The sequence below is a fragment of the Deinococcus roseus genome (assembly GCF_014646895.1).
Lineage (GTDB): Bacteria > Deinococcota > Deinococci > Deinococcales > Deinococcaceae > Deinococcus_C > Deinococcus_C roseus.
In genome coordinates, this window is sequence record NZ_BMOD01000016.1 from 56,018 (window position 1) to 111,840 (window position 55,823).

Consider the following 55,823-nt stretch of genomic DNA (forward strand, 5'->3'; position numbering starts at 1 on the left):
TGGTCCAGGGCACCCGTCCAAACACATCCTGGAACACGTTGCTGACCAGCCCCACCGGACCAAACACGATGGTGAAGCCGATCCCCAGAATGATGGGCGAGACAAACGTGGGAGTCAGGAGCAGCAGCTCAAACGCTTTTCTGAATGGCAGGTCGGTTTTGTTGACCAGGAAGGCGAGCGCCGTGCCAAAAGGCACAGCGATCACCACCATTCCCAGCGCAATCACGAAGGAGTTGAACAGTGCCCGGTAAAAAGCCGGGTCGGTCAGAACGTACTTGTAGGCATCCAGCGACACCTGCTTGATGGGGGCAAAGAAGGGGGCACTGAGCAGGCTCTGGTAGGCCAGCAGTCCGAGGGGAGACAGCACCAGCACAGCCACCACCACGGTCAGCAGGATGCCCCAGTAAGCGGGTTTCAGGCGGATCTGTTTTGCAGGCAGGTCCTGGGCGTCCATCCTCCCCTGGCTGCGGCCCGTCATCACTGGCCTTTCAGGGCAGAACGCCAGTCGTTCAGGAAGTCATTGCGCACCGCTGGATCCAGGTTCTTCAGGAGGTCTCTGGACACCGGAATCACCACCAGGTTCTTCTTGCCGCCAATTTTGCTGTACACGTTTTTGGGCACAGCAGGCCCCTCAATGCCAGGGCGCAGGGCGTAGATCAGGGACTTGTTGGCCATCACGGTCTGTCCACGGGTGCTCAGGAGGTAATCCAGGAACAGTTTGGCGGTGTTGGGGTGCTCTGCCAGTTTGCTGATGAACGCAGGACGCTGGAAGGCCACGGTTTTGTCTCTGAAGTAGGCCACCCCGATGTCTGGTACTTTCTCTGCCCGCAGCAGGGCATAAGAGCCGATCACGTTGTACCCGAAATAATGCTCTCCAGAGATGACTTTTTCCATCATCACGCCAGAGGAGGAGTACTGGCCTGCACCCGATTTGCCCAGTGCCTTGAAGAGGTCCATGGCACCACTGACTGCCACAGTGTCTTCATGCAGGAAAGTAAAACCGATGCCGCTCTTTTCAGGGTCCCAGGTGGCAACTTTGCCGTTCATCTTGGAATCGGCGAGCACCCTGGCAAACTCAGCGTGGGTGGTGGGGGGCTTTTTCACAAAACGCTTGTTGTAGACCAGCACGCCAGGTTCCATGGTGGTGCCATACAGGATGTTGTCCAGCTTGGAGGTGGCAGCGTAATTCTTCGCTTCGGGAGAGGTGTAGGCCAGAGCATACCCATCTGTCGCCAGTTTCACCTGCAGTTCCATGCCACTGCTCCACAGGAAGTCGGCACTCTTGCCTCCTGCTGCTGCTTCACTGATGTAACGGCTGTAAAGCTGGGTGGTCCCGATGTCGTTGTACTCGACATCCACAAAAGGATAGAGGGCCTTGAAGTCATCCAGCAAAAACTGGGCACTCGCCTGGTCGGTGGAAGAGTAGATCACCAGTTTCTTCTCTTTTTTGGCCTCATCCACGGTTTTCTGGTAAGAAGCAGGGTAACCTTTGGGAACCTGGGCAAGGGCAGGAGCAGCAGCAGCAAGGGCCAGCGTGACACACACGATTTTTTGCATAAAACCTCCACCGGGCTGCCGGAAAGCAGCCGCAAGCGTTCTGTTTTTAGATGAACAGAGCATACGGGACTGCCGTCCTTTTCGGAAGTTTTGCGTGCTTTGATTGCATTGATTGCACGTCTGGTGCAATCAAATCTGTAACTCCGTTGGTGGTACTGGGTGGTTGAGAGCACTGGGGGTGAGATCCCCCTGCCTTTCGCTGGCGCTTCAAGGCTGTCCCCCGTCAGCATTGGGGGATGGGTGGGCGTGTTAGAGGACTGATGCCAGATCCCCCAGAAACCTCAAACGCCCACCCCCAAGCAAGCCCAGAAGCCTAAGCCAGTGCCAGAATGCTGATGGTGGTTCCCTGCCGGATCACGCTCTGGGCAGAGATTTTGCCCCCGTGCAATTCCACAATCGAGCGGGCAATGGCCAGACCCAATCCTGATCCACCCCCGTTTTCCGGGCTGCGGGTTTCGTCCACCCGGTAAAAACGCTCAAAAATATACGGCAGTTTCTCCGCAGGAATCCCCACCCCGGTGTCCTGCACCTGCAACAGCACGCCTCCATCGGTGCGTTTTGCCAGGAGGCGAATTTCGCCACCGTCCGGGGTGTAGTGCAGGGCATTGTTCACCAGGTTGCCCAGCACCTGCCGCATGCGTTCAAAATCCAGACGGATCTCGGGCAGGTCAGCATCTGTTTGCACCGTGAGCCGGATGTTCTGTTTTTCCGCCCGGAAAGCAAAAGCCTTCTGTATGCCCTTCAGCAGCATTTCTGGAGCAATCAGGTCCAGGGAGAGCGTCAGCATGCCTGCATCTGCCAGGGACAGCAGACGCAAATCATCCACCAGGTTTTGCAACAGCAAAAGTTCATCGTAAACCACTTCCAGGCGTTCCTGGGTGGCTGCAAGTTTGCCCTGCTGCATGGACTGCACATACCCGGATGCCACCGTTAAAGGGGTCCCGAGGTCATGGGCGATGTCGGCAATCATCTGGCGGCGCTGCACCTCGGCCTTGACCAATTGGTCGCTCATCTGGTTGAAGGCACGGGTGAGCACAGCCACTTCATCGGTCCCCTGTTCTTTCACGGGTTCCTGCTGCTTGCCAAATTTCAGGCTGCGCACGGCCACCGTCAGGCGTTCCAGGGGTCGGGTCAGCTGTCCAGCCATGGCTGCCCCCAGCAGGATTGAGAGGGCCAGTCCAATCACCCCTGCCATCAGGATGGTCTGGTTGATGACGTTGATCATGGCCTGCTGGTTGGGCGAACTGGCTCCCGCTCCAGGATCTTCAAAAGCCGTGCCCACCACCTTGCCATTCACCAGCAGCGTTTTGGTGAAAAGGAGGTCCTTGAGGTCCAGTTGCTGGCCCATGGGATACACTTCCGTCTTGGACACCACCCGATTCTGGGTGTCCAGAATGCCCAGGTGTTTGGCAGGTCGCATGCCTTTCTGGGGATCGTCCCGTCCCTGTCCACCCTGAGGATTCTGACCCTGAGGATTCTGACCCTGAGGTGGTCCTCCCTGCCCTTCAGCGCCCCTCTGTCCATCCGGGCCTCCTGCTGGACCTCCTCCAGGCTGTCCTCCACCCTGACCGCCGCCTTCTCCCGGCCCCGGATCCACCCCTTCCCAGGTGCCGTTTTGCTGGTAGTAGCGCAGGGCATTTTCAGCGTAGGTGTTCACCAGGTTCTGGTGCACGGTCTGGCGGTAAGAGTCCAGGGCCACGTTGTGGGCCAGAATCCCGAACACCAGCAGGCCCACCAGACAGGACAGGGCAAAACCCAGCACCAGGTTGAGCCTGAGGGACCGGGTGAGCAGTTTCATGGCTGCAGCATCCTCTGGCTGAGGCGGTACCCTGCCCCGAACACCGTTTCAATGTATCTGGGGGGTGAAGAGTCATCTCCGAGTTTGACGCGCAGTTTGCGGATGTGCACGTCTACGGTGCGTTCCAGGCTCTCAATGCCTCCGCCATCAATGTGTTCCAGCAGTTCCCCTCTGGAGAAGGTCTTTCCAGGGTTCTGCATGAAGTGGCTGAGCAACCCGAATTCAGAGCGGGTGAGCACCAGGGTGCGTCCGGCCTTGCTGATCAGTTGCTGTTCAGGGTCAAGTTCCAGATCGGCCACGCGAACCATGCGCACCACACTGGGGCCCTTGTCGTAACGGCGCAGCACCGCACGGATGCGGGCATTCACCTCGTCCAGATCGAAGGGTTTGATGATGTAGTCGTCTGCCCCCAGTTCCAGGCTGCGGATGGCGCTGTCTTTTTCCAGTTTGGAAGTCAGCACAATGATGGGAATCTGCGCTTCCTTGCGGTAGATCTCCATGAAACCATATCCATCCAGCTCGGGCATCATCAGGTCCAGCAGGATCAGGTCGGGTTTGGTGTGGCGGGCGGTGAACAGGGCATTGCGGCCATTGTCGGCCACAGCAGTGTTGTAGCCCTCCGAGGAGAGGTAATCCTGCAACATGCGCACCAGACTGAGTTTGTCGTCCACAATCAGAATTGTTTTCATTGCCCTGCTCCTGCCTGCTTTCGTGGGTTTTCTTACAGATTACTGCTTTCACAGCCGTCGTTTCACAGCCGTCGGGGGAGGTGTCAGAAAACAGGGTCCTGAACTCCTCTTTCTTGAACCCAGCATAGAAAAGTGCTGTTAACAACTTGTTAACACCTCTGCAGTGAAATGAGATCAAGCAGAACGCAGGCACACCCCTCCAGAACCAACATCCCCACACGGGAGAAAGCAGGAAACCATGAACACCTTCCAAACCCAAATCTCAGGCTGGAACCTCAACGGAAAAGACCTTCCCGAGTGGCTCATGGGCCACCTGAGCGGTTTCTGGAATGTGCCTGGCCTGACCTCCAGCGTGCAGGGCAAACTGAATGTGGTGTACCTGCCCGAAGCCCCTGCTTTCCCCACCGAGGGACTTCCTCTGAACATCCAGACCCCTGCAGGAAACGTGCAGGGCTTTGAAAAAACCACTGGACTCTGGCTGGGCACTGAACAGGCTGGAATCCGTCTGGAACACAGAAAAAACCAGATTCGCATGACCATCTGGGGCGAACTGCAAGACCTGCAAGCCCCCCTGCACGTGCTGGCCCTGGAACTGCTGCGCTTCAGCGGTCTGGTTCCCCTGCAGGGCACCGTGTACACCCAGAACGGTCTGGGCTGGGTGGTCCTGGATCAACCCGTGACCCAGGCTGCACATGCTCAGCTTCGCAACCGGGGTTTTGAACTGCTCTGCGAAGGCCAGTGCTGGTACTCCCCCCGCAACGGCAAAGTGTACGGTTTTTCCCCCTCCAACAGAGGCGTCAGCATGCACACCTCTGCCCTGGTGTCGGTCATTCTGAACCGTCTGGTGGTTTTGAGCAATGCAGGAAGGCAGGAAATCAAACTGGGCAGCAAACAGGCGCTGAACCTCCTGCAAAGCATTTCTGGTGTCTCCCTGTTCTCCAGCAACAAACAGCACAACGCTTTCGTGCTGAACCACCTGCTGGTGATGCATGGGGTGCACCAGTGGTCCCTGCCCTCCCAGCAACCCCAGGTCCGGGCCGCCACACCCAGCAACCTCTGGCAGCGTTCCCCTTTCAGCCCCAGACAGTTCGCCATCTGAACCCATCCAGGACAAAAAATCAGCACAGCAAAAAATCAGCGCCGGGTGATCTTCTTCACTCGGCGCGTTTCAGGTTCTGGTGTTCACTTTAAATGGAGTCACTTTAGGCAAGAACCCCCTTCTGGTCTTTGTCAGCGTCCAGGCTGCGGGCGACATTGCGCAGGAATCGGGCGAGGTGTTGTTTTAAAGAGCGTCTGGGGAGTTTGCGGGCTTCGCTGGCCTCTTGCCACATCTGGTCCAGCTTCTGGTGTGCCTGTTGATTGAGCAGGTATTCGTGCATGAGCTTCCTCTTTTCTTGTTCTTATTATCCAAAAAAAGAGCACCTCCCAACAGCCAGAATTGGCGTATGGGAGCATATATTGATGCACCTAGTGCCAGATAAGCCGTTCAGGCTATGGCAAGAAAATGTTTGATCAGGACAATGAAAATTGCTTGAACCGGGTGCAGGAAATCTGGGCTGTTTGATGTGTGCATAAATCTGCTGGATGGGCGACAGGAATGCAAGGTGCCGAGAGCGGAGGGCAGAAGACAGATGTAGGGGGGAGGCGTGCCTCGCCCCTACAACAAACCAAAAATCCTTCTGCCAGGAGAACAAAGCTCCTACATCTGTCTTCTGTCTTCTGTCTTCTGCCTTCTGCCTTCTGCTTTTCGCCCTCAGCCCTCGGCATCTTCACCTCACTTGATGAACTTCAGCACCTCACGGGCCACCCGATTCCCGCTTTCCACAGCCCCTTCCATGTAGCCCTGGGCAAATGCAGAGGTGTGCTCTCCTGCAAAATACAGCCGTCCCAGACGCTCTCCTTCTGCACCCCGGATGCCGGTGAACTGGCCCACCAGATAGGAAGCGTAAGAGCCCTGCTGGAAGGGTTTGCTGGGCCAGTGCATGCGAACTGCATTTCCGGTGTAGGCCTGCTGGAGGCCAGGGTAGAGGGTTTCAATCTGCTGCACGAAATCGAAGGCCTGCTCCTCGGGAGTGCCCTCTCCCGACTGCAGACCGATGGTGCCACCTGTAAAACGGGTCAGAACCGCTCCCTGAACTTTCTGGCCTCTGGTGGTGTCCCAGCTGGTCTGGAAGGGCAAATCGCTGTAGGTGCTGCCACTGTAACCGTACTTTGTTTTCCAGATGGGCGTGGTGAAGGCAGCCATGAGTTTGCTGTTGGTGCCGTACCCCAGTTCATCAATGGCCCTGCGCTTGGCTGGAGGCAAATCAATTTTGATGTCCAGGTGGCGCATCACGCTGAATGGAATGGCAAACACCACATGGTCTGCATAGACGCTGGGACCACTCTGGAAATCCAGCTGGTAACGGGCAGTGGAGGTCTTGCTGATGCGGGTCAGCACCCGACCCACATGGATCTGTGCATTGACCTTCTGGGAAAGCTTTCTGGGCACGGCTCCGCTGCCTTCTGTGATGTGGTAGGCCTCGTCGCTCTCGCCGTAGATCTGCCAGAATTTGGGGTCGGTGCCAATCAGGTACAGCAGGTTGGTGGCGCTCTGCTCCGAGGCGTCCAGGCCGTATTCGGTGGTGTAGGCCAGGGCCAGCATGTCTTTCATCACCTGGTCGGTCTCGATGGGGTCCAGGTATTCAGAGATGGACACATTGTCCAGCGGTTCTGCCCCACCTGGATGTTTGTAGCTGACCACGTCCAGATCCACATTTTCCAGGTCTGCGTCTATTTTGCGGGCGATGGGTCGGAACATGCGCATCAAATCTTTTTCGGAGTAACGTTTGCCGCCAAAGTACCAGTCTTCGGATTTCAGGCCTTTCTCTGCGGCTTTCAAATCGGTGAGGTGCAGGCCCAGTTCTTTGGTGAGGTCAATCAATTCTTCGTGACCGCTGTCCACCAGTTCGCCGCCCAGTTCAATCACCTCGTTCATGCCGAAGGTGTTGTAGGCACTGAACATGCGGCCTCCCAGACGGCTGGAAGCCTCGTAGATGTCTGCATGGATGCCCTCCTGCCAGAGGCGGTAGGCACAGGTCAGGCCTGCGGTTCCCCCTCCCACAATGACCACCCGCTCTGAGACCTTGCGGGTTTTGGCCAGGGCTGCAGGTGCTGCAGTGGCGGCCACCGTCACGGTTGCCGCTTTCAAGAAGTCACGGCGGGTGATGGTGTTTTCAGCAGGCTCCTGGTGCTCCTGCTTGCTCCGGGCGTAAAGGCGCTGCAACTCACGTAAAAATGGTGTACGCATGACCCCTCCTGTGTTGCAAATGGTTCTCTCAGCCTAACAGAGGGGTCAGCGGTTTGGACAGGTCTGTATCACACCCGGTGCACCTGGTCTTCTGGCTTGCGTTCATGGATCACGGTTCCTGCAGGGGCATTTCTGTCCCTCAGCAGTTTCAGCAGGACATCCACAGCCTGAGGGGTGTTTTCTGGTTTGAAAATGGTGACCTCCAGCAAAGCCACCCCCAGACCCATCCCTGCGCCATGCACCTGCCCCAGTTTGGCACGGGACAGCAGACCATCAATCCAGCCCTCAAAATCATCTCGGGCATCCAGGTCAAAACCCTTTTCGGCGGGAAAAATCACTTCCAGAAAACCTTCTTGCATGCGTCAGGATAGCACCAAAACCCAAAAGAAAAGACAGGCCTTAAAACCTGTCTCTGTCTCAAACCCGAAATTCAGTGCTGCACAATTTCAGAGAGTTCTTCGTCGGTGAGGCGCTGTGCACTCAGGCGCTCTGCACGGATGATGGCCTGAATGTCCTGCACGGCCCGTTCCACGTTGTCGTTCAGAACGCAGTATTTGAATTCGTGGGCCATCAGGATTTCGCCCCTGGCCTTGGAGAGGCGTTTCTCAATTTTCTCCAGAGGCTCGGTGGCCCGGCCCACCAGACGGTTTTTCAGTTCGGTCAGGCTGGGGGGCATGATGAAAATCAGGATGGCGTCATCCATGGCTTTTTTGACCTGCATGGCCCCCTGCACTTCAATTTCCAGCAGCACATTTCTGCCCTGGGAAAGCTGTTCTTCTACAGCCGCTCTGGGAGTGCCGTAGTGATTGCCCACAAACTCGGCATGTTCCAGAAAGCCCAGACCGGAGTGGATCTCGGCCTCGAACTCATCTCTGGTCTTGAAGAAGTAATGGACCCCGTTTTCCTCACCGGGGCGGGATTCGCGGGTGGTCCAGGAGATGGAGTAGTAATAGTCTTCGGTTTTTTCCAGTTCCTGGCGGATGGTGCCTTTGCCGACCCCACTCGCGCCAGTCATCACCAGCAGTAATCCGCGTTTCTGTGCCATGTTGTTGTTTCCCTTCCAAGGGACTTCCAGAAAGTTTAACAGGTTTGGTGGGCGAGTGCACCCTTTGCCTCTGGCTTCTATCAACACATTTTGCCAACATCATCAGCATTTTATGCTAACATCACTCCATGAACGAGGAGATCCGCAAGGCCATTCAGGAGGTGCTGCACCAGAAACGCATCTCTCAGGCAGAACTGGCGAGAAAACTGGAAAAGACCCCCCAGGAAATCAGCCGTGCCCTCAAAGATCCCGTCAGGGGTGGCAAAATTCCAGAGCTGTGGCAGAACATTCTGGATGAACTGGACCTGGAAATCGTGGTCCAGCCCAGAGCAAAAAGGAAAGCCTCTTGAGCCGGGTGTATCCCCTGAGGTATTACGGGGATCCGGTGCTCAGGAAGCACTGCATGCCCATTTTGGATTTGCAGCGCCCACAGAGCATTCCTGGCTTTGGCACCGCTTCTTTGCAAGAACTGGCTGAAAACATGATGGAAACCATGTTCGATGCTTACGGGGTGGGTCTGGCCGCACCCCAGATCGGGCTTCCGGTGCGCATGTTCGTGGCGGCAGAGTACCACCAGGAGCAACCAGAAGGGGACATCCCGCTCAGTGCCCAGGTCAGAAGGCATGTGGTGGCGATCAATCCCAGCCTTGAAATTCTGGATGCGACCCTGACCGCATCCCACACGGATGGTTGCCTGTCCCTTCCGGGTCTGTGGTCCGACGATGTGCAGCGTCCCCTCGCCATCCGTTTAACCTACACAGATGAACACGGAGTCCAGCACACCGAGGAAGCCGAGGGCTACTGGGCACGGGTTTTGCAACATGAGTACGACCACCTGAACGGCAGGCTGTACACCGATTTGCTGCCCGCTTCCTACCTGCAGGAGCACCGCAAAACCATTGCCGCCTTGCAAAAAAGATCAAAGGCTTACCTGAAAGCCCTGGAACAAAAACGCTGAGCAGGCACCTGATTTCATTTTGCTGGAAACCCAGAAGCCACACCAGAGCCAGTTGGCAGATGCCTTTTCATTTGCTGGATGTCAAAATCATCGGGTATGTTGAAGCAGCCTTTTGTTCAAAAATTGGAATCTGCCCATACCGTTTTGCTGGCTGGCATGGGGGGTGGTTTTGATGTGTATTGTGCCTTGCCCCTGTACCATGCCCTGGTCAAAGCGGGCAAGCAGGTGCATCTGGCGAATCTGTCTTTTACTGCACTTGGCATGACCGGTGCCCGTGAAATCCACCCCACTCTGTTTGAAGTGACCCGCCGGACCCCTGCTGAACTGCGTTATTTTCCAGAGGTGTATCTCAGTCAATTCTTGCACCTGCAGGGGTTTAACAGCTCTGTGTTTGCTTTTGAAAAACGGGGCTACCGCCAGTTGCAGGATGGATATCAGTACCTGGTGGATGCCCTGAACGTGGACACCGTGGTGCTTGTGGATGGGGGGACCGATTCCCTGATGCGTGGCGATGAAGACGGCCTGGGCACCCCTGAAGAAGACGCCATCAGTCTGGCTGCCGTGTGGGACCTGGAAAACGTGAAGCAGAAACTGCTGGCCTGCATTGGGTTTGGCATCGACGCCTTTCATGGGGTGTGCCACGCCCATTTTCTGGAAAGCGTGGCCGCCCTGACCCGCAGTGGGCACAGCCTGGGCACCTTCAGCCTGCAAGTGGGCAGTCCAGAGGTGGATTTTTACCAGCAGGCCGTGGAGTTTGCCCACGGGCACATGCGAGACCGCATCAGCATCGTGAATTCCTCTGTACTGGGGGGCATCCGTGGGGATTACGGAGATCAGCATTACACCGAACGCACCCAGGGCAGTGAACTGATGATCAACCCCCTGATGGGCCTGTACTGGACTTTCGATCTGGCCGGGGTGGCGGAGCGCAACCTTTACCTGGACCGCCTGCTCACCACAGAAAGCATGACCGATGTGTGGACTGCCATTGAGCGTTTCAGGAACCGGCTGCCTGAAATTCGGGCCTGGAAAAGCCTGCCTTTCTGAAGGAGTAAGCCGTCAGACGCATGGCAAACCACAACCAGCAAGGCAAAATGGTGGACATGCGAAACATTGCCCTGGGAATTGCAGAACACGATGAAAAAATTCTGGTGTATCAAAGCCGAAATCCCGACACGGGCCTGCTGTTTTGCCGTGCACTGGGAGGCGGCATTGAGCATGGCGAGCATTCCCGCGACGCTTTAAAACGGGAATTCATGGAGGAGCTGGGCGCAGAAATCGAAATCCTTGAATTCCTGGGGGTTATCGAAGACATTTTTCAATGGAACGGCAAAACCGAGCACCAGATTTCCTTCAATTACCGCATTCGCTTCACGAATCCTGTTTTTTATGAGCAGCGTTCCTTCAAGGTGCTGGACGATTCCATCACGGCCTTCTGGAAGCCCATTGCAGACTTCCAGAAGGGCCTGAAACTCTATCCCACCGGAATTCTGGAGCAGATCATTGCCACGTCACCTGATGCTCTGGTTCAGAAATCCTGAATCAGAAACTTCAATTCCATTCCTGCAGCCTGCACATTTTTCAGACCTGCAGGGCTCCTCAAAACCACACAGAGGGCATGTTGCAGAAGGGCTCCTTCCTGGCGCATCAGGGCTGCACTTTCCAGCAGTTGCCCGCCAGAGGTGATCACATCTTCAATCACCACCAGTTTCTTGCCGAAAGTGTCTCCCCCTTCCACCTGCTGACAGGTCCCGTAGGTTTTGCGTTCCTTGCGCACAAAATACACAGGTTTGAAGGTGAGTTGCCCCAGCACCGTGGCAATGGGCACCCCTCCGAGTTCCAGGCCTGCAAAACCATCAAAGTGCTCTGGCAGCAGGGGAAGCAGGGCTGTGGCAATGTCTCTGAGCAGCACTGGATCAGACTCTAAACGGTATTTGTCAAAATAGTGGGTCGCAATTGCGCCTGAACGAAGCTTGAAGTTTCCATTGAGTAAGCAGGCATCAGAAATGCGTTCTCGCAGGGTATCGTTTGACATGTTTTCCTCTTTCTGGCACAAAAAAAACGCCTCCTTGCGGAAGCGTTTTGAAAAAAACAGCACCTGACCTCGGGGGTTCAGGTGCCGTGGATCTCGTCATGTGCTCTGAGGAGTATAGCAGATGGGGTCACTCTGCAACCACCCAGAATTGTTTTTCTTCCAGCACTTCATCCATGGCTTTTTTCAGGTCTGCATGGCTGACCTGACTGCTCTGGTGTTGCACATCGGTGCCCTGGTCCTGCTGAAATTGCTGTTCGCTGTCCTGCTGGCCTTTGCTGTAGTAGGCAAACTTCACCGAGTTGGCTGCAAACCCTTTGTGGGACTCAAGTTTGCGGGCCACCAGTTCCTGGAACTTCTGCTGGGTGGCTTCAATGTCGATGTTGAAACGGTTCTCGGCGGTAAAGATGTTGTGTTCATCCAGGTATTTCACTGTTTGCTGGCCGACTGCAGTCATGTTGAACCTCCTGTTTTCGGGCTTTGCCTGTGTTCTCACAGTCTGGAGGACCGCGGGTTTGCTGTAAGTCAAGGATCCTACAAAGCCATGCTTGATCTGCAGAGAGAAGAAGTCAGAAGGCAAAAGGCTTTAAATTTTCACCTGTCTGGGTGAAGGGGCAGGCATGAAGTCCGGTCAGGCAGGCAAATTGACCGATGGGCATCAGGTTCTGCACGTTTTCTCCTTGTTGTCCTTGCCTGCAAGTATGCACCTTCCAGTTGCTGCGAAGTCAAATGAGAACCCAGGTCCAACACCCTGACTTGACAAAACTAATGATATTAGTTTATAAACTAATCATGATAGTAAGCGCACTGAGCCACCCCCTGGAGGCCACCATGAACACCCAATTCCTGAAAACCCCCGAAGGCACCCTTGCCTATGACGACACCCGCGGCAACGGAGAAGTCCTGCTCTGCATCCCCGGCATGGGCGACCTGCGGGGCCAGTACCGCCACCTCGTTCCAGAACTGGCCAGAGCCGGATACCGCGTGATCACCCTGGACATCAGAGGGCACGGAGAAAGCAGCACCGGATGGACCGAATACACCGCAGAGGCCGTCACCAGAGATGTCTTTGCCCTGCTGGACCACCTGAACCTGCAAAACGTCACCCTGATGGGCAATTCTTTTGCTGCCCGTTCCGTGCTGTACGCTGCAAAGCAGGCCCCCGAGCGCATCAAGAGACTGGTGATGCTGGGTCCCGTGGTCCTCAACCAGACCCTCCCCGGTTACATGAACCTGATCCTCAAAATGGCTTTTGCAGGCCCCTGGAACACCGCATTCTGGATGATGTACTGGCAGAGCCTTTTCCCTGCAAAAAAACCTGCAGACCACGCACAGTACACCGCAAAACTGCGCCAGAACATCCAGCAAAAAGGCCAGATGGACGCTTTAAAAGCCTACATGGCCCCCTCCAGAATCAACGCAGAAGCCCTGCTCCCAGACATCAAAACACCTGCCCTGGTCATCATGGGCACAAAAGACCCAGACTTCAAAAACCCCGCCCTGGAAGCGCAAACCCTGGCAGAAAAACTGCGTGCAGAACTGATGCTTGTTCAGGGCTCCGGGCACTACCCCCACACCGAATTTCCCGAACAGGTGGCCCCCAGAATCCTGCAATTCCTGAAAGGCCAGCAGTAAATGCCCCGCAAAGGACTGGACCGCGAACAGGTGCTGGACGCCGCCACGCGCATTGCAGATCAGGAAGGACTGGCCACCCTGACCATTGCAAGGCTGGCTGCAGAGCTGCACATCAAACCCCCCTCGCTGTACAACCACATTGAAAACCTGGACCAGCTCATGGATGGCTTGAACGTGCGTGGCATGCAAAAAATCATTGAGGCCACCCGCATTGCGGCAGCAGGACGCTCTGGCAAAGACGCGCTCTTTGCCATGGCCAGTGGCTTCCGGGAAGTGGCCAAACAGCACCCCGGTCTGTATGCCGCAACACAGGTCAGCGTGCACAAATTCGGCCCAGAAGCCAGAGAACTGGCAAGCACCTACCTGAATGCCCTGCTTGCCGTGCTGCAAGGCTACCAGCTTGAAGAAGAACAGGCGTTGCACTTCATTCGCATCCTTCGCTCACTGCTGAAAGGCTTCATTGATCTGGAACTCGGAGGAGGATTTGGCATGCCCCTCAAAATCGAGGAAACCTTTCAATTGATGCTGGACACCTTCGATGCAGGCCTGAAGGCCGCCAAAACAGGAGCCTGACATGGATTTTAAAGTCTTGAACCTTGCCCTGGGCTTCCTGATCGAACTGGTGATGCTGTGGTCCATCGGGCTGTGGGGGTTCCAGATGGGCACAACTCCCATCCTGAAATGGCTGCTGGGCATAGGACTGCCCTTGCTGGTGGCTGTTTTCTGGGGCACCTTCATGGCCCCAAAAGCCCTTTATCCCCTCTCAGATGGGCTGCACCTGTTCATGCAAATTGTGCTGTTCGGACTGGCTGCCCTTGCCCTGGTCTTTGCAGGAAAAGCAGGGCTGGGAACAGGATTTGCCGTGGTGGTGGCCATCAATCTGGCTCTGGCTGCCCTCTGGAAGCAGTAAATCACCTCCAGGCGACAATGTTCTCTTCTGGAAACTCTGGAATGGCAATGCTCCAGGCATCTTCCCCATCCACCAGACGCCACTGGTCAGACTCGATCAGCACAGAGAATTCCTCAAAAATCTGCTCCTCAATGGCATGCAGGACTTCAAAGTCCTCAGATTCGATCAGGGGGTATTTCCGGGCCGTCATGCGCCTGTAGGCTGCAATGGTTCTGGACACTTCGGAGGCTTCCGGGTCAAAGATCTGCTCAAATTTGCCCCAGTTCCAGGGGAAATCTCCCCCCGTGCGGGTGATGGTGCCGATTTCCAGATCTCCATAAAACAGCCTGTACATGACAGGTATTGTAAGCGTTTCCCGGAAATTCATGGGTGGAAAGGGTGCCTGCAGAAGTTTACAGTTTCCAGTAGACAGTTCACAGCAAGACAAACATCCTGTGCTGGAAAAGAAACCTCCTCAGTTAGCGGTTCCTTGAAGTGCTTTGCTGAAGGTGTCATTTCCAGCTGAACCCCCCTGCAAAATGTCCGATGCTGCAAACTGTGCGCCAGTGCATTCCCAGAGGAAACGGTGGGCCGGGCTGCACAAGGAGAATCCCATGCCATATGTGACTGTCGGGCAGGAAAACAACCAGGACATTCAACTTTTCTTTGAAGACCACGGCACCGGGCAACCCGTGGTGCTGATTCACGGATTCCCACTGAATGGGCGCTCCTGGGAACGCCAGACCAACGCCCTGCTGGACGCAGGCTACCGCGTCATCACCTATGACCGCCGGGGATTTGGACAATCCAGTCAGCCGTCTTCTGGCTACGATTACGACACCTTCACCCAGGACCTGGACCACCTCCTCAGCCATCTGGGTGTTCAGGATGCTGTGCTGGTGGGCTTCTCGATGGGCTCAGGGGAAGTCACCCGTTATGTGGCCCAGTACGGCAGCGAACGGGTCAGCAAGGCTGTGCTGGTTGGCCCCATCCCCCCTTTCCTGCTCAAAACCGAGGACAATCCCGAGGGCGTGGACCAGAGCGTCTTTGAAGGCATCAAGGCAGCCATCCGTCAGGACCGCTTCAAATTTCTCAGCGGGTTCTTCAAGGATTTCTACAACACTGATGTGCATATGGGGTCCCGTGTCAGCCAGGAGGACGTGCAGGCCAGTTTCAATGTGGCTGCAGGGGCTTCTGCACGGGCCACCCTCGCCTGCGTGGACACCTGGCTCACCGACTTCCGGGAAGACGTCAAAAAGGTGAATGTTCCCACCCTGATCATTCACGGCGATGCAGACCGCATCCTGCCCATCCAGGTCACGGCAGACCGCCTGAAAGACCTGATTGCAGGCAGTGAATACGTGGTGATCAAGGACGGTCCTCACAACATCCCCTGGACCCATGCAGAACAGGTGATTCAGGCACTGCTGGAATTCCTCAAAAAATAGAACCTCCTCCATCCTCCCCTGTCAGGAGGAGGAAAGCGCTGGGAGATAAAAATCCTCCCCCTCGTTAGGGGGAGGAAAGCGCAGCGAGGTGGGAGACAAAAATCCTCCCCCTCGTTAGGGGGAGGAAAGCGCAGCGAGGTGGGGGTTAAGCCTTCACAGGCAGCAGACCCTTGACGGTCTTGACCACGTTCTCGGTGGTGAAACCGAACTCCTTGAACAGCAGGTCGGCAGGACCACTGGCCCCGAATCCGGGCATGGCGATGATGGCTCCGTCCAGACCCACAAACTCGTGCCATCCGAGGGGGCTTGCAGCTTCGATGGCGACGCGCTTCACGCCGGGGTTCAGCACGCTGTTTTTGTAGCTGGCGTCCTGCTCGCGGAACAGTTCCATGCTGGGCACAGAAACCACTTTGGCCTTGATCCCTTCTGCTTCCAGGGCGGTGGCGCTCTGCAGGGCCAGGGCCACTTCAGAACCGCTGGCAATCAGGATGATGTCGGGATTTTCCACGTCCTTGACGGGGTAAGCGCCCTTTCTGACCCCTTCGATGTTGCGGGGCAGCACGGGCAGGTTCTGGCGGGTGAGGGCCAGTGCGCTGGGACGGGTTTTGTTCTCCAGGGCAATCAGCCAGGAAGCAGCAGTCTCGTTGGCATCTGCAGGACGGAACACCAGCACGTTGGGGGTGGCACGCAAAGCGGCCAGTTGCTCGATGGGCTGGTGGGTGGGGCCGTCTTCACCCAGGCCGATGGAGTCGTGGGTCAGCACGAAGATGCTGCCAATGCCCATCAGGGCGGCCAGACGCAGACCGGGCTTCAGGTAGTCGCTGAAGATCAGGAAGGTGCCGCCGTAAGCGCGCAGGCCGTACAGGGTGATCCCGTTCAGGGCAGCAGACATGCCGTGCTCGCGCACCCCGAAGTGGATGTTGCGGCCAGCGTAGTCGCCTTTCTTGATCCAGTTCACACCTTTCAGTTCGGTGTTGTTGGAGGGGGCCAGGTCAGCACTTCCACCGATCAGACCGGGGAACACTTTGGCAATGGCATTCAGGGCCTGACCGCTTGCAGCACGGGTGGCCACGGGCTTGTCAAAGGTGGGCAGCAGTTCTTCGATGTTGTCGGGCAGTTTGCCTTCCAGAATGAGTTTCAGCTCTGCAGCTTCCTGGGGGTACTGTTCACTGTAACGGGCGAACAGGTCGTTCCAGTCGGACTCCAGTTTTGCTCCAGCTTCAGTGGCGTCCATGTGGGTTTTGACTTCTTCGGGAACGTAGAAGGCTTCTTCAAATTCCCAGCCCAGGTTGGCTTTGGTCAGTTTGATTTCGTCGGCACCGAGGGGGGAACCGTGGGCATCGTGGCTGTCTGCCTTGTTGGGGCTGCCGTATCCAATCACCGTTCGCACAGCAATGATGGAGGGCTTGTCCGTGACGGCCTGGGCAGCTTTGATGGCTTCTGCAATGGCAGCGGTGTCGTTGCCGTCTGCGACTTTCTGCACGTGCCAGCCGTAAGCCTCGAAACGTTTTACACTGTCATCGGTGAAGGCAATGTCGGTGTGACCCTCAATGGAGATGCCGTTGTCGTCGTACAGGTAGATCATCTTGCCCAGACCCAGGTTGCCCGCAAGGCCAGCCGCTTCGTGGGAGATGCCTTCCATCAGGTCACCGTCGGAGACGATGCCGTAGGTGTAGTTGCTGAACAGCTCGAAACCGGGCTTGTTGTACACGGCAGCCAGGTGTGCCTCTGCCAGCGCAAAGCCCACGCCGGTGGCGAAACCCTGTCCCAGAGGACCGGTGGACATTTCCACGCCTGCGGTGTAGCCATACTCGGGGTGACCGGGGGTTTTGCTGTGCAGCTGGCGAAAATTTTTGATGTCGTCTAAAGACAGGTCATATCCGGTGAGGTTCAGCAGGCTGTAAATCAGCATGCTGGCGTGGCCTGCACTGAGGATGAAACGGTCGCGGCCCAGCCACTTGGGGTTTTTGGGGTTGTGGCGCAGGAACTGGGTCCACAGGGTGTAGGCCATGGGGGCCATGCCCATGGGGGCACCGGGGTGGCCGGAGTTGGCTTTCTGTACAGCGTCCATCGCCAGGGTGCGGATGGTGTTGATCGATAAAGTTTCGAGGCTCATGGTTTCCATTCTATAGGCAACAGCAGCCAAATTGTGTCATTACCACACAAACAACCCGGTCCAAATTCGGGAAATTGCGTAGACAATACACAAAAAACCCTTTTCACTTTGGTGTCATCTGCACACTAAGGGGTTCAAACAGTGCCAGAAACAGGAGTGAGCGCTCACATTCTGAAATGGGTTTTCAAGGTGTTTTCTGGAGCGGATTGGCCTCGTGACATCAACCTCGTGACTTCAAGAAGAGAGGAGGATTTCTCCTCCCCTTCAGCGGGCGTTGCCTTCGCCCTGGGCAATTTCAAACAGAAACCAGATGCGCCTCTCGGTCAGGTCCAGCAACTCCTGAAGGATGTTCCCAGTGGGAGAATCCCGGTTCTCATCGCACACGTCAATGGCCTTGCGTTTGGCACGGGCCATCTGCTGGTTGTCTGCCAGCAAACGACGGATCATTTCTGGCGGAGAGACAAAATCATCGTTGTCATCCTCAAGGGTCTGCAAAGCTGCAATGTGAGAAATGGACCTCAGGGTGGTCCCACCAATTTTGCGGATGCGCTCTGCCAGGATGTCTACAGAATCCAGAATCTGCTCGGCCTGCTCATCAAAGAGCAAATGGTAATCCCGGAAGTGGGACCCGCTGAGGTGCCAGTGAAAATTCTTGGTCTTGATGTACAGGGCCAGGGCATCGGCAATCAGGGGATTGACCGCCTCGGTGACGGCCTGCACCTCTTCGGGCTTCAGGTCGGTGGGGGTGGAGAGGGCTTCGGGGGCAGGATAAGATTTGAATTTTCTGGCTGGCATGGTGTTCTCCTCTGGAAGTCATGCTATGCAGGATTGGGGGATGAATCTGTAGCAAAATGCACCTGTGTGGGGCCTGCGGCTCCCGGCAAAAAATGCCCCGGTTATGCTTGACGAATAATGCATACTGGTATACAATGTAATCATCAGTCGCCGTTAAAGGCGAATTTTTTGTTTTGGTCCTGCAGAGGGTGCAGGACTTTTTTGATTTTTGATTTGAGGGGCAAAAACCGTATGCTCAGGTCATGCAACGCTTGCATCGCCAGCAGATTGACCTTGAAGAAGCCATTCACCTTTTGAAAGACACCCTGCCCCTTCCGGGCACCGAAATCCTTCCGCTCACACAGGCTGCAGGGCGTGTGCTCAGCCATGCTCTGGCTGCAACAGTGGACCACCCGAGTGTGGATGACAGTGCCATGGACGGCATTGCCTGCAGGTTGCAGGACAGCCAGAACACCCCCGTCATCCTCAAACTGGTTGGAGAATCCAGGGCTGGAGAGGGTTTTTCTGGGATTGTGAGTCCAGGAGAGTGTGTGCGGATTTACACAGGCGCTCCGGTTCCAGAAGGCGCAGATGCCATTTGCAAGGTGGAAGACCTGCAGATTGAGGGGGATCAGGTGACTTTGCTGCATCCGGCCCGCAGCCAGGACATCCGGCACCGGGGGTCTGATTTTCAGACTGGGCAACTGGGGCTGCAAAAAGGAGATGTGCTCTCTGCGGCCAGACTCGCACTGGCCGCCAGCATGGGGCACCGTGAGGTGCAGGTTTACAGAAAACTCCGGGTGGGCATCCTCTCCACGGGGGATGAGGTCATCGAGGTGGGTGAGCCTTTAAGCCCTGGTCAGGTGTACGACTCCAACAAGTACGGCCTTTATGCGCAGTTGCTGGAACTGGGTCTGGAGCCTGTCTTGCTGCCCCATGCCACCGACCACATCGAGAAGGTCAAAGAGAACCTCAAAAATGCTGATCTGGATGTGCTCCTGACTTCAGGCGGGGTCAGCATGGGCAATTACGACATCGTGCGCGACCTGCTGTTTTCTGAAGGAGAAGTCAAGTTCTGGAAGGTGAACCTGCGCCCCGGTGGCCCTGCACTCTGTGGCCTCTGGCAGAGCCTTCCCGTGCTGGGTTTGCCTGGCAATCCAGTGTCTGCCCTGGTGGTCTTTGAGGTGCTGTTCAAGCCAGCGGTTTTTGCTTTGCTGGAACGCACAGATCCTCCACACCGCAGAGTCAAAGCCAGGGCAGGCAAAGCATTCAAAGCCGTTCCCAGAAAGACTGCTTACTGGCGGGCCCGCCTGTCTTTTGAAGGAGCGGAACTGGTGGTGCAGGACCTCAATGCCCCCCTCTCCAACATGCTGAGGGGACTGGCCTGGGCCAACGCCCTGGTGGTGGTTCAGCCTGGAGCAGGGATTGAAGCTGGGGATCTTGCAGAGGTGATCTGGCTCTAATTCATCCCTCATCTCGCGTTTTTTTCACCAGGGAACGGAATTCGGGCAGTGCTCCTGAGTAACCGGACAGGATGCTGAGGGGCACCCCTCCACCCGGATGCACCGTGCCTCCCACCTGACGCAGGTTTTTGATACCCTCGATGGTCCAGCCGTACCTGAGGGCCCCTTTCAGACCGTGGGGAGCACGGCCATACAATGCCCCCGAGTAAGCGGTTCTGGCGTAATCCTGGGGGGCCATGACGTTGTACTCCCGGATGCTGAGGGGATACCGCTGTTGCAGGATTTTCAGGATCTGCTCTGCGTAGGCTTCCTTGTTGGGGGTTTCCAGGGGTGGGCTGTTCACCATGATGAAGGCCTTTTTGCCGTCTGTGTGCACGTAAATGGTGGGGTCTCTGGGAAGCCGTTCGGCTTCAATGTCTGCCCATTCCTGGCGGTAGTTCTGGGGAAAGAGGATCTGGTGTCCCAGCCCTCTGTCTTCAAAAAGGTGGGCCTGCAGGGTGAAACCGCTGATGGTGAGTTCTTCCTGCGGAATGTCTTTGCCCAGGCTTTTCAGGGTGAAATTGCGGTCCATGCTGCTGACCACCCAGTCGGGCTGAAAATCCCCTTTGTCGGTCTGCACCCGGGTGATGCGGCTCCCCGTGGTTTCCAGACCCAGCACTTTTGTACCGTACACGAACTCCACGCCACGCTGCTTCAGGGTTTTCTCAAGGCTCTGGGCCACAGCTGCAAATCCGCCCTGCACGTGCCACACCCCCAGCCCCAGTTCCACCCAGGCAATGTTGTGCAGGATGGCAGGTGCCTTGTAGGGGTTTGCTCCGGCGTAGGTGGCAAACCTCAGGAAGAAGGTTTTGAGGTACTTGCTGGTGGGTTCCAGCAACTGTTCCAGCGTCAGGCCTGGACGGGCTTTCAGGCCATGCTTGAGGGCATACTGCATCAGGGCCGGAGGGGTGGGAGGCGGGCCGTACAGAAAGGTGTTTCTGGCCCCGTTGTACATGTCTCTGGCCACCATCAACAGATCCCGGTAGGAATCGGCCTCGCTGTAATTGAGTTCCTGGAAGGTGCGTTCCATGTTGCGGTAAGGCTTGAAGATGCGGCCATCTGCAAAATGGTAGGTGCTGGTGGGGTTCATTTCCTTGAAGGTGGGGGGAACGGCGTGCAGGCGGTTGAAAAGCTCACGCATCACCTCGGGCATGGTGATCACGGTGGGTCCGGTGGGGATGCCCTGCCAGCCTTCGGCTTTGCCTCCCACCTGGGTTTTTTGCTCCAGAACTGTGACTTGATGTCCTTCGAGGAGGAGCCGGGCTGCTGCTGCAAGCCCCGAAAATCCTGCTCCGATCACCACGCATTTCATGTTGTTGCTCCTCAGAAGGGGGGCCTTCTGCCATCGATTGAAACACCCAGCTTTGCTGGATAAAAAGCACTGTTGCGGTTTGATGCAAGCTCTCAGGCACAGGGTACCTGAGTGGGGACTGAGTTTGGTCCGGGTTCGACCTTCATCAATTTAGCAAACTTTAACCTGAGTAGTTTCTGCCCTTCCAGTTGTATTTTTTCTGTAAAGAACGCCAGTAAATCGGCAGGGCCAGCAGGGGGCTGAACGGCACCGTAGCCACCTCCAGCAAATCTGCTCTGGACCTGCGCCCCGAGGTGGCGTTGACCACCCCACGCTCCAGCAAACCCAGCAGCAACAGGGGTCTGAAAGCCGGAACGAAGAGGGGCAGGGTGTAGGCGCTCAGGTGAAGTAAGGCAGAGACAAGCACCAGTGCACGGCTGTTGCCATGAAAAGCACGCAAATTCTTGCCAAACCCCTCCACAATCTCGGGGTAACTGTGGTACATCCTCACGCTGATCAATTGCTGGCCCAGGGCCAGGGAAAGCCTGCCGCCTGCTTTTTTGATGCGCCTTGCCAGATGTACATCTTCCAGCACTTTGTTTTTGACCCCGGCATGGCCAGAGATGCGCCCATAGCTTTCTTTTCTGAACACCATCACCTGACCGTTGCCTGCACTGGCCGCAGCAAAAGGCAACCCAATGAACAGATAGGGAAAAAAGCACAACAGCACATCGTCGATCAGGGGCACCAGGGCGCGTTCTGCAAACGTGTGGGTCTCCTGTCTGGGGTAAACGCTCAGCAGATCTGCACGGGTGTCCTGCAATCTGTTCAGCACGCTTTTCAGGGCTCCGGGGTGCCAGAACACATCTGCATCGGTGAAGACCAGCACCTCCCCCTGTGCCACCTGAGACAACTGGTGGCACGCCCAGTTTTTGCCCACCCATCCAGCAGGAAGGGGTTTTCCAGACAGCAGTTTCAACTGGGGGTGATGGATTTGCAACTGTCTGACCACCTCTGCAGTGCCATCTGTGGACTGGTCGTCCAGCACCAGCACCTCGAAAGCAGGCTGGACCAGCAGGAGCGGCAGGGTTTTTCGCAGGTTCTCCGCTTCGTTGCGGGCTGGAATCAGGAGGGACACCCTGGGCTGACTGACAGGGATTGCCGGTTTCAACCTTGGAAACATCTGGGCATTGATCAGGGCAATCCCCAGTTTGGTCAGCAAGAAAGCGGTCAGAAAACCTTTCACTGCAACCTCAGGAGTTTTTTGAGCAGCACACTGGCAAGGTTCAGGCGCTCCGAATCGCTGCCCACCCCCCGCATGATGCTGTGGTATCCAGCAAGGGGGCGTTCTGGATCACTGGTGCTTAACATTCCATCCAGTTCGGAGATCAGCAGGTTGAGGTTTTCCTGCACCTGATCAGGAGAACACGGCGCACCCAGCAGCACAAAAGCTTCCGGGTGCTGGTGTCCCCTCAGCACCACCCGCAAGGCCAGCGGAACCACTGCACAGTTTGCATGGTGGGCAAACCACTGCACCCCTGGACGGAGGTTCTGCACCAGACCAGCAGGATTTAAAGCCCCTTCTGGAAAAACAATCAGGGCATGGTCAGCTTTCAGCCTGCCCAGGGCTTCCCGCAGGTGATGGTGAGAAACTGCACCCACCGACTTCAGAAACGGGTATTTCTGCAATTGTTCATGCAGCATCAGGAGGCTCACTGGATGGTGGTGTGCCCAGCAAAGCTCTCCCAGCACGTAGCCATCCCACCAGGAATGGTGGTTGGAGACCAGCAAAACTGGCCCCTCCTGCAGGGTGCCTTTCATGAAAATGCCCCTCAGGCCGCGCTTCAGGGTGTGGCGGATGAAAGCTTTAAAGAAGCTTTCCAGGATTGCACCCAAGCCAGACCTCCCATCAAGACCAGGGTCAGAAGACCTGCTGGATACATGCCCAGCAGCAGCAATCCGGTGGGCAGAAAGAGGGCTTCGATGCGGTAGGCCCAGGCGAAATCCAGGGGTTTCAGTTCAGGGGCCAGTTTCTTCAGCAGGAAAGCCAGACCCACCCCAACGGCGTACCAGGCGAGGAAATTCTGTACAGGCACCCCATGGTAGGCATTCAGAAACTGTCCGGGCTGCCAGGACCAGTACCCTTGCTGGACCATCAGGGGTTCCAGTCCGATGTCCCAGGCCACCAGCAAAAGGCCCGTGCGCCAGGGGTTGCCTTTTGCCAGCAGGTAAGCAGAAAGGGTCATGGCCCACCAGCCCAGCGGCACAATCAGGGGAACGCCAAAAAGGGTCGGGCCTGGAGGGTCATAGGTGTAGTGTCCGAAAGGAAAGCCTGTTCTGCTGCCCAGCACCTCAATGCCCAGCCCCAGTCCGAAAGTCAGGGCAAACAGCAGGAAGGCTTTTCCTCGGACCGCCTCATAGGCCCAAAGCAAAGCAGCCACAGCCAGAGATCCCGTGGAAAGGGTGGCCAGCAGGGGAAACCCATCAGGCCACAGCGGAACCGGGATTTTCAGCAAAGCGTAGAGCACCAGAAAACCCGTCCAGGGTCGGACAGATTTTGACAGTCTGAACCAGCGCTTCAACGCTTCTGGGTGCAAGAACAGCAAGAGGCCCTGCACCACCAGCAAATTGGTGATCAGGAAAAAGGTGGCCTCCTCGATGGGAAGGCCAAACGGTCTGAAAGGCAGGGAGTATTTTGTGCTGATGTCCCAGATGCCAAAAGTGTTGATGGCCAGGGCATCGGTGATCCACAGGTAAAGGGTGGGCACCAACAGGCCCACCCAGAACACCCGCCGGTTGCTGAGGATCAAATCGCCTCCAAAAGCCCACTGGAAGGCAATCACCGGACAGGCCCAGGCCAGGATCAGGCCCAGGTAATACCCCTGCTGCGTGAACAGCAAAGCTGCACCCAGAAAACTGAGGCCTCCCCACAGCAGGGTGCCCCAGAGGCGGGCAGCTTTAAAACCCAGCTTTGGCGCCGCCCAGCGCCGCATCAGGAAAAACACCCACAGACCGGCAATCAGGGGTTGCACCAGAAAGAAAAAATACTCCTCAATGGGCACGTACCCGATCACGGCGCTCACCCGGTCTGCAGGGTATTGCCAGACCCCCTTGTAAATCAGGAAGTTGTCCCAGGGGGTGGTGTAAACCAGTGCCAGCAGGGGCAGGAAAAAATAAAATCCCAGTGCCCAGCGGTTCTCCGGGCGGTAATTCCCGGCCAGCGGTTGTTTGCGGGTTTCCCACAAGGTGACCAGCAGCAACAAACCCAGCAGGGGCAGGGTGAAAATGAAGTGGTATTCCCAGTACGTCATGTCCATCCCTGCTTTCTGCTAGCGGCGCGATTTGGGGCTTCTGGAGAGGTCTTTCAGGAGGGTGCGGGCGGTGTTGCGGCCACTGGCCCCCATGATTCCGCCCCCCGGGTGGGTGCTGGCCCCGGTCAAATACAGGTTTTTCAGGGTGGGCCAGCGGTATTCACTGGCTCCCAGAAAAGGCCGCATGGCGAACATCTGGTCCATGCCCATTTCCAGGTGCATCACGTTGCCGCTCCTCAGGCCCAGGTTGTCATGAAGCCACTGGGGCGTTTGTACGAGTTCGCCCACAATCTGCTCACGGGTGCCGGGAGCGTAATGTTCAAAGGCATTCAAAATGGCATCTCTGGCTTCTGTGCTGCGCTCTGCCCAGGTTCCTCTGGCAAGCTTGAACGGGTAATACTGCGCCCACAGCCAGAGCACTTCCCCATCGGGTGGTGCCAGGGAGTCGTCAATGCTGCTGAAACTCATGGCAATGATGGGTGGGTCCGAGGTGGGCTCCCCGGAGAGGTATTCCCCGTACGCTTTCAGCAGTTGCTGTTCGTTTTTGATCAGCAGGCCCAGACCCACCCGCGATTCCGGTTCATGGTGCTTGCGGTACTGCACCTTGCCTTTTAAAGCCAGACGCAGCACCATGCCAAACCCGTTTCCGGTGCGCACCTGACGGGCCAGTTCGGGCACCTTGTCTGCCGGAAGGGCGTCCACGGTCTGCAAAACATGGGTTCCGCTGACCACGGCTCTGGCGGTGTACACGTCGCCATCCTGCAGGCGCACCCCCACGGCACGTTCCCCTTCTGTCAGGATGTCTTTGATGGGAGCGCTGAGGAAAATCTGGCCTCCGTGGGCCTCAACGGCCCGCTTTAAAGCCAGGGTGAGGCCACCGCTGCCTCCTCTGGGACGGGCCACCCCACCCACGTGGTACAGGGGGTGCCACAGCAGAAAAGGAGCGCTCATGGTTTCGGTGGGTGGAGGTCCAGACTGGGCCGCCATCCAGGTGAGGGGCGCGCGCACCCGTTCTTCCGAAAAGTATTCTTTTGCGACCTCGCCATAAGGCCGCATGATGTGCGTCAGTTTCTGCTGCCAGTCTTTCTGCATCCCTGAGCCCCACACCAGATGCTTTCCCAGGTCCAGGGGGTTGGGGGCGGTCAGGAAAGCCTCATTGACGCTTTTCGCAAAAGGCGTCCAGTCCTGCACAAAACGCTGGTAGGCCTCTCCCTGACCGGGGAAGATTTTGTCCAGTTCATGGGCGGTTTTGTTCAAATCACGCCAGACAAACCAGGGGGTCTCTCCATCCGAGCAGTGAAACAGCGGATCCAGTTCCAGGTACTGCAGGCCGTACCGCTCCAGTTCCAGTTCCTGCACAATCGGGGTCATGCGGATCAGGATGTGGGCACTGCCGCCATAATCGAAGCGGTAACCGCTGACCACCTCTTCGGTGGAAACCGCTCCACCCACCAGGTGCCGTTTCTCAAAGACTGCCACCCGGTAACCTGCGCGTGCAGCGTAGGCTGCTGTGACCAGACTGTTGTGCCCTGCTCCAATGACGATCACATCGTAGTCCAAGCTGCCCCCCAAAAAGATGTGTTTTCATGCTAACACGCTTCTTTTGGGGATTCTGGAGTGGAGGTGAAAAGAGGGTAAGGTGCCCTACAAAAGAACAGCAAACCGTAAAAAATCCTCTTTTCAGAGCATTCAACACTGTATTTTTTTTTACAAATGCAGGCTGGCTTAAGAGACTTAAGAGAAATTGAAGGTTTCATGAAGCCCCTGATGTGACCGCAGAAGAAGGTTCAAAAAATGTAACGCTTATGATGACCTCAGGTTCATTGGAACACTTGGCTGCACACTGGATTTTCCTCCAGTGGACCAGATCTTTTGCTGGTAGGAGACCTTCATGAAAAGACTGAACTTTCTGACCGTTTTGCTGGTCCTCACCGCCTGCGCCCAGACCCCTGGCGGACCTGCTCCCCTTCCTGGTGGCTTCTCGGGCGACGCACCCAAAGGTGCAGAGTCTGTTTCAGAGAGCGATTTCCGTTCGCACATCAACGATCCCGGCGCACAGGTCTACACCCCAGAGCAGGAACAGAAAGATGCAGAAGCCCAGGCCAAACGGGACGCAGCCAACCAGAAGGTGGTCACCGACTTCCTGGCGGCCCATCCAGAACTGACCGACCTGAAAGAACTGATCCTCAACATCCCCAAACCAGAAGCCAACAAACTGAGGCCCCTGCCAGACGGCAACTTTGAATTGATCATCGAGGACAACCAGGAGCAGGACCAGAAGATCATCACCCTGGGCCAGAAATTCAAACTGGCTGAACTGGCCCGCAGCATCGAAAATTTTCCCAGACAGAGCAACCAGTTCGGGCTGTATGAGCTCTTTTACCCCAACGTGCCCGAAACTTACCGCAACCGCCTGGAGCTTCCAGCCCCTGAAACCGTCAAAACCGCAGATGTGCAAACCCTGCTGAACCTGAATGCCCGCATTGCCGATGTCTACAGAGACATCGTGATCAAAATTCCCGATCCCACCAAACCCATAGGCTGGGTGGGCGATCCCACCAAGGAAACCGGCTATCTGGACGGCAGTGACCGCACCAACTCTGCAGCCAGTTGCTCGGCCTTCAAAACAGATGGCATTTACAACACCTTTGACTGGCCCCTCAAGTATTACGCCACCTCAGTGAAAAACCAGGGGGGACGCGGCAGCTGTGTGGGATTTGCCATCACCTCCGCCACCGAATTGCAGACGGCCAAGGAAAAAGGCAAATGGACCAACCTCTCCGAGCAGTCTTTCTACAACCGCATCGCCGGGCACTGGCAGCCCAGAGCCTACGGAGATGGTGCAGACACCACCTTCATTTACAACACCTCTGCAGCAGAGAACTATCACTTTGCCTATGAGAGCCAGTGGGGCTACAATGCTTCCCTCAGCCGTTCTGACATCAAAAACGCCGCAGATGAGCTGATCGGATACAGCAACTCCTGTACCGGGTATGCAGATTCCTACTGCTCCAACACTGCAGCACAGAGCAAATTCTGGTGCCTGTTCCTGCTGGGTCAAAATTACTGCATGTACCTCCCCAAACCCGTCACTGCGGCCTCCCCGGCCATCGTTCCCAGAGGGCAACTGGAGCTGTGGGATGCCACCAACAAAGATTTGTCTGTGGCCTACATGATCCTGACCCTGGCCTTTGGCAACACCGTGGTGGCCAGCCTGGACGTGATGCCCAGCTGGGACAACGCCAACTCCAACGGCTTTGCACGTTCACGGGCTTACGACCTGCAAATTGGAAGCCCCAGCCGCGGTGGTCACGCTGTCAACATCACCGGGTTCATCACCAACGAAAAACTGGCCACCAAATTGCCCAATGCTCCCCAGGGCGGTGGCGGCGGTTACTTCATCGTCAAGAACTCCTGGGGCGCTTGCTGGAAAGACGGCGGCTACATCTACATCCCGTTTGATTACATGAAAAACTACGGTTACTCTGCCATCCGGGTGTTCGTGGATTGAGCTTTCATCAGAACAAAAACCAGGGTTTGAAGCCCTGGTTTTTTGTTTTCTGGTTTTTTGTGGTTTCAGGGCTCAGGCCAGCACCCGGCGTTTGCGGATGTCCACCATCACCATGCGGTAGGCATGCGGAGAAATCTGGTCCCGCAGGGCTTCCAGGGCCTCTTCGATGGTTTCAAAGGTGTTTTCTTCGTCGGTTTCCAGCAACACCAGGCTTTCATGGGTGATGTAAATGCGCACATCCATTTCGGGGGTATAGGTGGCACAAAACAAACGACCTTTGCCAGTGGGCAACATGAAATCTTCCATCGTGTTCTCCTTCTTCTTGTGGTGAACTTCTTGTGGGTGAAAGCAATTCATCTTACACCCCTTGCAGGGAGCGGGCCGTGACCACCACTTCGTATTTTCCGGTGATGGTCGTGGTGTAGCGGTGTTTTTGAAAGTAACGCCGGAAAAACGTCACATCCTTGAACAGCAAAGACAATTCGGGGTCTCGGTAATTGACCATGCGTGCCCCGTAACTGATTTCTCCGGCAGAGTAGCGGCAGTTGGGAAAAACCAGAATCCAGTGTCCTGCAGGTTTCACATGCTTCAAGAGCCTCCTGAACACCGGTTCAACCTCGATGTTGGCACTCTGCAGGGTGCCAATGCTGAGGATCAGATCAAACTGCCCAAGGTCTGCAGGCAGGGCATTGATGTCTGCAGCCAGAAAGAGGTACCCAGGAAAGCGGCTTTTTGCAAGCTCCAGGGCGCTCTCGCTGTGGTCAATGCCCAGGACTTCAAAGGTGTTCTGTGGGTAAGCCAGATCCAGCAGGTGCAGCTCTTCCCCGCTGTTCACCCCCAGGTCCAGAATGCGGGCATCTGAGGGAAGTTTCAGGCTCCTCAGGGCTTCCAGCATGTCCAGCAGGAAATACGGTTCCTCCAATTTGTGGATGCGTTGGAATTCGCTTTCTGCACCATACTTTTCGGTGTCTCCTGATGGGGTGCGGTCCCGTTTGCGCGGCTCTTTTTTCTGGAAGGTGATGGACAGCAGAGGATCTGCGCGTTCTGGCACCCGCATGTAGCATTCCAGACGGTCCGCCAGGTCCAGCCACACCCTGAGGGGATGGTGCAGGTAGGTGTTCTCCCCTATCACCACCTGTTCTCCAGCATAAAAACCAGGGGCCAGATCAGGGTTGAGCACCTGAAAAGTCACCTCCTGAGCAGCAAAAAGCCGTTCAGTGATGGCAGGGATGGCCAGAAAAAGTGGTGTAGAGCTGAAATCCACACCCTGTTTATAATATGAGAAGAAATTAAACACAAGTTTCGGAGGGGCTCATGAACGGTCTGGTTTTCAGTGGAGGTGGCATCCACTTCGCCACCCACGCAGGTGTGATGGAAGAACTCTACAGCAAAGACGCTGCAGGAATCGAAGCTTTTCAGGTCATCGTGGGCACCTCTGCCGGGTCCATTTACGGGGCACTGCTGGCTGCCGGGTACACCCCAAAACAGGTCAGTTTGCTCAGCACCATCCTTTCCCAGCCGCCTTTTGGAGACACGCTGTTCGATGCAGACCCGGGCAGTTTTGCAGCTGCGTTCCTCAAATACGACCTGAACTACGTGAAAGGGGCCGTGCGGGGCTGGAACCTGCTCTCGCTCTTTGAAGCTTTCCTGCACCGCGAAACCGCCCAGAAACTGCAGCAGAACCTCAGATCCGATGCGGATTTCCCGGTGGCAAAACCCCTGCTGGTGGACCGCTACCAGGTCAACCTCAAAGCAGAACGCAACGCCCAGTATTACACCCAGCAACTGCATTTCGGGGAAATCCCAAAAGACCTGTTCATTGTGAGCACCAATGCCTACACCGGTCAAAACGTGGTTTTCACCAAAGTGGGCAGCAAAGAAGAAGAACTGCAGCGGGAAAACCGCCTGTGCTTTCCCACCGATTACATCAACTCCAGCAGCAGCATCCAGACTGCCGTGCAGGTGCAGGCCATGAAAGTGGCCACCCAGCCTGACCACCCTGAACACCTGCACCTCAGGCGCTTCGAGCACCGGGTGTACTGGGAGTTTGACCGCAGCCTGTACGGAGAACAACTGCCCATCAGCGTGGCCATCCGAGCCAGCATGAGCATCCCCGGGGTCTTTGAACCCCAGTGGATCCAGAAAACCCTGGAAAAAGGCGAAACCGTGCTGGACCCCTTCATGGACGGTGGGGTCACCAGCAACTTTGCCATCAGTGTGGCCATCCACCAGGCCCTTGGAAACTGCCAGGACGTGCTGGGCATCTCCCTGACCAACCTGGGATACCGCCTGCCTGACCCCAGGGTCACCGACAACGCCATCTCCATCCTGATGAGAAGCTTCGATTACTCGGGCGACGCCATCCTGGACCTGATGCGTGAAGAAGCCGACCTGGACCACAAACGCTTCACCATCATCAACGCCATGAGCCAGCTCAACATCCCCCTGACGGGCGTGTCCCAGCTTCCCAGCCTGATCGAGGAAGGCAAACAGATCGCAGACAAATACTGGAACACCGCCACCCAGTTTTTTGCCAGCGAGCAGATTGTCACCATGTTCAAAAACCCCGGCCAGATGATGATCTACCTCTCCGATGCCGCCACCTCTGGATCAGATGCCTTTGAAGACCTCAAACAGCAGGGCACCAGCCTGCTCCCCACCCCCACCGAGGCCGACGTGGGCAACCTGCTGGGCGGCCTGCAAAAAGGCGGGGCCTGGATGTGGGTCAGCATCGTGGTCCTGCTGGCCCTCTGCGGAGCCATCAGCCTGCTGATGGCCGTTCTGAGAAGCCTGGGCGGTCATGGCCTGTGGAGCCTCCTGTGGTTGCTGGCCCTTACGGGACTGGCTTACTGGCTGCTCAGGCAGTATTTGCTGGGGATCATTCGGAAGAATCGGGTGGTGGAGATCAAGTAGGGCCGAGAGCCGGCGGCCCAGTGCGACCCAGCCGCCTGGGGAGCACGTAGTCAGGGCCAAGACAGAGCCGAGAGCCGAGAGCCGAAAATACTGTGCGTAAAGAAAGCTGACTGTCAAGCTGTGAAAAGCTCTGGCAAAAGCTTTCTGGACAGCCCTCGGCCCTTGGCCCTCGGCCCTCGGCCTGTTTGCTATCCAATTCCCGATTCCTGCAAACCCCACATGTTATGCTGTTTCCCGTTGGAGTGACTTTTTTGTCGCTCAGGAGGACAGTCATGCGCAAATACTACACTTCTGAATCGGTGTCTGAGGGGCACCCGGACAAGCTGGCCGATTTGATTTCGGACAGCATCCTCGATGAATTTCTTCGCCAGGAACCCACCGCCCGTGTCGCTGTGGAAACCCTGGTCACCACGGGCATGGCCGTGGTCGCAGGTGAAGTCACCGCCCAGAACGCCTATGTGGATGTGCAGAACGTGGTTCGCAAGGCCGTGCGCAGTGTGGGATACACCCGTGCCCACTACGGTTTTGATGCCGATTACTCTGCGGTGATGTCCACCATCCACGAGCAGAGCCCCGACATTGCAGATGGGGTCAATTACTCCGAGGAGTGGCGTCACATGTCCGAAGAGGAGCGCGCAAAACCCGAGAACCGTTTCAGCATGATCGGTGCCGGAGACCAGGGCCTGATGTTCGGGTATGCCACCAGCGAAACCCCGGAACTGATGCCCCTGCCCATCACCCTGGCCCACGGCATCACCCGCCGCATTGCCCAGATCCGCAAGGAGAACGTGCTGGATTACCTGCGCCCGGACGCCAAGGCCCAGGTCACCGTGGTGCGCGAAAAAGACGACACCTGGGTGGACACCGTGGTGATCTCCACGCAGCACAACGAGAAAGTCGAGCAGGAGCAGATCAAAAAGGACATGCTGGCCCTCGTGATCCAGCACGTGATCCCCGAGGCTTACCTGCGCGAAGAAACCAAGTATTTCATCAACCCTTCCGGAAAATTCGTGATTGGTGGGCCTCACGGGGACACCGGTCTGACGGGTCGCAAGATCATCGTGGACACCTATGGTGGTGCAGTCCCCCACGGTGGCGGAGCATTCTCTGGCAAGGACCCCACCAAAGTGGACCGCAGCGCGGCTTACTACGCCCGCTACATCGCCAAGAACATTGTGGCTGCAGGTCTGGCAGACAAAGCCCTGGTGGAGGTCTCTTACGCGATTGGTCGCGCCAACCCTGTTTCCATGCGGGTGGACACCTACGGCACCGGGAAGGTCAAAGATGGCCAGATCACCGAACTGGTGAAAAAGCACTTCGATGCCCGCCCCCAGGCCATCATTGCAGAGCTGGATTTGCGCCGTCCGATTTATGCCCAGACCGCTGCTTATGGTCACTTTGGCCGTCCTGAATTCCCCTGGGAAAAAACCGACAAGGCCGAAACCCTCAGGAAATCCGCTGGTTTGTAAACCAGAACAAACACAACAACCCCGGAAACAGATTTCCGGGGTTTCTTTTTGGTGGTGTTCTTCTTGCAAGGGGACTGCTCAGCTGCGGGCCACGGTGCGCACAGCTTCAGGTCTGGCATTCAGAAGGGTCAGGATGGTCACGCCAGCAATGGTGTGCATCAGGGCCAGCACCAGTTTGGTGGCCAGTGCAACGGGCATGGTGACCACCGGGAAGAAGGACAGCAGCAGAAAAACCCAGCCAATGCCCTGAAAGACCAGCACGCCCCTGCTTCCAGCCCTCTGGGCCAGAGCATAAACCCCTGCAGCCACATAAGCAGGAATCAGGGTGGCAAGGGCCACCGGGAGGGCAGTCAGGTCCATGGGGATGGTGCCCTGAAAGACCTGCAGGGGAACGCCAGTAATTTTTGCGATCAGGAAGACCAGTACGTTGAGAACGGCAGCAATCAGGGCGGCCTGCGTGGCCTTGCGAAGCAGGATGGGGGTGGTCATGGATCTCTCCTTTTATTTAGCCGGCTATGTATTGAGCACAAAAATCAGCAGAAGCCGCCGGGAGGCTCCCCCAGGTTTTGGGTGATCTGTTTAAACATGCGGTTCAGCAGCATTATTTCCGCCTGACTGAGCCCTTGCACCGTGAGTTTCTCCAGTTCGTCCCAGACCTCCACGATTTGTGGAATCAGGGCTTTTCCTGCAGGCGAAAGGCAAATCAAAGTGGCGCGGGTGTCGGTGGGATCGGGAATGCGCTCCAGAAATCCTTCTTTTTCCAGTCTGGCCACCATCTTGCTGGCGGTGGGAGGCTGCACTTCCAGATGTTCGCTGAGGGTGGTCAATCGGGTTTCTCCCACACGGTCCAGCAGCAGCAACAGGAAATCCTGGCCAGGGTGAAGCCCCAGCTTCTGCAAAAGCAGTTGCGCTGCGTATTTGTGTGTGCGGGCCATCTGAACAATGGCACGACCCAGACTGTGCTGATCCTCGACGGTCATCCGTCTCCTTCTGGTTTTATGTTAGACGGCTAACTATATTTTGTCAAGTGCCCCTCAACCCGTGTCCAGATGTGCCACCCTGCTTAAGCCATAAGCAGGTGTTGGAACTTGCCCAACTCCTTTACCATGGCTGCATGGACTGGATCAAACTAGAAAAATTATTGTCGTTTTTGCTCAGGCATTCCCCTGAGACCCTGAATCTGAACATGGACGCTTCAGGCTGGGTGGAAACTGACGCACTTGTCAAAGCCGTCAAATTCAAGGAGCCAAAATTTGACCTCAAATTCCTGCAGAAAATCGTGAAAGACAGCCAGAAACAGCGCTTTTCCTTCTCAGAAGATGGCAGCAAAATCCGTGCCAACCAGGGGCACTCTGTGAAAGTGGACCTGCAGCTTTCCCCTGCAGATCCTCCAGAAACCCTCTATCACGGAACAGTGGAACGCTTCCTGGACAGCATCATGCAGGAAGGCCTCAAAAAAGGCGACCGCCAGCACGTGCACCTCTCGCTGGACCTGCAGACCGCTGAAAAAGTGGGCACCCGACGCGGCAAACCCATCATCCTGACCGTCAGTGCCCGGGAAATGCAGCAGGATGGCTATGTTTTTTATGTGTCAGACAATGGTGTGTGGCTCACCGAAAATGTGCCTCCACAATACCTGGACCTGCAACTGTCCTGAAATTTACACCTGAGACTGCAAAGCCGCCTTCAAATTCCTGAGGGCGGTTTCTTTGCCTTTGGCTTCCACCTCAATCCAGGGCGCGTCCCACAGGGCCTCCGGGAAATCCAGAATCAGGTCATGGTGGCGGCTGTCGTGCAAACCTTCCCTGCCGCTGGACAGGTGCACCAGTTGCCAGGAGGGCTCGGACCAGGTCTCACGGGCCAGTTTGACCCACTGCTCGATGCTGGGATCCGACAGGGAAGGCAGTTTTTCTTTGACCACATGGTGATGGGAATCAAAAACCATGGGCACCCCTGCGGCAATGCAGGCCTCAAAAATCTCTCTGGCAGAGTAGATCTTCTCGTCGTTCTCCAGGGTCAATCTGGATTTCACACCTTCAGAGAGGGTCTGGATGGTTTCCACCAGCTTGAACCCTCTGCCTCCTTTGCCACCGTGGATGTTCATGAAAGCCCAGCTGGACCTGGGAAGCCCCAGCAAGTCCATCAGCCAGCCCTGGTGCTCCAGGATCTGCACACTGTTCTGAATCACCCGTTCAGACTCAGAACTGAGCACCACAAACTGATCGGGATGCACCCCCACCCGGATGCCCAGGCGCTCTGCCTTTTGGCCCACCTCTGCCAGCTGTTCTTGCATCTCCAGCAAAATGGCTTTGCCCAGACCATCTTCCAGATCGCTGAGCGGGAACAGGTTTGCCGTTACCCGGTACAGCTTCCAGCCTTCCTGATGCACAAAATCCAGCGCAGACAGCAGCGTGTTGAGGTTGCTCTGGTACAAATCTGCAAGCCTGCCCTTTTGCTCCTCTTCAGAAAATTGCTTGTGACGGGCCAGCGTGGTGGTGCGGTATCTCACTTCTGGACCGCAGGTGATGCAGACCAGACCCAGTTCAGGCAGAGGTTTCTTCACAAGGGGCATTGTGCTGGAAAAGCAATTCCGGTACAGCAGTGTGGCACACCAAAAAAATCCTCTCCCTGACAGGGAGAGGAAAACGCAGCGAGGTGAAGGCTTATTTGGCAAACAGGTGGGAAATCGCGTCGGCTTCTTCCTGCAGCTCCTGCAGGGTGGCCTGCATGCGCTCGCGGGAGAAGTCATTGACAGGGAGACCCTGCACGATTTCGTAGTCGCCATCTTTGCAGATGCAGGGGTAACCGTAAACCACACCTTCGGGAATGCCGTAGCTGCCGTCACTGGGAACGCCCATGGAAACATACTTGTCTCCGGTGCCCAGGGCCCAGTCGTGCATGTGGTCGATGGCAGCATTGGCAGCACTGGCAGCGCTGGACAGGCCACGGGCCTCAATGATGGCCGCACCGCGTTTTTGCACGGTGGGAATGAAGTCATTCACCAGGTACTCTTCATCCACCTGCTCGGCGAAGGACTTGCCGTTCACTTTGGCGTTGTAAGGATCGGGGTACTGGGTGGCGCTGTGGTTGCCCCAGATGATCACGTCTTCCACATCGGTGGAGGGAACGCCCAGTTTGCCCGCAATCTGAGAAACGGCGCGGTTGTGGTCCAGACGCACCATGGCGTGGAACTGGCGGGGGGAGAGGTCAGGAGCGCTCTTGGAGGCAATCAGGGCGTTGGTGTTGGCGGGGTTGCCCACCACCAGCACCTTCACATTGCGGGAAGCCACATCGTTGATGGCCTTGCCCTGCACGGTGAAGATGGCTCCGTTGGCTTCCAGCAGGTCCTTGCGCTCCATGCCTTTGCTGCGGGGGCGGGCACCGACCAGCAGCGCGTAATCTGCATCTTTGAAAGCAACGTTGGGATCATCGGTCTGCACAATGCCCACCAGCAGCGGGAAAGCGCAGTCTTCAAGTTCCATGGCCACACCCTTCAGGGCGTTGAGGCCCTGGGGGATTTCCAGCAGTTGCAGAATCACGGGCTGATCCTTGCCGAGCATTTCACCCGAGGCGATGCGGAAAAGCAAGCTGTAGCCGATCTGTCCTGCGGCTCCGGTCACTGCAACTCTAACAGGGGTTTTCATTTTGAATCTCCTTTAACCAGGGTTAACCTTTACAATGGTAAGCTTTTCGCTGCAGGCTTTCAAACCTGCCGTGTTTTGAGCCGTCACTGAACAGGAGACAAAAAGCAAAAGGAGGCTGCATGGCCTCCTTTTGCTTCGCTTGAAACAAATTACTTCTGTTTTTTGGCAGCGCCAGCCTGCAGCATGCGGCCACGGTCGGCTTTGATCTTGGCTGCTTTGCCGCGCAGTTCACGCAGGTAGTACAGCTTGCTGCGACGCACTTTACCGCGTTCCAGCACAGTCACGCCCTGGATGATGGGGCTGTTGAAGGGGAAGACACGCTCCACGCCTTCACCAAAGGAAATTTTGCGCACGGTGAAGCTCTTGCCTGCACCGCTGTTGTTCACGGCAATGACAACGCCTTCGAAAGCCTGCACACGGGTGCGGGTGCCTTCGACCACTTTGGTGTCCACACGGACGGTGTCACCAGCGCGGAATTCGGGGATGTCGGTACGGATTTGCGCCTGGGTCACACTGCGCAGAATGCTGCCACGGTTGAGGGTCATGATATGCTCCTTCGCAAAAGGCGGACCAGTGCTTCAGTTCAAACAGAGTCACTGTTCACTTTTACTTCATGCCTTTTTGGCACGTAAAAAAGAGTGTACCACGGGTGGGGGCGGGGCGTCCAGAGAGGCTTTGTCTCAGGGCCCCCGGCCTCTTCACCTCAGCAAATCCACCACTTTGGCCCCAATCAATCGCGCCCGCTCCAGAGGGGTTTTGCCTTCCCGGTCGCGGGTTTTGCGGTCTGCGCCCTGATCAAGCAGGAATTCCACAGCTTCCCGGTCTCCTTTGACCACGGCCACGTGCAGGGGGGTGAGGGTGCCTTCGGGTTCATTGACAGGAGCACCCTGCTGAACCAGGCATTTGAGCACCTCGAAGTTGCCTCCCATGATGGCGTGGAACACCACGCTGAGGTTGTGGGCCCCTCTGGCCTGTACGCATTCGGGGTGTTTTTGCACGGTTTTCATGACCTCATCCAGGTTGCCCAGGGCGGCCCAGGTGCAGATGTCGGGTTTGGCTCCAGCCTCGATCAGGAAGGCCATGATGTCTTTGTTCCCCACATGGGCAGCGGCTCCAAGGGGGGTTTCATTCCAGCTGGCCCGGGCGTGAACCAGTCCGGGGATGTTCCTGAGGAGCTGTTTCACTTTGTTCAGGTCGTGGTGCGCAGCCATCACAAAGCTGTTCTGCTCTTCCTGCTTCATAGGGTCATTTTAGGTTTGCTTTTTGCAGAAAGGTGTGATCAACCCCTGAGGGCTGGATGTGATGAAGGTCACCTGAAACACCATGTTGTCTGTGCAAATGGTGTTTCCTGGCTGCCAGTGCAGTTTTTTTGCATTCAATTCAAAACGTTTGCTGGCTTGCTTTTGAAAGTTTGATGGGAAAAGCCACAAAATGCCCCTTTGAACACAGAAGAACCCTGATGGTCAGGGTTCTTCCTCATGGACAGGTTTTTCAGCTGGCTTTGGTTGATTTTATTCTGCGATCAGACGCACACCACTCTCAAAACGTTTGCGCTCAAAGAGGTAAAACACCGCTGGCACCACAAAAAGGGTCAGCAGGGTTCCAGTGAGCACCCCTCCCAGCACAATCACACCCAGGGGTTTACGCAGCTCTCCCCCTTCTCCGATGCCCAGAATCAGGGGCAACGAGATCACCAGCACGGTGATGGTGGTCATCAGGATGGGGCGCAGACGCAGTTTGGCGGCTTCCACCAGTGCTTCACGCAAATCCATGCTTTTGGCCTCCCGCACCACGAAGTCCAGCAGCAAAATGGCGTTTTTGGTGACCAGACCGATCAGCAGCACCGTTCCCAGCACACTGACCACATCCAGACCCGTCCCAAACCAGTAGCTGAACCAGAAGGCACCCACCAGGGCCAGCGGAATGGGCAGCAGGATGTAGAAAGGGTACCTGAAGCTGTTGAACTGGCTGGCGATCACCAGGAAGTTCAGCACCAGGGCCAGCCCGAAAGCAAAGGGCGCTGCGCTGATCAGGTCATTCAGGAACTCGCTGTTGCCGTCCTGCGCCAGCGTCACCTGATCGTCAATGACCTTCTGGTCCACAAAGTCCTGCTGCAATTCTTTCTGCACCTGGGCCAGACCGGGAGCGCCTGGGCGCAGGTTGGCATAAACCACGGTGCCGAATTGCTGGTCCTGACGGGTCAACTGGGCCGGGGCACGGCTGGATTCAAAGTGTCCCAGGGCAGACAGCGGCAAAGAGCCTTGCAGGGCAGGGGAAGAGATGGGCAGGGAAAGCAGGGCCGAGGCATTGCCCACCAGACCCGGATCGGCTTTCAGCACGATCTTGTATTCATCCCCGTTGCGACGGACAATGCCCGCCTCTGACCCGGAGTTGAAGGTCTTGAGGGTGTTGGCGATGTCAAAGGGGGTGATTCCTGTTCCGACCAGCCTGTCCCGGTCTGGAATGAAAACCTGTTCTGGAGTGGTTTCAGAAAGGTTGCTGCGCACATCCACGGTGTAGGGTCTGGCCCGCAGCACATCCATCATCTTTTCGGTGCGCTCGGCCAGCAGTTCCGGGGTGGGGGCTTTCAGGAAGTAGGCGATGTCGCTCTCTCCCTGGGGTCCGCCCTGCGGAATCTGCAGTTTGACATCCACCTGGGGGTTGTTCTTGTACAGCTCTGCAACGTCCTTGCGGTAGTCTTCCGCCAGTTCGTACACGCTGCGGGAACGCTGGCCTTTTTTCAGCAGTTCGATGGTCATGGAAGACCGTTCGGGGCCGCCAGAGCCCACCTGGGTTTCCACCACTTTCACTTCCGGCTTTTTCAGGAAGTAGTTTTCCAGCAGCCGGGTGTTCTCGTTGGTGCTGGACAGGCTGGTGCCTTTGGGCTGTTTCAGATTGACAATCAGGATGCTGTTGTCGGTTTTGGGGGTGAAGTTGAAGGGGATTTTGGGACCCACCACCCCAAGAGACAGCAGGGTCAAAACAGCCAGCACAATGATGATCCAGGGGCGCTTCAATCCTGCAGCCAGAATGCTGGCATACCCGTTCTGCAGCCCGTTGAATCCCCGGTTGTTCAGTTCATGCAGGTTGCTGGAGGTGGCGTTGAACAGCTCAAAGACGATGTTGAACAGGTAAATGAACAGCCCCCAGGCCAGAGGGTAGGCAATCACACCCACCAGACCTGTGGGTTGTTTGATGCCCAGCCAAAACATCAGAACCGTCAGGGTGAGCAAACTCCAGGGGTTTTTGTAAAACGTTGTGACCCCATGCACAAAATTTTTAGGACCCAGGGTGTGTCGGGCAGCTTCACTGAAGGTCAGCTCTTTGGGATCCGGGAAGTAGGCCATGCGCACGGTCAGAAAGAACAGGGCTTCTGCCCAGGACACCGCCACCGCAGCAGCCAGCACCACCCCGAACTGTTTGAAGAACTGTCCCACAATGCCGGGCAGGAAGCTGATGGGAATGAACACCGCCATCAGGGACAGCGTGGAGGCAGAAACCGCACTGGTGACCTCACTGGCCCCTTTCAGCACCGACTCTTTCAGACTGTATCCCAGACGGCGGTAACGCTCCACGTTTTCCGCCACCACGATGGAGTCGTCTACAACGATACCCACCGCCACAATGATGGCCAGCAGCGAGATGATGTTGAAGGTGAACCCCAGCAGCTTGAACATGATGATGGCACCCAGAATGGAAATCGGGATCGCCAGCACCACCGAAAACACCGTGTTCAGTTTCCCCAGAAACACCAGACACACGATGCTCACCACCAGAATGGTCAGCAGGGCGTCTTTCCAGGTGTCCTCCACCTGCAGCTTGATGGCCTCGGTGGTGTCGGAAACGATGGTGGTTTTGTATCCCTCGGGCAGTTTCAGGTCTGCCAGCATGGCCCGAATGTCTGCCGCCACCGACACGCTGTTGGAATCGCTGCTTTTCTGGATGGAAAGGGTGATGACAGGTTCACCATTCACCCGGCTGTAGGAATCCAGTTCAGCACTGCTGTCCCGCACCACGGCCAGGTCCTGCACTTTCAGGCCACGGGAAGAATCCACGGTGATGTTGGCCACGTCCTGGGTGGTTTTTGCGGTGTTCCTCAGGCTGTAGGTGATGCGCTCACCCTGAAAGTTGCTGGATCCGGCAGCCAGGTTCAGGCTGTTGGCAGAGATGGCCTGCGAAATCTGCGAGGGGGTGATCTTGTAGGCGGCCAGTCTGGCAGGATCCACCAGGATCTGAATCTGGCGGGTGGGGGCACCGTTCACCGTCACCCCGGTGACCCCGGAAACCCGTTGCAGCTTGAGTTTCAGGATGTCCTCTGCGTACTTGGAGACCTCCAGCAAATCCTGACCGGGAGCACTGAGCGCCACCGAGAGGATCGGCTGCGCAGTGGGGTCGAATTTTTCCACCACCGGGGCATTGGCGTCTGAGGGAATGCTGCTTCTGGCGCTGTTGACCCGCTGGGAGACCTCCACAGCAGCCTGATCGGGGTTCTTGCCGTACTCAAACTGCACGATCACCTGCGAGACGTTCTCACTGCTGGTGGAACTCACCGAGTCAATGCCGGGCAGGGTGGCCAGTGCATCTTCAATGGGTTTGGAGACCTGGTTGGCCACCTCCTCGGGGCCTGCTCCAGGGTAAGTGGTGACCACGGCCACCACCGGCACCTCGAATTTGGGCAGCACATCCACCCCAATGCCCCGGAAGCTGATGATGCCCACCAGAATCAGTGCCCCAAAGATCGCCGTCGCAAACACAAAACGGTTCACGAAAAACTGGACGATTGGGCTTTCTTTCACTGCACCACCTCAACGCGGGTGCCTTCGGTCAGCTCTGCAGGCAGGGGGTAAATGACATGCTCGCCTCCCTGCAGACCAGAGAGGGCCACTTTGCCATCTGCTTCTCCCAGGCTGCTCACTTGCACGGCTTTTGCGAGGTTGTCTTTCACCACAAAGACCTGGGTGATGCCTTCTGTGACCCTGAGGGCACTGGCGGGCACCAGGGTGCCTTTGGCAATGCGCAGGTCGTAAGCCAGGGTGGCGGTGCTGCCTGCAGGAATCTGCCCTGCTGCACCCACCCGTGCCACCAGTTCAATCAGGCGGTCCTGGCCAGGAACCTGACTCTGGCGCACCAGTCTGGCGGTGTAATCCTTGCCTGCAAATTTGAGCACCAGCGGGGTTCCGACTGTGAACTGGCTGGACTGCTCAGGAGGAAGCCTGAACACCCCCTCCAGGGTGGAAGGATCGGAAATCCTGAAGGCACGTGCTCCTGTGGACAGGAACTCGCCCACATTCACACTGACCTCATTGATCACCCCACCAAAGGGCGCTTTGATTCGGGCATCCTGCATGGCTTTGCGGGCGGTCTGGGCCTGGTTCTGGGCCTGGCTGACCTGCACTTCCAGGAGGGCCAGGTCTTCTTTTCCAGAGCGTCCGGTGCGGGTCAGGCTGTCCTGTGCGCTCTGCAACTGGTTCTCAGCATTGCTGACATTCAGGCTGAGGTTCTGCAAATCCAGCTGGGCAATGCCCCCCACCTTCTGCAGTTCCAGCCCCTCGCTGTAACGCTTCTGGGCCAGTTTGAGGCTCTGACTGGCGGTCGCCACCTGGGCTTGCAGCAAGACCAGGCTTTCCTGCTGGGCCTTACGGGCCTTGTCCAGGTTGATCTGGGCAGAACGCACCGACAGTTCAGCGTTGCTGACCTGGGTGTTCAGAGCGTCGGTGTCCAGCTCAATGACCGTCTGGTCTTTCTGAACCGCTGTGCCTTCTGGAGCCAGAATGGCTTTGACCTGACCGCTGCCCGTGCTGCCCACAAAGCTTTCTTTGACCGGGCTGAGGGTCACGCTGACTGTGCGGTCACTGCTGAGCACCCCAGAGGTGGCCTGCACCACTTTCACCTTGCGGGTCAGTTCCTGCTTGACCACTTCTGGCTTTGATTCTGTGGTCTGGGACTGCTCCTTCTCTTTGGGGGTGCAGGCAGCCAACAGCAAGGCGGCGCCCACCCCCAGAAACCACAGTTTGCGCATCAACGTCCCCCTGAACCTGCCTGGAAGGCGTAGTAGGCTTTCAGGTACGTGTCTCTGGCCTGCAGCAGGGCCAGTTCAGATTGCAGCTCGGTCAGTTCGGCCCGCAGGTAATCAAAAGGGCTGATCAGTCCGCCCGAAAGGCGTTTTTTCTGGGTGGCCAGTTGCTCTTTCGCATTCTCTCTGGCTTTCAGTTGCACGTTGTAGCTTTTCTGGGCAGAAAGCAGGTTGTCATACAGGCTCTGGGCCTGCACTTTCAGGCTGTTCTTCACATCCGAAAGGTTCTGCTGGGCCTGGGTCACGCTGCTTTTTGCGCTGTCGATCTGGGTCTGGGCAGCATAGCTGGGATCCAGCAAATCCAGTTGCATCTGGGTCAGTTCCACAGCCTGGGCAATTTGCAGGGTGTTGGGGCTGCGTTCCACAATCTGGGCAATGGCTTCACTTTTGGGCAAATCTGGCAAACCCAGTTGATCGCTGATCTTGTCAAATTTCCCGATCAGATTGGAAAGGCTCTGTTTGGCGAGGTTCAGGCCATTGGTGGCTGCCGTGACGTTCTTTTCAGCATCAGCCACCTGCTGCTCTGCATCTTTGACATCCAGGGCCGTGCCACTGCCATTTTTCTGGCGGATCTGGGCAATTTTCAGGGCCTGTTCCAGCACATCAGAGGACTTGCGCAGCAGCGTCACCTGAAACTGGGCCTCCAGAACAGAGGTGTAGGCACTGACAATCTGGGACTGTGCCTGACGCACGGCATCGTCATATTTGACCTGGGCGGTTTTGAGGCGTTGCTTTGCCTGAATTTCGGTGGGACGGGTCAACAGCGGATCCGAGAGGGTGCGGGTCAGGTTGGCCTGTGCGTCTTCCACTTCCAGTTTGGCCAGCACCACGCTGCCCACCTGGTCCACCTGCTTGAGGGCATCTGGAAGGGTGTACTGCTGTGCAAAAGCACTGCTGGTCAGAAACAGGGTCACAAAAAGGGTGTGTTGCAGGGTCTTTTTCATGGGTTCACCTCGATGGGGGGAAGGGCGTAAAACTGGTAAGCATCCAGCACTTTTTGCAGCACATCCAGGCGGGCCTGCTGCTCGGCAAGCTGGGCCTGATGCAAATCCAGGTTGGCTTTCAGGGTTTCCAGAGGACTGCTGAGGCCCAGCTCTTCACGTTTCTGGGCTTCTGACAGGGAAAGGGCAGCATTGCTGACCGCCTGGATTTTCAGGGCCAGCTGCCTGAGGGCCTGCTCATGGCGCATTTTCAGACTGGCTTCCTGCACTTCCCGGGTGAGGGCTGCATTTTTGACGGTGGCTTCCGCCGCAGCCAGTTGTGCATCTGCAGCACTTAAGGCTTCCCCAAGGGTGGGGGTCAGGGTGAACTTGAGGCCCAGGACAAGCTGGCTGTTCAGCACCTTGGTGTCTGTTGTGGAATCGTATTTGTAGGTGAGTGCAGGTTGCAGGGTGCTGGAATCCAGCGAGAAAGTCAGGTTGCTGTTGGCATTGGCCTGATAGGTGTACCTGGCATTGAAGGTGGGCAGAAACTGGCGTTTGAGGGCTTCCACCTGAATGCGGGTCTGCTCCAGCGCAAAAAGGGCATTCTGCTGTTCTGCACTCAGAGTGGGCACAGGGTATTTCAGGTTTTCGGGCAGTTGCACCTGGGCACTTCCCACCCAGGAGCTGAGGTTCAGTTCTGCCAGCCGAACATTCCCATCTGCAGAACGCACCTGTTCTTGTGCTTCCTGGTAGGCACTTTCTGCAGTGCGCAGTTCTGCCGGGCTGGTTCCCCCTTTGCTGGCCCGGAGTTTTGTTCCTTCCAGGCTTTTCAGGGCCAGTTGTTCTCCCTGCTGGGCCAGTTGCTTGCCCAGCAGGGCAAGCTGCAATTGATGGGCTGCCACCAGCACCTGGGTTTCCGCCCGTGACAAAGCCACCCGAAAGCCCAGTTGTGCCTGCTTCACCCCCATTTCGGCTTTGCTGATCTGGTCTGCAGCATCACCATAAGGAAAAAGCTGGAATGATGCTGTCAATGTGGCATCCCAGCCAGCACTGTCTTTGAATCCTGGCATGCCATCCACGTAATCTGTGTTTTGATATCCACCCCCACCCACCAGGGTCACCGGGGACTGCAGGGCATTCAACTGGGCCTGTGCTGCCCGCAACTGCAAACTTGCCGAAAGCACACTGGGGTGTTTCAGGAGCTCCTGGGTCCAGCTCTGGGCCTGCCCCATGCCCAGGCCCAGACTGATGAGGCCTGCACCGAGCAGAAGCTTCCAACCTGCCAAACGCTTTATCTTGTGAATCACGGTTTCTCCTTCATGTGCTGTGCATACCAGCCTTCCAGTGAATTGAGCACCTGTTGCACCACCTGCAAATCTGCTCTGGACACCCCAGAGAACAGCTCATGGGCATGCCGATTCCAATGGTCCTCCAGTTCCTTCAGAAGTGCTTCCCCCTTTGGGAGGAGGCGCACCCGAGTCACCCTGCGGTCGCTGGCATCCGGGGTGCGTTCCAGCAGCTGCATCTTTTCCATCCGGTCAATCAGGGCGGTGTTGGTGGCCGGGGTCAGGCCGATGGTGCGGGCAATGTCACTGACACTCACTGGCAATTCCAGCTTGCTGTAAGGGGTGTTGCCTCCCACCACCTGCAACACCCCGTAGTGGATGTGGTGCAGCCCGTGCTGGTCCAGCATTTTGCCCACGTACATGTGCGACAGGTACATCAGCCGCAAATGGCCTTCTGCCAGTTGCAGATAGAGAGGGTCCCATTGGGAAAGTGCTTCGGGATCCGAATGGTTCATGAACCGATTATTTCAGAAGCCGAAGCATTGATTGTGATATGGCGCACAAGAAACTGAACCCCAGCTTAAAACCCAAAGCAGGGCCATCAGACCAAAATCAGGAAAAACCCCTCCTGCAAATGTTTTTATTTGCGCAGCTCAGCCAGTGCCGTCACAGCGGCTGTGTAATCTGGATCCACTGTCAGTGCCTCTCGATACATTTCTCTGGCCATGCTGAAGTTCTTCAGGGCCTCATGGCACTGCCCCATCCAGTAGTACAGCTCTGGATAAGCAGGATGCACCAGGGGTTGACCAGCCTGCTGCAATGCAGCAAGTCCCTGCTTGAGGTGCTGCAAAGCCATTTCCGGTTGCTTCTGGGAAAACAACACCATCCCCAGATTCAAAAAAGGCCAGGGCTGGGAAGCTTCCAGGGCTTCTGCAAAAGCAAAAGCCTCTTTGGCCACATCCAGATGCCCAAAACGCCAGGCTGTGGCCCCCCAGTCCATCACATACTGGTAATTGTTGCCCAGATAACCTGCAGCTTTCAGGTCTGCCAGAGACTCGGGCACCTTGCCTTGCTCTGCCAGCACCAGACCCCGCACCCAGAACGCTTCCGCTGTCCATTCTGCAGCAGGAACTTTTTTCAATTCCAGCAAAGCCTGAGGCAGGTTGCCCTGCAAGTAAAACACCCGTGCCAGCAAAATGCGGGCCGCCGCAGATTCGGTTTTCAGGCTTTGTTGCAGCTGGGTTCTGGCGGTGACCAGTTCGCCGTTCTCAATCATTTCCCTGATTTTGCTCAAATTCTGGCTGTGGGCCACCCCCACCAGCAGGAGCGCCCAGATTGCCACACCCACAAATCGCATAACAGCACCATATCATGCCCATCTGAGGATCACAGTAAAGGAGCACAGGGCGGGAGCACAACAAAAAAACAAAAAACAAAAAAAGAAACCTCCGGGCGTCCCCGGAGGTTTCTTGAGAAGTCAGGTTTAGAACTTGACTTTGTAGCTGACTTTGAAGGCCTGACCGTTGCTGATGAAGCCAGCCTGGTTCAGGGTGAAGTCACCGTAAGCGAAGTTCAGGTCGTTGTAGGTCCACTCGACGTAAACACCACCGAGGCTCACAGAGAGGTCGCCGGTATCTACATCGTAGTAACCGCCAGCCACATCGCCCACGAAGGGATCGTAAGCCATGTTGGTGCCCGTCTCACCGGCCCACACAAAGGCCAGGGTGCTCTTGGGGAACAGGAAGTCGCTGGACTTCACGCCCAGGCTGTACTCCAGCATGCTGCTGGTGTAGTCAGCATCGCTGTAAGCGGTGTTCTTGTAACCAAAGTACCCGGTGAAGGAGGGGCGCAGGAAGGTGTCCAGGGTGCTGGTGCTTGCATCCACTGCGAACAGCACCTGGGTGTGGTCGCTGGCGTTCACATCGGCATCCTGCACGCTTTCAAAGAAGGCGGAAGGTTTGACGGTCAGCACACCAGCGGTGAAGGTGGTGTCTGCACCAGCGTAGAGGGTGGTGCGGTCCCAGTCGGCAGCGCCACCGGCGAGGTCGGTCACACCGCTGTCCAGTTTGAAGCCTGCTTTGAGGTTCACGCTGGCCAGTTTGCCGGTGATGTCCACGCCAGCTTTGCTGGTCTGGGTGTCTTTGAAGGGGGCCACAGCGTAAGGAATGGCGGGGGTGCCCACCACGGTCACTCCATCCACACTCACGGTCTGGAAGTAGCCGTTGACATCGAAGCCACCGAGGGTCACACCAGCAGTTGCGCCGAGGCGGGTGAGGGCGACATCGACTCCACCAGCATGAACAGCCAGGTTGTCAAAGTAAGCGCCCACTTTGAAGATGGACAGCTGACCGCTGGCATCCACACCAAAACCGGTCATGTTGGTGTCTGCAGGAGCATCAAAGTCGGCGATACGGTCAAAGTAACCGCCCACCTTGAAAGCACCAAGTGTGGCTTTCAGGTTGACGTATGCACCCTGGGTTCCCACCACTTGAATGTCGTTGTAGGGGTTCTTGTGGTCGTCGCCGCTGTCGTAAGACACACCGTCAAAGTCAGGATCCAGGTTCCACACATCAGCGCGCACGGTCAGGGGACCTGCGGTGCCGTCAGCGTGGGCATAGAAGATGCTGGCATTGTCGGTGGTGGTCACGCCGCCCACAACGCTGGTGAAGGTTTCAGTGGCGAATTCGCTCTGAACATTCCAGCCAGCAATTTTGGCTTTCAGGTCTGCACCGAAAACGGTGTCGGTCAGGCTGTCAGGAGCGTACATGCTGTCGGTGCCCCATTGAGCAGCACTGACACCCAGGTTCACATCGGTGACAGGGCTGATGGTTGCACGGATGCCGCGGTTGTAGGAAGAAGGAACTCCACCAACGCTGCCTTCGCTGCCGTAAGCCACGGTCAGGGTGGGTTTGAATGCGCCAATGCCGGGCAGGCTGCTGCCGTCCACAGTGGCCACAAAACCGTCACCAATGCCAGCGACATTGTTGTCGAAGACGTATTCGGTGAACTGGGTCTTCACGTTCTCGCCCACATTGAACTTGATGGGAGCGCCGTTGACATCGAACACCACAGTGACGCCCTTGATGTAGAAGCTGACAGGCTTGGCATCGGTGGCATCGCCAGTCACAACTTTGCTGAAGGTCAGGTCCGAAAGACCGAACTCGGCAGTCACGCTGTGGACATTGAAAGCCTGGGTGTCAGCGGCCAGTTTGCCACTGTTGGCGCTGGTGCCAGAGATGCCTTTGTTGGCGAAATCCAGCTTGAGGGTCAGGTCAGTGGAGGTGTTGCCCACTTTGGAGCCGTTGAGCACAGCGGCCTGCTGCACTTCTCTCTTGGCCACCACAGCTTTGGCGTTGCCATGGAAGTAGACGTCCAGAACGTCAGCGTCACTGGCAATGCTGGTGTAGAACACAGCGTTGGCATCGTCAGCGGCAGTTCCTTTGCCATCACTGTTGACGGTGTTGTCGGTGTCAACAGTCACTTTGAACACGTTGACGCCATAACCGAACACATCGTCCACTTTGGTGGCGGTGGCAGGGCTCACGCCGAAGTCCACGTAGTCAATGGGGCTGTCAGCGGTGGCGGTGTCAGAGTCCACACCACTGCTGAACTGGGTGCCAGAGATGATGCGGTCGATGTCGAAGTTGACGGTGGTGACGCGGCTGACGTAGTAAACGCTGGTCAGTTCACCACTCACAGAGAAACCGAAGGTGCCGTTCAGGGTGTTGAACTTGCCTTGCAGGTCGCTCAGGTTGGTTTCCACCACGGTCACGCGGTTGGTCAGGTCGGTCAGGTCGCGGTTCAGGTTGGTGAAGCGGGCATCCACGTCTGCGGCGTCTGCTTTGTCAGACTCGAGGGTGGAGATGCGGTCTTCCAGGCTCACGATGTCTTCGTTGAAGAGCACGGTGAGGTCCTGCAGGGCCACAATGCTGCCGGTGTTGGCTTCGATCTGCTCGCCCTGGCTGGCAACGGTGTCGCCGAGTTCGCCCAGGGAGCCTTCGAGGTCGTCCACGCGCACGTTCACGTCATCAATGGCACCAGCGAGTTCTTCGATGCGGCTGTTGATTTCGTCCAGCAGAGCAGCGGTTTCTTCGTTGGCAGCAACCAGTTCGTCCTGGGCAGCAGCCAGATCGTCGACACGGGTGCCGAGGTCATCCAGGCTGGCGGACAGGTCGTCCAGGGTGGCGGTCAGGTCTTCCAGGTTGGCAGCCAGTTCTTCCTGACCAGAGGTCAGGTCGTCCTGGGCAGCCAGCAGGTCGTCCTGGGCAGCAGCCAGATCGTCCACGCGAGCGTTCACGTCGTCGATGGCAGCGGTCAGGTCGTCCACGAAGGAGAGATCGATGTCACCGGGCTCAACGGGCTCAGCGCCTTCGAGGGCTTCCACACGGGAAACCAGGTCTTCCTGGCCAGAGGTCAGGTCGTCCACACGGCTACCGAGGTCGTCCAGCTGGGCAACCAGGTCATCCAGAGCGCCGGTCAGTTCTTCGATCTGGCCAGCAGTGGCTTCGTCAGCAGCAGCCAGTTCATCGATCTGGGCCTGCAGGTCTTCGATGGCAGAGGTATCAAAGCCTTCGCCAGTCTTTTCGCCAGCGCCTTCTTCCAGAGCAGCAACGCGCTCTTCGAGGGCAGCCACGTCTTCTTTGGTGGCAGCGTTGTCCTCGACGTCAGCAATGCGGACGCCCAGGGCAGCCAGTTCGCTGCTCAGTTCCTGAACAGCGTTCTTGAGGGCTTCGATGTCCTCAGCGCCGAAAACGCTGGTGGGAACTTCCTGCAAGCAACGGGCCAGAATCAATGCGGCCTGGTAACGGGTGAGGCTTTCGTTGCCGCGGTAGGTTCCGTCGGGGAAACCGATGATGCAACCTTTGGCAGCCATTTTTTCAACGGCATCTTTGGCCCAGTGGCCAGCGGGTACGTCGCTGAAGTTGGCCTGTGCGAATGCACCGCCAAAAGAAAGTGCTGCGGTAACAGCCAGAACTGCTCTTAGTTTCATACTTACCCCCTAATAAAGTTCGCATCCGTACTTTCACGTCTGGTTGCACAGCTGGGGCGAGTTGCCGAGTTTCCTCTCCCATAGACGATGAACGCGTCCGTACTTCCGCTGGCCTGCTGCATGGCTGCTCCAATTCTGAGTTTTCCCCGAGAATAGTTAAGCTCCAATACAAAAGACCATGCTAATCATACACATCATCAGTGTGATAGGTCAAGACAAAGATGAGAGTAAGCCATCAGCATTAAGGATCAATTTATGCGCCTTGACAGCAAAATCCTGTGACGGGTGTGACAATCTCTCTCATGATCCCAAAAGATACACATCTCTCACTCACATTCGGAGACCTGCACAGCCTGCTGGAACCACTGCGGGAGTGCTCCTCCAAAGTACACTTTGCCCCATTCCGTGGCCCACTCCGTGTAGACATTTTGTTCGATGGCAACGCGGGCTTTCTCCACCAAACGGTGCAAATAACGCAAATTGTGTAAAGACAGCATGCGCGGGCCCAGCATTTCCTCTGCTCTCATCAAGTGAGCAAGGTAGGCCCTGGTGTAGTGCTGGCAACAATAGCAATCGCAGGTGTCATCTACAGGCCGCAAATCGGTCTTCATGCTGGCCTTATTGAGGTTGATGCGTCCCTGGTCGGTCAGGCCATAACCAAAACGCCCGGTGCGGGTGGGGTACACACAATCAAACATGTCCACACCCAGACCAATGGCCGCCACCAGATCCTCTGGATGTCCCACCCCCATCAGGTAACGGGGTTTATGGGTGGGCAAATGGCGGGCCGTGAAATCCACCATCGGGTACATCTCTTCCTTGGATTCCCCGACGGCCAGACCCCCAATGGCAAATCCAGGGGTCTGGAAAGGCAAAGTGGCCTCCAGGCTCTGCAAGCGCAGGTTCTCGTAGACCCCACCCTGGACAATGGCAAACAGGGCCTGGTCTTCCCTGCTTTTCACTTGCAGGCAGCGGTCCAGCCAGCGGATGGTGCGTTCCAGGCTGTTTTTCACATACTCTGGACTGGCTGGATGGGGAGGGCATTCATCGAAAGCCATGATCACATCTGCGCCCAGGGCTTCTTGCACCTGAATGGAACGTTCGGGGGTCAGATACACCAGACTGCCATCCAGGTGGTTTCTGAAGGTCACGCCTTCTTCCTTGATGGTTCGCATGTGCCCCAGGCTCATCACCTGAAACCCTCCCGAATCGGTCAGAAAAGGACCGGGGTAAGCGGTGAATCCTGGCAATCCACCATGCTGGCGCACCAGTTCTTCTCCGGGTCGCAACATCAGGTGGTAGGTGTTCCCCAGAATCATCTGGGAGCCCACATCCAGCAACTCCTGCGGACTGATGCCCTTGACGGTGCCCTGGGTGCCCACAGGCATGAACATCGGGGTGGTGACACTCCCTCTGGGGGTGTGAAAAGTGGCTGTTCTGGCACGGCCTGAAGTGGCCTGGATCTCAAACTCAAACACCCCCCTACTTTACACCCCCAAATGGCAGTTCCCTCCCAGAACAAAAGCCCCCTGACCCTTTCTGGCAAGTCGTGTAATCTAATAAACAGCCATGCGTGCCCGTTCTACCCTCTTTACCATCCTCGGAGAGTACGTCAACCCCTTAAGAGAAGCCATCTGGGTGGGCAGCATTCTGGAATGGATGGAGGTGCTGGGTTTCAACGAACCCGCAGTGCGTGCCGCCATCTCACGCGCCCAGCGCAACGGCTGGTTGCAGGCAGAGAAACTGGGCCGCAAGAGTTACTACCGCATTACCGAAGATGTGCAGTGGCGCATCGACGGCCTTCTGGACCGCCTTTACCCCAGAACCCCCAACCAGTGGGATGGCCTGTGGCGGGTGCTGATTTACACCATTCCCGAAAGCAAAAGGGAAAAACGCGACAAATTCCGCAAAGAGCTGAGCCTGATGGGTTTTGGCATGCTCACCGGAGGGGTATGGATCTGCCCCAACCCCAAAGCGAGGGATGCCCTGGATCTCGCCCGTGCCCACACCCTGGAACAGGAAGTGGAAATTTTTGAGGCCACCCGTCTGCACCAGAACCACCATGACCTCATTGCCCACGCCTGGGACCTGGGGTACATCAACACCCACTACCAGGCTTTTCTGCAGGAATTTGAGCATGCTCCCCTTCCAGAAGAACCCAGAGCAGCGTTTTACGAATTCATTCGCATGCTGCACGCCTACCGCAAGTTCCTGTTCTTTGATCCCAGTTTTCCTGCAGAATTGCGGCCCACTCCAGACTGGGGTGCGGTGGCCCAGCAGCTTTTTCTGGAACGCAGGTCAAAATTGAAAGCCAGCGCAGCTCCTTTGGTGGCAGCCACCCTGAAAACCCCAGAAATCTGATTTCTGTTTCACTTCAGGGCGCTGCCTGCTGCAGACGCAAATACAGGCTGACCAGCGCTTCAGGATGGCATTCACGGACCTGGATGCACTGCTCCTGCAAGAGAGGCAACATCTTCTGAACCTGCTCCATGCTCAGGTCCACCATCACACCTCCCTGCACTTCTTCCACCTGCTGGACCAGACCCAGTTGATGCAGTGCAGAAGTTGCAGCTGTTGTATCTTCCACTTCCAGAATCACCCTTCTCTGGGCGGTCAACTGGGCAAATTCACCCTGGGCCACCACCCGGCCCTGGTCCAGCAGCACCAGGTATTCGCCGTACATTTCGGCTTCCTTCAGACAGGAAGTGGTCAGCAACACCGAACGGCCTTCCCAGACCAGACGCCTCAGCACCAGCCAGAGGTCCTGGCGCTCTTGCACGTTCAAGCCCTGCATGGGCTCATCCAGCAACAGCAGTCCACCTTGTGGCCCCATTTGCGCAGCAATCCACAACTTCACCTTCTGGTGGCGTTTCAGAGACCACACGGACACATGGGCCATTTTCTGCAGTCCCACCTGGGTCAGGGCCGTGTAGACCCAGGTCTGGGGATCCAGCAATGCCTGATAGTGGGGCAGGTGCAATAAAAACTCTGCACAGGTCACCCAGGGAAGCATTCTGGGAGGTTTCAGACCCAGATGCAGCATCTGCTTTCTGGCTGGAAGATGCAAAGACAAATCCAGAAAAGAGCATTGCCCCTGCTGATGTGCCTCCAGCCCCAGCATCACCCGCAGCACCGAAGTTTTGCCTGAACGGGGTGCACCAGAAATCACACTCAGCATGCCTTGCGGCACCCTGAACGTCACGTCCTGCAAAACAATCTGGGCCTTTGAGGTCTTGCCCAGTCCTTTCACCTGAATCAAATCTGTCATCTTGAACCTGAATTTCTGGGCACCACACCTGTCAGCCCCACACCACAGGGGTTTGCATCAGCCCACGTTTTTTTCATACAGCACATCATTTACCAGTAAAGCGAACTCTGGGTTGCCTGAAGGTTGCCTGCCAGATCAACCCTTTCTAAACCTCCCATGCCTTTTACTGAAAGCAACCCTTGAAGACGTTGCTTCAATCCCACAGAAGCAACCCAAAACCACCTGGAAACCCCAGGCTCAACTTTGTTCTCCTGCATGGGTTTTCCTGTGATGGTCGGGGATTTCAGCCATTTGATGGAGGTCTGACATGAAAAAACACACCATCTTGCCCATCCTGATGCTGCTTGGCCTCCTGTCATCTGCTGCGCTGGCTGCCGATCCCACCCCTCCGCCTCCGGTCAAAAACAGTTCCATCTCACCTGTTGTGTGCAGCAAGTAAACACCAGGACACCCCACCCAACACCAACCCCCAGCTGGAGTTCAGCTGGGGGTTCATGCCATTGCACCAAACAGCCTCACACAACCCCCCATTCTTCACGCAGGCGTTTCACCTGCGCCAGCACAAAAGCGTAGTGCTGGCTCTGCCTGGGAAGGATGTGAGACAGGTGCTCCCAGATGTCCAGGTCATCCTCCAGTTTTTCCGCCAGTTTCAGCACAAAATCGGGATCACGGGAATTTTCTGCCAGTGCTTTCACCTGACGCTCCAGTTCATTCCTCATGGATTCAATGCCCGGCGCAGTGGAATGCTCCATGAAACCACCTGCATAAAGCCGGACCACCTGCTCCATGCGCCCCTGGCGGATGCGTTCTTGCAATTCCAGGAAATCTGCCCGGTATTCCAATTGCAACTTGTACGGCTGAGAAACAATGGGAACAATCCTCCTCAGGCGGGAAATCAGGGCTTTGAGATTGCTGTAGGTGCCTGCATCTCCATACAATTCCAGCAGCAATTGCTCTCCTGTCAGACCCTGAGGATGCAAGGCCAGCAACACCACGATCTCCACCTGTCTGGGGGAAAGGTCCAGCACCTCTCCAGCCAGGCTGACCTCCTGGCTTCCAAGGGTCTTGATGTAAAGCAGATCTGAACTGGGAGGTTCTGATTCGTTTTCCCTGAGCAAATGAAAGGAACCCACATATTCCAGCCGTTCATAAAGCGAAAGCGCACGAATGTATTGCTCTTCTGCTTCATTGGTGTCCTCATTTTGCACTGGAGGGTCTTCCTGAATGATCTTTTTCAACAGTGGAGCAGCCACCCAGACCCGCTCAGAGTACTTGAAGGGTCCGATGTTCTCCACACTGTTCAGGTGCTGCAAAGCCTCCTGGGGGCGGGAATGCAGCACCGAAAGGGCCAGGGCCAGATGGGCATAGCGTCTTTTCCAGAGGGGTGCATCTGCACTGAGCGCCAGGGCTTCACGGGCATACTGTTCTGCTTCTTTCTCCTGCCCCAGAGCCATGCACAGGCGCACCAGGTAATAAGCAAACCTGCCCCGTTCATGCCGGTTGTAACTGCTCCAGATTTCCAGCCAGTGTTCCAGGGCCTGACTGGGCTGACCCACAATCAGACAGTATTCACTCCAGGTGCAGTGCAGCAGGTAATGCAGGGATTCACTGGTGTTTCTGGACAGTTTGAGGGCATCCTGCAACCCGCCTTCCAGCCCCACATGGTCTCCCGTCAGAATGCGCAGATAATACCAGGCATTGAGGGTCAGCAAACGGTCCACAGCATTCACCACAGGCAAAGCATTCAAGAACTGCATGGTCCAGTTGGCCCAGTGGGCGGCTTCCTGCAGCTGGTTGTTCAGCAGCAAACAATAAGGAAGGTGCACCGAGGCCCGAATGATCTGCAAGGTGTTTTTGTCGGCTTCTGCCAGACGCAAGGCCTCAAAACTCAGGTCCACATAGTGCTGGATGTCCCGGAGTTCCCTGATCTGCCAGCGAAAAGCCCGGGCCAGGGCCTGCACCGTCAGGGAAGAACGTTTGTGCTGTACTGCCCTCGAAGCCTCGGCAAAAGAATCTTCACCCATGCCAAAAAACCACAGGTTGGCGGCAAGGGCCCGCAACTCAGGCGCTTCATGCTGCTGCAGACAGGACAGCACTTCTTCCCTCAAACCGACATGCCGGTCCATCAGATAGGCGGCTTCCAGGCGCCAGCGCATCACTGCCTCATGGGCGAGCAGTTCAGGGGGCAAACGGTTCAGCACCTGCCACAGCCGCACATGCTCCCCCTGCAAAATCACCCTTGACGCAGACTGCTCCAGAAAATCCAGGACTTTTTCAGGCAAAGCCTCTGCAGCCAGTTCCAGGGCCTCCAGATGTTTCTCTTTTTTCAGCAGCAAGGGCAACAAAAATTCAGGTTTGATCTCAACTTCAAACCCTCTGGGCACACGGCGACCTGCAGCACAGGGTTGATGGGGAATGGACCAGCCTTTCTGCAAGTGAACTTCCACCCAGAATTTTTCAAAAATTCCCTGACTTTTCTGGTAAATGGCCTGCACTGTGGCCTCAGGCAATTGAAAAGTCAGGCTGGCAAGCTGCAGTGCCTCTTCCGGTTCCAACATCAACTCCTGTGCAGAAACCACCTGTGCATCTGGCAAGTTCATCTCACCCAGCACCACCACCTGGTGTCCCAATGCCAGCATGTGTTGAAACAACTCCAGCATCCCTGGCAGCACCTGGTTCCCCGAATACACAAAACAATAACGGTCAAAAAGGGCATCATACCTTTGCAGGATGATGGTGATGTAGGGCGGAGTCACTCCATAATCAATGATGTTCTGTCCCAGGGTGTGGTTGAAGGCCTCGGCCAGTTTGTTGGCCTGCGCCACTGCATCTCCATGTTCACGTTCAGAGATCTCGAACCACACCAGTGCAGGCAACCCTTCCCTGAGGGCATCCAGCAGGTAAGGTGCCCCATGTTCCAGTGGCGCCCTGAAGTGCAAGATTTTCTTCTGCTGCAGAAATGAGCGCTGCAGCCGTTTTAACCATCTGGAGTCGCCTAGAGACATGCTCATCTTATAGTAATGAATTTGCAGGACGATTGCGTGGTCAAAAGCCAGAAAAACACCATCTTTAAACCCCAGCAAAAGCAAACCCTCCAGCTGCACAAAAGCCATACAAAACAAAAAAAGAGCCTTGCAGCTCTTTTTCTTCTGGAGCGGGTAACGAGACTCGAACTCGTGACCTCAACCTTGGCAAGGTCGCGCTCTACCAACTGAGCTACACCCGCACTCCACGCCTCCCAAGCCTGGACTTGTTCAGCACATCGACAATAGCAAAACTTTTTGCTGCCGTCAAGCTCTGTTTCCTGCGCCCACACATCATTTAAGGCAAGGCACAAAAACAAAAAACCCCCCGCGTCGCTCTACTCTCCCAAGCAATCACTCACTCAGTACCATCGACGAAACAGCGTTTC

At 56.5% G+C, this 55,823-nt stretch carries 52 protein-coding genes and 1 tRNA gene (1 of these 53 cut by a window edge); 16 read left to right on the plus strand and 37 right to left on the minus strand.

Translation table 11 applies throughout. The annotated features are described in order from the left end of the window. The 4 genes from IEY52_RS17755 to IEY52_RS17770 form a co-directional block, all read right to left on the minus strand. Nucleotides 1-478, minus strand: the start of a protein-coding gene (locus tag IEY52_RS17755; protein WP_229684857.1) for an ABC transporter permease. 1,256 nt of this gene lie to the left of the window's left edge; the window shows 478 of its 1,734 coding nt (coding positions 1-478); it begins with the start codon at nt 476-478; the stop codon falls past the left edge of the window. Continuing rightward, a complete protein-coding gene (locus IEY52_RS17760; RefSeq protein ID WP_189004884.1) occupies nt 478-1,557 on the minus strand; it encodes an ABC transporter substrate-binding protein in 1,080 nt (359 codons plus the stop codon). The genes IEY52_RS17755 and IEY52_RS17760 overlap by 1 nt, the downstream gene beginning before the upstream one ends. 313 nt (nt 1,558-1,870) lie before the next feature. Continuing rightward, complete coding sequence (locus tag IEY52_RS17765; protein WP_189004885.1) at nt 1,871-3,355, minus strand: sensor histidine kinase; 1,485 nt, start codon at nt 3,353-3,355, stop codon at nt 1,871-1,873. Next, on the minus strand, nt 3,352-4,044 hold the full coding sequence (locus IEY52_RS17770; protein ID WP_189004886.1) for a response regulator transcription factor: 693 nt from the start codon (nt 4,042-4,044) through the stop codon (nt 3,352-3,354). The genes IEY52_RS17765 and IEY52_RS17770 overlap by 4 nt, the downstream gene beginning before the upstream one ends. 238 nt (nt 4,045-4,282) lie before the next feature. On the opposite strand from IEY52_RS17770, the gene IEY52_RS17775 reads away from it, so the two are divergent. Beyond that, nucleotides 4,283-5,143, plus strand: a complete 861-nt coding sequence (locus IEY52_RS17775) for a hypothetical protein (RefSeq protein ID WP_189004887.1) — start codon at nt 4,283-4,285, stop codon at nt 5,141-5,143. Nucleotides 5,144-5,246: 103 nt separating this feature from the next. Here the strand turns inward: IEY52_RS17775 and IEY52_RS17780 are convergent, their stop codons facing one another. From IEY52_RS17780 to gmk, 4 genes are all read right to left on the minus strand, one after another. Beyond that, nucleotides 5,247-5,423, minus strand: a complete 177-nt coding sequence (locus IEY52_RS17780; RefSeq protein ID WP_189004888.1) for a hypothetical protein — start codon at nt 5,421-5,423, stop codon at nt 5,247-5,249. 395 nt (nt 5,424-5,818) lie between these two features. Then, on the minus strand, nt 5,819-7,333 hold the full coding sequence (locus IEY52_RS17785) for a flavin monoamine oxidase family protein (protein WP_189004889.1): 1,515 nt from the start codon (nt 7,331-7,333) through the stop codon (nt 5,819-5,821). A gap of 68 nt (nt 7,334-7,401) precedes the next feature. Further along, the gene (locus IEY52_RS17790) at nt 7,402-7,692 is read right to left on the minus strand and encodes a hypothetical protein (RefSeq protein WP_189004891.1); all 291 of its coding nucleotides are present in this window, start codon (nt 7,690-7,692) and stop codon (nt 7,402-7,404) included. A 71-nt stretch (nt 7,693-7,763) separates the two neighbouring features. Further along, on the minus strand, nt 7,764-8,378 hold the full coding sequence (gmk, locus tag IEY52_RS17795) for a guanylate kinase (RefSeq protein WP_189004893.1): 615 nt from the start codon (nt 8,376-8,378) through the stop codon (nt 7,764-7,766). A gap of 128 nt (nt 8,379-8,506) precedes the next feature. Here gmk and IEY52_RS17800 point away from each other — a divergent pair, with 128 nt between their 5' ends. The 4 genes from IEY52_RS17800 to IEY52_RS17815 all read left to right on the plus strand — a co-directional run bounded on the left by IEY52_RS17800 (nt 8,507) and on the right by IEY52_RS17815 (nt 10,877). Beyond that, nucleotides 8,507-8,728 (plus strand): hypothetical protein, encoded by a 222-nt coding sequence (locus IEY52_RS17800; protein ID WP_189004895.1) that lies wholly within the window; start codon nt 8,507-8,509, stop codon nt 8,726-8,728. Nucleotides 8,729-8,733: 5 nt separating this feature from the next. Then, complete coding sequence (locus IEY52_RS17805; RefSeq protein WP_268239737.1) at nt 8,734-9,336, plus strand: peptide deformylase; 603 nt, start codon at nt 8,734-8,736, stop codon at nt 9,334-9,336. A 96-nt stretch (nt 9,337-9,432) separates the two neighbouring features. Next, nucleotides 9,433-10,383, plus strand: a complete 951-nt coding sequence (locus tag IEY52_RS17810) for a DUF1152 domain-containing protein (protein WP_189004899.1) — start codon at nt 9,433-9,435, stop codon at nt 10,381-10,383. 20 nt (nt 10,384-10,403) lie between these two features. Next, a complete protein-coding gene (locus IEY52_RS17815) occupies nt 10,404-10,877 on the plus strand; it encodes an NUDIX hydrolase (RefSeq protein ID WP_189004902.1) in 474 nt (157 codons plus the stop codon). Here the strand turns inward: IEY52_RS17815 and IEY52_RS17820 are convergent. Continuing rightward, nucleotides 10,865-11,371: an orotate phosphoribosyltransferase gene (locus tag IEY52_RS17820; protein WP_189004904.1), complete on the minus strand. Its 507-nt coding sequence runs from the start codon at nt 11,369-11,371 to the stop codon at nt 10,865-10,867. The genes IEY52_RS17815 and IEY52_RS17820 overlap by 13 nt on opposite strands. Before the next feature lie 127 nt (nt 11,372-11,498). Next, nucleotides 11,499-11,825, minus strand: a complete 327-nt coding sequence (locus IEY52_RS17825; RefSeq protein WP_189004906.1) for a hypothetical protein — start codon at nt 11,823-11,825, stop codon at nt 11,499-11,501. A gap of 374 nt (nt 11,826-12,199) precedes the next feature. On the opposite strand from IEY52_RS17825, the gene IEY52_RS17830 reads away from it, so the two are divergent. The 3 genes from IEY52_RS17830 to IEY52_RS17840 are packed head-to-tail and all read left to right on the plus strand — an operon-like array spanning nt 12,200 to nt 13,913. Next, complete coding sequence (locus tag IEY52_RS17830; protein ID WP_189004907.1) at nt 12,200-13,003, plus strand: alpha/beta fold hydrolase; 804 nt, start codon at nt 12,200-12,202, stop codon at nt 13,001-13,003. Beyond that, entirely contained in the window at nt 13,004-13,576 is a 573-nt protein-coding gene (locus IEY52_RS17835; RefSeq protein WP_189004908.1) for a TetR/AcrR family transcriptional regulator, read from the plus strand. It begins immediately after the preceding gene. A 1-nt stretch (nt 13,577) separates the two neighbouring features. Then, nucleotides 13,578-13,913, plus strand: a complete 336-nt coding sequence (locus IEY52_RS17840; protein ID WP_189004909.1) for a YrdB family protein — start codon at nt 13,578-13,580, stop codon at nt 13,911-13,913. A gap of 1 nt (nt 13,914) precedes the next feature. Here IEY52_RS17840 and IEY52_RS17845 read toward each other — a convergent pair whose 3' ends face one another. Continuing rightward, entirely contained in the window at nt 13,915-14,247 is a 333-nt protein-coding gene (locus IEY52_RS17845) for a hypothetical protein (protein ID WP_189004913.1), read from the minus strand. A gap of 259 nt (nt 14,248-14,506) precedes the next feature. On the opposite strand from IEY52_RS17845, the gene IEY52_RS17850 reads away from it, so the two are divergent. Then, nucleotides 14,507-15,340 (plus strand): alpha/beta fold hydrolase, encoded by an 834-nt coding sequence (locus tag IEY52_RS17850; RefSeq protein ID WP_189004915.1) that lies wholly within the window; start codon nt 14,507-14,509, stop codon nt 15,338-15,340. 145 nt (nt 15,341-15,485) lie between these two features. Here the strand turns inward: IEY52_RS17850 and tkt are convergent, their stop codons facing one another. Together tkt and IEY52_RS17860 are read right to left on the minus strand one after the other, a co-directional pair. Then, nucleotides 15,486-17,456, minus strand: a complete 1,971-nt coding sequence (gene tkt, locus IEY52_RS17855) for a transketolase (RefSeq protein WP_189004917.1) — start codon at nt 17,454-17,456, stop codon at nt 15,486-15,488. 264 nt (nt 17,457-17,720) lie between these two features. Further along, nucleotides 17,721-18,251 carry a Dps family protein gene (locus IEY52_RS17860; RefSeq protein WP_189004919.1) on the minus strand — a complete coding sequence of 177 codons (531 nt, stop codon included), beginning with the start codon at nt 18,249-18,251 and terminating at the stop codon, nt 17,721-17,723. Between the two features lie 242 nt (nt 18,252-18,493). On the opposite strand from IEY52_RS17860, the gene IEY52_RS17865 reads away from it, so the two are divergent. Next, on the plus strand, nt 18,494-19,693 hold the full coding sequence (locus tag IEY52_RS17865) for a molybdopterin molybdotransferase MoeA (protein ID WP_189004921.1): 1,200 nt from the start codon (nt 18,494-18,496) through the stop codon (nt 19,691-19,693). Nucleotide 19,694: 1 nt separating this feature from the next. On the opposite strand, the gene IEY52_RS17870 is transcribed toward IEY52_RS17865, so the two are convergent. The 5 genes from IEY52_RS17870 to IEY52_RS17890 all read right to left on the minus strand — a co-directional run bounded on the left by IEY52_RS17870 (nt 19,695) and on the right by IEY52_RS17890 (nt 25,894). Further along, nucleotides 19,695-21,044, minus strand: coding sequence for a phytoene desaturase family protein (locus IEY52_RS17870; RefSeq protein WP_189004923.1), 1,350 nt, complete (start codon nt 21,042-21,044; stop codon nt 19,695-19,697). A gap of 160 nt (nt 21,045-21,204) precedes the next feature. Further along, on the minus strand, nt 21,205-22,269 hold the full coding sequence (locus IEY52_RS17875) for a glycosyltransferase family 2 protein (RefSeq protein WP_229684859.1): 1,065 nt from the start codon (nt 22,267-22,269) through the stop codon (nt 21,205-21,207). Then, nucleotides 22,266-22,919, minus strand: a complete 654-nt coding sequence (locus IEY52_RS17880) for a lysophospholipid acyltransferase family protein (RefSeq protein ID WP_189004925.1) — start codon at nt 22,917-22,919, stop codon at nt 22,266-22,268. Before IEY52_RS17880 ends, IEY52_RS17875 begins: the two co-directional genes overlap by 4 nt. Next, complete coding sequence (locus IEY52_RS17885) at nt 22,868-24,334, minus strand: carotenoid biosynthesis protein (protein ID WP_189004927.1); 1,467 nt, start codon at nt 24,332-24,334, stop codon at nt 22,868-22,870. Before IEY52_RS17885 ends, IEY52_RS17880 begins: the two co-directional genes overlap by 52 nt. A gap of 18 nt (nt 24,335-24,352) precedes the next feature. Next, complete coding sequence (locus tag IEY52_RS17890; RefSeq protein ID WP_189004929.1) at nt 24,353-25,894, minus strand: phytoene desaturase family protein; 1,542 nt, start codon at nt 25,892-25,894, stop codon at nt 24,353-24,355. 331 nt (nt 25,895-26,225) lie between these two features. On the opposite strand from IEY52_RS17890, the gene IEY52_RS17895 reads away from it, so the two are divergent. Next, nucleotides 26,226-27,845: a C1 family peptidase gene (locus IEY52_RS17895; protein WP_189004931.1), complete on the plus strand. Its 1,620-nt coding sequence runs from the start codon at nt 26,226-26,228 to the stop codon at nt 27,843-27,845. Between the two features lie 72 nt (nt 27,846-27,917). Here the strand turns inward: IEY52_RS17895 and IEY52_RS17900 are convergent, their stop codons facing one another. Then, on the minus strand, nt 27,918-28,151 hold the full coding sequence (locus tag IEY52_RS17900) for a hypothetical protein (protein ID WP_189004933.1): 234 nt from the start codon (nt 28,149-28,151) through the stop codon (nt 27,918-27,920). A 52-nt stretch (nt 28,152-28,203) separates the two neighbouring features. Continuing rightward, entirely contained in the window at nt 28,204-29,109 is a 906-nt protein-coding gene (locus tag IEY52_RS17905) for a class I SAM-dependent methyltransferase (RefSeq protein WP_189004935.1), read from the minus strand. A gap of 50 nt (nt 29,110-29,159) precedes the next feature. Here IEY52_RS17905 and IEY52_RS17910 point away from each other — a divergent pair, with 50 nt between their 5' ends. Both IEY52_RS17910 and metK read left to right on the plus strand, forming a co-directional pair. Further along, nucleotides 29,160-30,758, plus strand: coding sequence for a patatin-like phospholipase family protein (locus IEY52_RS17910; RefSeq protein ID WP_189004937.1), 1,599 nt, complete (start codon nt 29,160-29,162; stop codon nt 30,756-30,758). A 272-nt stretch (nt 30,759-31,030) separates the two neighbouring features. After that, a complete protein-coding gene (gene metK / locus IEY52_RS17915; RefSeq protein ID WP_189004939.1) occupies nt 31,031-32,227 on the plus strand; it encodes a methionine adenosyltransferase in 1,197 nt (398 codons plus the stop codon). Nucleotides 32,228-32,305: 78 nt separating this feature from the next. Here the strand turns inward: metK and IEY52_RS17920 are convergent, their stop codons facing one another. Both IEY52_RS17920 and IEY52_RS17925 read right to left on the minus strand, forming a co-directional pair. Next, a complete protein-coding gene (locus tag IEY52_RS17920; protein ID WP_189004941.1) occupies nt 32,306-32,716 on the minus strand; it encodes a DUF6069 family protein in 411 nt (136 codons plus the stop codon). Between the two features lie 44 nt (nt 32,717-32,760). Next, nucleotides 32,761-33,207 (minus strand): MarR family winged helix-turn-helix transcriptional regulator, encoded by a 447-nt coding sequence (locus tag IEY52_RS17925; RefSeq protein ID WP_189004943.1) that lies wholly within the window; start codon nt 33,205-33,207, stop codon nt 32,761-32,763. Between the two features lie 134 nt (nt 33,208-33,341). Between IEY52_RS17925 and IEY52_RS17930 the strand changes: the two genes are divergently transcribed. Next, nucleotides 33,342-33,884 (plus strand): RNA 2'-phosphotransferase, encoded by a 543-nt coding sequence (locus IEY52_RS17930; RefSeq protein WP_189004945.1) that lies wholly within the window; start codon nt 33,342-33,344, stop codon nt 33,882-33,884. Between the two features lie 3 nt (nt 33,885-33,887). Here IEY52_RS17930 and uvsE read toward each other — a convergent pair whose 3' ends face one another. The 12 genes from uvsE to tgt all read right to left on the minus strand — a co-directional run bounded on the left by uvsE (nt 33,888) and on the right by tgt (nt 50,621). Beyond that, nucleotides 33,888-34,790 carry a UV DNA damage repair endonuclease UvsE gene (uvsE, locus tag IEY52_RS17935; RefSeq protein WP_229684860.1) on the minus strand — a complete coding sequence of 301 codons (903 nt, stop codon included), beginning with the start codon at nt 34,788-34,790 and terminating at the stop codon, nt 33,888-33,890. 100 nt (nt 34,791-34,890) lie between these two features. Continuing rightward, the gene (locus IEY52_RS17940) at nt 34,891-35,871 is read right to left on the minus strand and encodes a malate dehydrogenase (RefSeq protein ID WP_189004949.1); all 981 of its coding nucleotides are present in this window, start codon (nt 35,869-35,871) and stop codon (nt 34,891-34,893) included. A gap of 149 nt (nt 35,872-36,020) precedes the next feature. Then, a complete protein-coding gene (rplS, locus tag IEY52_RS17945; protein WP_189004951.1) occupies nt 36,021-36,416 on the minus strand; it encodes a 50S ribosomal protein L19 in 396 nt (131 codons plus the stop codon). A gap of 153 nt (nt 36,417-36,569) precedes the next feature. Further along, complete coding sequence (locus IEY52_RS17950; RefSeq protein WP_189004953.1) at nt 36,570-37,112, minus strand: ankyrin repeat domain-containing protein; 543 nt, start codon at nt 37,110-37,112, stop codon at nt 36,570-36,572. A 270-nt stretch (nt 37,113-37,382) separates the two neighbouring features. Next, nucleotides 37,383-40,667 carry an efflux RND transporter permease subunit gene (locus tag IEY52_RS17955; protein WP_189004955.1) on the minus strand — a complete coding sequence of 1,095 codons (3,285 nt, stop codon included), beginning with the start codon at nt 40,665-40,667 and terminating at the stop codon, nt 37,383-37,385. Continuing rightward, on the minus strand, nt 40,664-41,890 hold the full coding sequence (locus IEY52_RS17960) for an efflux RND transporter periplasmic adaptor subunit (protein ID WP_189004956.1): 1,227 nt from the start codon (nt 41,888-41,890) through the stop codon (nt 40,664-40,666). The genes IEY52_RS17955 and IEY52_RS17960 overlap by 4 nt, the downstream gene beginning before the upstream one ends. Then, complete coding sequence (locus tag IEY52_RS17965) at nt 41,890-42,888, minus strand: TolC family protein (protein WP_189004957.1); 999 nt, start codon at nt 42,886-42,888, stop codon at nt 41,890-41,892. Before IEY52_RS17965 ends, IEY52_RS17960 begins: the two co-directional genes overlap by 1 nt. Then, entirely contained in the window at nt 42,885-44,174 is a 1,290-nt protein-coding gene (locus IEY52_RS17970) for a TolC family protein (protein WP_189004958.1), read from the minus strand. The genes IEY52_RS17965 and IEY52_RS17970 overlap by 4 nt, the downstream gene beginning before the upstream one ends. Further along, on the minus strand, nt 44,171-44,668 hold the full coding sequence (locus IEY52_RS17975) for a MarR family winged helix-turn-helix transcriptional regulator (RefSeq protein WP_189004959.1): 498 nt from the start codon (nt 44,666-44,668) through the stop codon (nt 44,171-44,173). The genes IEY52_RS17970 and IEY52_RS17975 overlap by 4 nt, the downstream gene beginning before the upstream one ends. Before the next feature lie 125 nt (nt 44,669-44,793). Continuing rightward, nucleotides 44,794-45,510 (minus strand): tetratricopeptide repeat protein, encoded by a 717-nt coding sequence (locus IEY52_RS17980; protein ID WP_189004960.1) that lies wholly within the window; start codon nt 45,508-45,510, stop codon nt 44,794-44,796. Between the two features lie 126 nt (nt 45,511-45,636). Then, nucleotides 45,637-49,143 carry an S-layer homology domain-containing protein gene (locus tag IEY52_RS26760; protein ID WP_229684861.1) on the minus strand — a complete coding sequence of 1,169 codons (3,507 nt, stop codon included), beginning with the start codon at nt 49,141-49,143 and terminating at the stop codon, nt 45,637-45,639. 326 nt (nt 49,144-49,469) lie between these two features. Continuing rightward, nucleotides 49,470-50,621 carry a tRNA guanosine(34) transglycosylase Tgt gene (gene tgt, locus IEY52_RS17990; RefSeq protein ID WP_189004962.1) on the minus strand — a complete coding sequence of 384 codons (1,152 nt, stop codon included), beginning with the start codon at nt 50,619-50,621 and terminating at the stop codon, nt 49,470-49,472. A gap of 91 nt (nt 50,622-50,712) precedes the next feature. On the opposite strand from tgt, the gene IEY52_RS17995 reads away from it, so the two are divergent. Beyond that, nucleotides 50,713-51,504 (plus strand): PaaX family transcriptional regulator, encoded by a 792-nt coding sequence (locus IEY52_RS17995; RefSeq protein WP_189004964.1) that lies wholly within the window; start codon nt 50,713-50,715, stop codon nt 51,502-51,504. 13 nt (nt 51,505-51,517) lie between these two features. On the opposite strand, the gene IEY52_RS18000 is transcribed toward IEY52_RS17995, so the two are convergent. Further along, complete coding sequence (locus IEY52_RS18000) at nt 51,518-52,411, minus strand: ATP-binding cassette domain-containing protein (RefSeq protein WP_189004974.1); 894 nt, start codon at nt 52,409-52,411, stop codon at nt 51,518-51,520. 307 nt (nt 52,412-52,718) lie between these two features. On the opposite strand from IEY52_RS18000, the gene IEY52_RS26985 reads away from it, so the two are divergent. Next, nucleotides 52,719-52,850, plus strand: a complete 132-nt coding sequence (locus IEY52_RS26985; protein WP_268239736.1) for a hypothetical protein — start codon at nt 52,719-52,721, stop codon at nt 52,848-52,850. Between the two features lie 76 nt (nt 52,851-52,926). Here IEY52_RS26985 and IEY52_RS18005 read toward each other — a convergent pair whose 3' ends face one another. Next, on the minus strand, nt 52,927-55,350 hold the full coding sequence (locus IEY52_RS18005) for a helix-turn-helix domain-containing protein (protein WP_189004976.1): 2,424 nt from the start codon (nt 55,348-55,350) through the stop codon (nt 52,927-52,929). A 211-nt stretch (nt 55,351-55,561) separates the two neighbouring features. Next, nucleotides 55,562-55,637 (minus strand) — tRNA-Gly (locus IEY52_RS18010). Nucleotides 55,638-55,823 lie beyond the last annotated feature (186 nt).

Coding starts and splice junctions, on each gene's coding strand:
- IEY52_RS17760 (WP_189004884.1), bottom strand. CDS start 1,557: ATGCAAAAAATCGTGTGTGTCACGCTGGCCCTTGCTGCTGCTGCTCCT.
- IEY52_RS17765 (WP_189004885.1), bottom strand. CDS start 3,355: ATGAAACTGCTCACCCGGTCCCTCAGGCTCAACCTGGTGCTGGGTTTT.
- IEY52_RS17770 (WP_189004886.1), bottom strand. CDS start 4,044: ATGAAAACAATTCTGATTGTGGACGACAAACTCAGTCTGGTGCGCATG.
- IEY52_RS17775 (WP_189004887.1), top strand. CDS start 4,283: ATGAACACCTTCCAAACCCAAATCTCAGGCTGGAACCTCAACGGAAAA.
- IEY52_RS17780 (WP_189004888.1), bottom strand. CDS start 5,423: ATGCACGAATACCTGCTCAATCAACAGGCACACCAGAAGCTGGACCAG.
- IEY52_RS17785 (WP_189004889.1), bottom strand. CDS start 7,333: ATGCGTACACCATTTTTACGTGAGTTGCAGCGCCTTTACGCCCGGAGC.
- IEY52_RS17790 (WP_189004891.1), bottom strand. CDS start 7,692: ATGCAAGAAGGTTTTCTGGAAGTGATTTTTCCCGCCGAAAAGGGTTTT.
- gmk (WP_189004893.1), bottom strand. CDS start 8,378: ATGGCACAGAAACGCGGATTACTGCTGGTGATGACTGGCGCGAGTGGG.
- IEY52_RS17800 (WP_189004895.1), top strand. CDS start 8,507: ATGAACGAGGAGATCCGCAAGGCCATTCAGGAGGTGCTGCACCAGAAA.
- IEY52_RS17810 (WP_189004899.1), top strand. CDS start 9,433: ATGTTGAAGCAGCCTTTTGTTCAAAAATTGGAATCTGCCCATACCGTT.
- IEY52_RS17815 (WP_189004902.1), top strand. CDS start 10,404: ATGGCAAACCACAACCAGCAAGGCAAAATGGTGGACATGCGAAACATT.
- IEY52_RS17820 (WP_189004904.1), bottom strand. CDS start 11,371: ATGTCAAACGATACCCTGCGAGAACGCATTTCTGATGCCTGCTTACTC.
- IEY52_RS17825 (WP_189004906.1), bottom strand. CDS start 11,825: ATGACTGCAGTCGGCCAGCAAACAGTGAAATACCTGGATGAACACAAC.
- IEY52_RS17830 (WP_189004907.1), top strand. CDS start 12,200: ATGAACACCCAATTCCTGAAAACCCCCGAAGGCACCCTTGCCTATGAC.
- IEY52_RS17835 (WP_189004908.1), top strand. CDS start 13,004: ATGCCCCGCAAAGGACTGGACCGCGAACAGGTGCTGGACGCCGCCACG.
- IEY52_RS17840 (WP_189004909.1), top strand. CDS start 13,578: ATGGATTTTAAAGTCTTGAACCTTGCCCTGGGCTTCCTGATCGAACTG.
- IEY52_RS17845 (WP_189004913.1), bottom strand. CDS start 14,247: ATGTACAGGCTGTTTTATGGAGATCTGGAAATCGGCACCATCACCCGC.
- IEY52_RS17850 (WP_189004915.1), top strand. CDS start 14,507: ATGCCATATGTGACTGTCGGGCAGGAAAACAACCAGGACATTCAACTT.
- tkt (WP_189004917.1), bottom strand. CDS start 17,456: ATGAGCCTCGAAACTTTATCGATCAACACCATCCGCACCCTGGCGATG.
- IEY52_RS17860 (WP_189004919.1), bottom strand. CDS start 18,251: ATGCCAGCCAGAAAATTCAAATCTTATCCTGCCCCCGAAGCCCTCTCC.
- IEY52_RS17865 (WP_189004921.1), top strand. CDS start 18,494: ATGCAACGCTTGCATCGCCAGCAGATTGACCTTGAAGAAGCCATTCAC.
- IEY52_RS17870 (WP_189004923.1), bottom strand. CDS start 21,044: ATGAAATGCGTGGTGATCGGAGCAGGATTTTCGGGGCTTGCAGCAGCA.
- IEY52_RS17885 (WP_189004927.1), bottom strand. CDS start 24,334: ATGACGTACTGGGAATACCACTTCATTTTCACCCTGCCCCTGCTGGGT.
- IEY52_RS17895 (WP_189004931.1), top strand. CDS start 26,226: ATGAAAAGACTGAACTTTCTGACCGTTTTGCTGGTCCTCACCGCCTGC.
- IEY52_RS17900 (WP_189004933.1), bottom strand. CDS start 28,151: ATGGAAGATTTCATGTTGCCCACTGGCAAAGGTCGTTTGTTTTGTGCC.
- IEY52_RS17910 (WP_189004937.1), top strand. CDS start 29,160: ATGAACGGTCTGGTTTTCAGTGGAGGTGGCATCCACTTCGCCACCCAC.
- metK (WP_189004939.1), top strand. CDS start 31,031: ATGCGCAAATACTACACTTCTGAATCGGTGTCTGAGGGGCACCCGGAC.
- IEY52_RS17920 (WP_189004941.1), bottom strand. CDS start 32,716: ATGACCACCCCCATCCTGCTTCGCAAGGCCACGCAGGCCGCCCTGATT.
- IEY52_RS17925 (WP_189004943.1), bottom strand. CDS start 33,207: ATGACCGTCGAGGATCAGCACAGTCTGGGTCGTGCCATTGTTCAGATG.
- IEY52_RS17930 (WP_189004945.1), top strand. CDS start 33,342: ATGGACTGGATCAAACTAGAAAAATTATTGTCGTTTTTGCTCAGGCAT.
- IEY52_RS17940 (WP_189004949.1), bottom strand. CDS start 35,871: ATGAAAACCCCTGTTAGAGTTGCAGTGACCGGAGCCGCAGGACAGATC.
- rplS (WP_189004951.1), bottom strand. CDS start 36,416: ATGACCCTCAACCGTGGCAGCATTCTGCGCAGTGTGACCCAGGCGCAA.
- IEY52_RS17950 (WP_189004953.1), bottom strand. CDS start 37,112: ATGAAGCAGGAAGAGCAGAACAGCTTTGTGATGGCTGCGCACCACGAC.
- IEY52_RS17960 (WP_189004956.1), bottom strand. CDS start 41,890: ATGCGCAAACTGTGGTTTCTGGGGGTGGGCGCCGCCTTGCTGTTGGCT.
- IEY52_RS17965 (WP_189004957.1), bottom strand. CDS start 42,888: ATGAAAAAGACCCTGCAACACACCCTTTTTGTGACCCTGTTTCTGACC.
- IEY52_RS17975 (WP_189004959.1), bottom strand. CDS start 44,668: ATGAACCATTCGGATCCCGAAGCACTTTCCCAATGGGACCCTCTCTAT.
- IEY52_RS17980 (WP_189004960.1), bottom strand. CDS start 45,510: ATGCGATTTGTGGGTGTGGCAATCTGGGCGCTCCTGCTGGTGGGGGTG.
- IEY52_RS26760 (WP_229684861.1), bottom strand. CDS start 49,143: ATGAAACTAAGAGCAGTTCTGGCTGTTACCGCAGCACTTTCTTTTGGC.
- IEY52_RS17995 (WP_189004964.1), top strand. CDS start 50,713: ATGCGTGCCCGTTCTACCCTCTTTACCATCCTCGGAGAGTACGTCAAC.
- IEY52_RS18000 (WP_189004974.1), bottom strand. CDS start 52,411: ATGACAGATTTGATTCAGGTGAAAGGACTGGGCAAGACCTCAAAGGCC.
- IEY52_RS26985 (WP_268239736.1), top strand. CDS start 52,719: ATGAAAAAACACACCATCTTGCCCATCCTGATGCTGCTTGGCCTCCTG.